This is a genomic window from Streptomyces sp. NPDC004788 (assembly GCF_053601115.1).
This window is the reverse complement of sequence record NZ_JBSGBF010000029.1, coordinates 1-56,124: the sequence shown is the minus strand read 5'-3', so window position 1 is coordinate 56,124 and position 56,124 is coordinate 1. Positions and strand designations below refer to the sequence as shown.

48 protein-coding genes and 5 pseudogenes (1 of these 53 only partly in view) are annotated in these 56,124 nt (G+C 71.7%); 25 read left to right on the top strand and 28 right to left on the bottom strand.

Annotation, left to right across the window (positions count from 1 at the left end):
- The 4 genes from ACWEJX_RS15670 to ACWEJX_RS15655 all read left to right on the top strand — a co-directional run.
- Window positions 1-2,532 carry the 3' portion of a cation-translocating P-type ATPase gene (locus ACWEJX_RS15670; RefSeq protein ID WP_451607982.1) on the top strand. 285 nt of this gene lie to the left of the window's left edge, so the window shows 2,532 of its 2,817 coding nt (coding positions 286-2,817); the start codon falls outside the window, past its left edge; its stop codon occupies window positions 2,530-2,532.
- Window positions 2,533-2,583: 51 nt separating this feature from the next.
- Window positions 2,584-4,317 carry a GAF domain-containing protein gene (locus ACWEJX_RS15665; protein WP_451607981.1) on the top strand — a complete coding sequence of 578 codons (1,734 nt, stop codon included), beginning with the start codon at window positions 2,584-2,586 and terminating at the stop codon, window positions 4,315-4,317.
- A 189-nt stretch (window positions 4,318-4,506) separates the two neighbouring features.
- Window positions 4,507-5,679, top strand: coding sequence for an enolase C-terminal domain-like protein (locus ACWEJX_RS15660; RefSeq protein WP_451607980.1), 1,173 nt, complete (start codon window positions 4,507-4,509; stop codon window positions 5,677-5,679).
- A gap of 342 nt (window positions 5,680-6,021) precedes the next feature.
- Window positions 6,022-7,068, top strand: a complete 1,047-nt coding sequence (locus ACWEJX_RS15655; protein ID WP_451608013.1) for a Rieske 2Fe-2S domain-containing protein — start codon at window positions 6,022-6,024, stop codon at window positions 7,066-7,068.
- 5 nt (window positions 7,069-7,073) lie between these two features.
- On the opposite strand, the gene polX is transcribed toward ACWEJX_RS15655, so the two are convergent.
- Window positions 7,074-8,801 (bottom strand): DNA polymerase/3'-5' exonuclease PolX, encoded by a 1,728-nt coding sequence (gene polX / locus ACWEJX_RS15650; RefSeq protein ID WP_451607979.1) that lies wholly within the window; start codon window positions 8,799-8,801, stop codon window positions 7,074-7,076.
- A gap of 161 nt (window positions 8,802-8,962) precedes the next feature.
- Between polX and ACWEJX_RS15645 the strand changes: the two genes are divergently transcribed.
- Window positions 8,963-9,550: a DUF2231 domain-containing protein gene (locus ACWEJX_RS15645; RefSeq protein WP_451607978.1), complete on the top strand. Its 588-nt coding sequence runs from the start codon at window positions 8,963-8,965 to the stop codon at window positions 9,548-9,550.
- Between the two features lie 28 nt (window positions 9,551-9,578).
- Here ACWEJX_RS15645 and ACWEJX_RS15640 read toward each other — a convergent pair whose 3' ends face one another.
- Both ACWEJX_RS15640 and ACWEJX_RS15635 read right to left on the bottom strand, forming a co-directional pair.
- A complete protein-coding gene (locus ACWEJX_RS15640; RefSeq protein WP_451607977.1) occupies window positions 9,579-11,084 on the bottom strand; it encodes an ATP-binding protein in 1,506 nt (501 codons plus the stop codon).
- The gene (locus ACWEJX_RS15635; protein WP_451607976.1) at window positions 11,081-11,821 is read right to left on the bottom strand and encodes a response regulator transcription factor; all 741 of its coding nucleotides are present in this window, start codon (window positions 11,819-11,821) and stop codon (window positions 11,081-11,083) included. Before ACWEJX_RS15635 ends, ACWEJX_RS15640 begins: the two co-directional genes overlap by 4 nt.
- A gap of 311 nt (window positions 11,822-12,132) precedes the next feature.
- On the opposite strand from ACWEJX_RS15635, the gene ACWEJX_RS15630 reads away from it, so the two are divergent.
- A complete protein-coding gene (locus ACWEJX_RS15630) occupies window positions 12,133-13,527 on the top strand; it encodes an amino acid permease (RefSeq protein ID WP_451607975.1) in 1,395 nt (464 codons plus the stop codon).
- A gap of 106 nt (window positions 13,528-13,633) precedes the next feature.
- Here the strand turns inward: ACWEJX_RS15630 and ACWEJX_RS15625 are convergent, their stop codons facing one another.
- The gene (locus ACWEJX_RS15625) at window positions 13,634-14,821 is read right to left on the bottom strand and encodes a hypothetical protein (RefSeq protein ID WP_451607974.1); all 1,188 of its coding nucleotides are present in this window, start codon (window positions 14,819-14,821) and stop codon (window positions 13,634-13,636) included.
- Between ACWEJX_RS15625 and ACWEJX_RS15620 the strand changes: the two genes are divergently transcribed.
- Window positions 14,811-15,044, top strand: coding sequence for a hypothetical protein (locus tag ACWEJX_RS15620; protein WP_451607973.1), 234 nt, complete (start codon window positions 14,811-14,813; stop codon window positions 15,042-15,044). The two genes, ACWEJX_RS15625 and ACWEJX_RS15620, sit on opposite strands and share 11 nt — an antisense overlap.
- A gap of 270 nt (window positions 15,045-15,314) precedes the next feature.
- Here the strand turns inward: ACWEJX_RS15620 and ACWEJX_RS15615 are convergent, their stop codons facing one another.
- The 4 genes and pseudogenes from ACWEJX_RS15615 to ACWEJX_RS15600 form a co-directional block, all read right to left on the bottom strand.
- Window positions 15,315-15,821, bottom strand: coding sequence for a hypothetical protein (locus ACWEJX_RS15615; RefSeq protein ID WP_451607972.1), 507 nt, complete (start codon window positions 15,819-15,821; stop codon window positions 15,315-15,317).
- A 130-nt stretch (window positions 15,822-15,951) separates the two neighbouring features.
- Entirely contained in the window at window positions 15,952-16,725 is a 774-nt protein-coding gene (locus ACWEJX_RS15610) for a polysaccharide deacetylase family protein (RefSeq protein WP_451607971.1), read from the bottom strand.
- Between the two features lie 374 nt (window positions 16,726-17,099).
- Window positions 17,100-17,870, bottom strand: a complete 771-nt coding sequence (locus ACWEJX_RS15605) for a hypothetical protein (RefSeq protein WP_451607970.1) — start codon at window positions 17,868-17,870, stop codon at window positions 17,100-17,102.
- A gap of 270 nt (window positions 17,871-18,140) precedes the next feature.
- Window positions 18,141-18,896 (bottom strand): annotated as a pseudogene (locus ACWEJX_RS15600) (collagenase); the annotation flags it as partial.
- 507 nt (window positions 18,897-19,403) lie between these two features.
- Between ACWEJX_RS15600 and ACWEJX_RS15595 the strand changes: the two are divergent.
- Both ACWEJX_RS15595 and ACWEJX_RS15590 read left to right on the top strand, forming a co-directional pair.
- Complete coding sequence (locus ACWEJX_RS15595; RefSeq protein WP_451607969.1) at window positions 19,404-19,949, top strand: NUDIX domain-containing protein; 546 nt, start codon at window positions 19,404-19,406, stop codon at window positions 19,947-19,949.
- Between the two features lie 310 nt (window positions 19,950-20,259).
- On the top strand, window positions 20,260-22,302 hold the full coding sequence (locus ACWEJX_RS15590; RefSeq protein ID WP_451607968.1) for a PE-PGRS family protein: 2,043 nt from the start codon (window positions 20,260-20,262) through the stop codon (window positions 22,300-22,302).
- A gap of 213 nt (window positions 22,303-22,515) precedes the next feature.
- On the opposite strand, the gene ACWEJX_RS15585 is transcribed toward ACWEJX_RS15590, so the two are convergent.
- Entirely contained in the window at window positions 22,516-23,406 is an 891-nt protein-coding gene (locus ACWEJX_RS15585; protein WP_451607967.1) for an MBL fold metallo-hydrolase, read from the bottom strand.
- A gap of 145 nt (window positions 23,407-23,551) precedes the next feature.
- Between ACWEJX_RS15585 and ACWEJX_RS15580 the strand changes: the two genes are divergently transcribed.
- Both ACWEJX_RS15580 and ACWEJX_RS15575 read left to right on the top strand, forming a co-directional pair.
- Window positions 23,552-23,695 (top strand): hypothetical protein, encoded by a 144-nt coding sequence (locus tag ACWEJX_RS15580; protein ID WP_451607966.1) that lies wholly within the window; start codon window positions 23,552-23,554, stop codon window positions 23,693-23,695.
- A gap of 289 nt (window positions 23,696-23,984) precedes the next feature.
- Entirely contained in the window at window positions 23,985-24,797 is an 813-nt protein-coding gene (locus ACWEJX_RS15575; protein WP_451607965.1) for an alpha/beta fold hydrolase, read from the top strand.
- 130 nt (window positions 24,798-24,927) lie between these two features.
- Here ACWEJX_RS15575 and ACWEJX_RS15570 read toward each other — a convergent pair.
- Together ACWEJX_RS15570 and ACWEJX_RS15565 are read right to left on the bottom strand one after the other, a co-directional pair.
- Window positions 24,928-25,131 (bottom strand): annotated as a pseudogene (locus ACWEJX_RS15570) (Fe-Mn family superoxide dismutase); the annotation flags it as partial.
- A gap of 9 nt (window positions 25,132-25,140) precedes the next feature.
- On the bottom strand, window positions 25,141-26,376 hold the full coding sequence (locus ACWEJX_RS15565) for an MFS transporter (RefSeq protein ID WP_451607964.1): 1,236 nt from the start codon (window positions 26,374-26,376) through the stop codon (window positions 25,141-25,143).
- A 59-nt stretch (window positions 26,377-26,435) separates the two neighbouring features.
- Here ACWEJX_RS15565 and ACWEJX_RS15560 point away from each other — a divergent pair, with 59 nt between their 5' ends.
- Together ACWEJX_RS15560 and ACWEJX_RS15555 are read left to right on the top strand one after the other, a co-directional pair.
- Window positions 26,436-27,005: a CGNR zinc finger domain-containing protein gene (locus ACWEJX_RS15560; protein WP_451607963.1), complete on the top strand. Its 570-nt coding sequence runs from the start codon at window positions 26,436-26,438 to the stop codon at window positions 27,003-27,005.
- Between the two features lie 473 nt (window positions 27,006-27,478).
- Window positions 27,479-27,883, top strand: coding sequence for a type II toxin-antitoxin system PemK/MazF family toxin (locus ACWEJX_RS15555; protein ID WP_451607962.1), 405 nt, complete (start codon window positions 27,479-27,481; stop codon window positions 27,881-27,883).
- A gap of 97 nt (window positions 27,884-27,980) precedes the next feature.
- Here ACWEJX_RS15555 and ACWEJX_RS15550 read toward each other — a convergent pair whose 3' ends face one another.
- The 3 genes from ACWEJX_RS15550 to ACWEJX_RS15540 all read right to left on the bottom strand — a co-directional run bounded on the left by ACWEJX_RS15550 (window position 27,981) and on the right by ACWEJX_RS15540 (window position 30,091).
- Window positions 27,981-28,547, bottom strand: coding sequence for a hypothetical protein (locus ACWEJX_RS15550; protein ID WP_451608012.1), 567 nt, complete (start codon window positions 28,545-28,547; stop codon window positions 27,981-27,983).
- A 116-nt stretch (window positions 28,548-28,663) separates the two neighbouring features.
- Window positions 28,664-28,885, bottom strand: a complete 222-nt coding sequence (locus ACWEJX_RS15545) for a hypothetical protein (RefSeq protein WP_451607961.1) — start codon at window positions 28,883-28,885, stop codon at window positions 28,664-28,666.
- 330 nt (window positions 28,886-29,215) lie between these two features.
- Complete coding sequence (locus ACWEJX_RS15540) at window positions 29,216-30,091, bottom strand: methyltransferase domain-containing protein (protein WP_451607960.1); 876 nt, start codon at window positions 30,089-30,091, stop codon at window positions 29,216-29,218.
- A 196-nt stretch (window positions 30,092-30,287) separates the two neighbouring features.
- Here ACWEJX_RS15540 and ACWEJX_RS15535 point away from each other — a divergent pair, with 196 nt between their 5' ends.
- Entirely contained in the window at window positions 30,288-30,659 is a 372-nt protein-coding gene (locus tag ACWEJX_RS15535) for a hypothetical protein (RefSeq protein WP_451607959.1), read from the top strand.
- A 178-nt stretch (window positions 30,660-30,837) separates the two neighbouring features.
- Here ACWEJX_RS15535 and ACWEJX_RS15530 read toward each other — a convergent pair whose 3' ends face one another.
- Window positions 30,838-31,707: a D-alanyl-D-alanine carboxypeptidase family protein gene (locus ACWEJX_RS15530; protein WP_451607958.1), complete on the bottom strand. Its 870-nt coding sequence runs from the start codon at window positions 31,705-31,707 to the stop codon at window positions 30,838-30,840.
- Window positions 31,708-32,467: 760 nt separating this feature from the next.
- On the opposite strand from ACWEJX_RS15530, the gene ACWEJX_RS15525 reads away from it, so the two are divergent.
- Both ACWEJX_RS15525 and ACWEJX_RS15520 read left to right on the top strand, forming a co-directional pair.
- On the top strand, window positions 32,468-32,887 hold the full coding sequence (locus ACWEJX_RS15525; protein ID WP_451607957.1) for a hypothetical protein: 420 nt from the start codon (window positions 32,468-32,470) through the stop codon (window positions 32,885-32,887).
- Window positions 32,888-32,896: 9 nt separating this feature from the next.
- Complete coding sequence (locus ACWEJX_RS15520) at window positions 32,897-37,168, top strand: nSTAND1 domain-containing NTPase (protein ID WP_451607956.1); 4,272 nt, start codon at window positions 32,897-32,899, stop codon at window positions 37,166-37,168.
- Between the two features lie 269 nt (window positions 37,169-37,437).
- On the opposite strand, the gene ACWEJX_RS15515 is transcribed toward ACWEJX_RS15520, so the two are convergent.
- Entirely contained in the window at window positions 37,438-37,878 is a 441-nt protein-coding gene (locus ACWEJX_RS15515) for a class F sortase (RefSeq protein WP_451607955.1), read from the bottom strand.
- A 449-nt stretch (window positions 37,879-38,327) separates the two neighbouring features.
- Between ACWEJX_RS15515 and ACWEJX_RS15510 the strand changes: the two genes are divergently transcribed.
- Entirely contained in the window at window positions 38,328-38,696 is a 369-nt protein-coding gene (locus ACWEJX_RS15510) for a hypothetical protein (RefSeq protein ID WP_451607954.1), read from the top strand.
- 243 nt (window positions 38,697-38,939) lie between these two features.
- On the opposite strand, the gene ACWEJX_RS15505 is transcribed toward ACWEJX_RS15510, so the two are convergent.
- The 5 genes from ACWEJX_RS15505 to ACWEJX_RS15485 form a co-directional block, all read right to left on the bottom strand.
- Window positions 38,940-39,458, bottom strand: coding sequence for a hypothetical protein (locus tag ACWEJX_RS15505; RefSeq protein ID WP_451607953.1), 519 nt, complete (start codon window positions 39,456-39,458; stop codon window positions 38,940-38,942).
- A gap of 194 nt (window positions 39,459-39,652) precedes the next feature.
- The gene (locus ACWEJX_RS15500) at window positions 39,653-40,213 is read right to left on the bottom strand and encodes a hemerythrin domain-containing protein (RefSeq protein ID WP_451607952.1); all 561 of its coding nucleotides are present in this window, start codon (window positions 40,211-40,213) and stop codon (window positions 39,653-39,655) included.
- A gap of 197 nt (window positions 40,214-40,410) precedes the next feature.
- Window positions 40,411-41,412 carry a PHP domain-containing protein gene (locus ACWEJX_RS15495; RefSeq protein WP_451607951.1) on the bottom strand — a complete coding sequence of 334 codons (1,002 nt, stop codon included), beginning with the start codon at window positions 41,410-41,412 and terminating at the stop codon, window positions 40,411-40,413.
- Window positions 41,409-42,044 carry an SDR family oxidoreductase gene (locus ACWEJX_RS15490; RefSeq protein ID WP_451608011.1) on the bottom strand — a complete coding sequence of 212 codons (636 nt, stop codon included), beginning with the start codon at window positions 42,042-42,044 and terminating at the stop codon, window positions 41,409-41,411. Before ACWEJX_RS15490 ends, ACWEJX_RS15495 begins: the two co-directional genes overlap by 4 nt.
- Window positions 42,045-43,793: 1,749 nt before the next feature.
- Window positions 43,794-44,096, bottom strand: coding sequence for a hypothetical protein (locus tag ACWEJX_RS15485; protein WP_451607950.1), 303 nt, complete (start codon window positions 44,094-44,096; stop codon window positions 43,794-43,796).
- Window positions 44,097-44,583: 487 nt separating this feature from the next.
- Here ACWEJX_RS15485 and ACWEJX_RS15480 point away from each other — a divergent pair, with 487 nt between their 5' ends.
- A complete protein-coding gene (locus tag ACWEJX_RS15480; protein ID WP_451607949.1) occupies window positions 44,584-45,084 on the top strand; it encodes a hypothetical protein in 501 nt (166 codons plus the stop codon).
- 359 nt (window positions 45,085-45,443) lie between these two features.
- Here ACWEJX_RS15480 and ACWEJX_RS15475 read toward each other — a convergent pair whose 3' ends face one another.
- The 3 genes and pseudogenes from ACWEJX_RS15475 to ACWEJX_RS15465 form a co-directional block, all read right to left on the bottom strand.
- Window positions 45,444-45,881 carry an SMI1/KNR4 family protein gene (locus ACWEJX_RS15475; protein ID WP_451608010.1) on the bottom strand — a complete coding sequence of 146 codons (438 nt, stop codon included), beginning with the start codon at window positions 45,879-45,881 and terminating at the stop codon, window positions 45,444-45,446.
- Window positions 45,882-45,926: 45 nt separating this feature from the next.
- A pseudogene (locus tag ACWEJX_RS15470) lies at window positions 45,927-46,196 on the bottom strand (IS5/IS1182 family transposase); the annotation flags it as partial.
- 300 nt (window positions 46,197-46,496) lie between these two features.
- On the bottom strand, window positions 46,497-46,907 hold the full coding sequence (locus ACWEJX_RS15465) for a hypothetical protein (RefSeq protein ID WP_451607948.1): 411 nt from the start codon (window positions 46,905-46,907) through the stop codon (window positions 46,497-46,499).
- A 712-nt stretch (window positions 46,908-47,619) separates the two neighbouring features.
- On the opposite strand from ACWEJX_RS15465, the gene ACWEJX_RS15460 reads away from it, so the two are divergent.
- The 7 genes and pseudogenes from ACWEJX_RS15460 (at window position 47,620) to ACWEJX_RS15430 (ending at window position 53,449) form a co-directional block, all read left to right on the top strand.
- The gene (locus ACWEJX_RS15460; protein WP_451607947.1) at window positions 47,620-48,087 is read left to right on the top strand and encodes a hypothetical protein; all 468 of its coding nucleotides are present in this window, start codon (window positions 47,620-47,622) and stop codon (window positions 48,085-48,087) included.
- A 157-nt stretch (window positions 48,088-48,244) separates the two neighbouring features.
- Window positions 48,245-48,625 carry a TetR/AcrR family transcriptional regulator gene (locus ACWEJX_RS15455; RefSeq protein WP_451607946.1) on the top strand — a complete coding sequence of 127 codons (381 nt, stop codon included), beginning with the start codon at window positions 48,245-48,247 and terminating at the stop codon, window positions 48,623-48,625.
- Between the two features lie 74 nt (window positions 48,626-48,699).
- On the top strand, window positions 48,700-49,215 hold the full coding sequence (locus tag ACWEJX_RS15450) for a cupin domain-containing protein (RefSeq protein ID WP_451607945.1): 516 nt from the start codon (window positions 48,700-48,702) through the stop codon (window positions 49,213-49,215).
- 389 nt (window positions 49,216-49,604) lie between these two features.
- Window positions 49,605-49,951, top strand: a pseudogene (locus tag ACWEJX_RS15445) (acyl-CoA dehydrogenase); the annotation flags it as partial.
- 80 nt (window positions 49,952-50,031) lie between these two features.
- A complete protein-coding gene (locus tag ACWEJX_RS15440; protein ID WP_451607944.1) occupies window positions 50,032-51,747 on the top strand; it encodes a serine/threonine-protein kinase in 1,716 nt (571 codons plus the stop codon).
- A gap of 53 nt (window positions 51,748-51,800) precedes the next feature.
- Window positions 51,801-52,180: pseudogene (locus tag ACWEJX_RS15435) on the top strand (SDR family oxidoreductase); the annotation flags it as partial.
- 309 nt (window positions 52,181-52,489) lie between these two features.
- Window positions 52,490-53,449, top strand: a complete 960-nt coding sequence (locus ACWEJX_RS15430) for a RimK family alpha-L-glutamate ligase (RefSeq protein WP_451608009.1) — start codon at window positions 52,490-52,492, stop codon at window positions 53,447-53,449.
- Window positions 53,450-54,030: 581 nt separating this feature from the next.
- Here the strand turns inward: ACWEJX_RS15430 and ACWEJX_RS15425 are convergent.
- The 4 genes from ACWEJX_RS15425 to ACWEJX_RS15410 all read right to left on the bottom strand — a co-directional run bounded on the left by ACWEJX_RS15425 (window position 54,031) and on the right by ACWEJX_RS15410 (window position 56,030).
- Window positions 54,031-54,954: a bifunctional class I SAM-dependent methyltransferase/NUDIX hydrolase gene (locus tag ACWEJX_RS15425; RefSeq protein WP_451607943.1), complete on the bottom strand. Its 924-nt coding sequence runs from the start codon at window positions 54,952-54,954 to the stop codon at window positions 54,031-54,033.
- A 66-nt stretch (window positions 54,955-55,020) separates the two neighbouring features.
- Window positions 55,021-55,146 carry a hypothetical protein gene (locus ACWEJX_RS15420; protein ID WP_451607942.1) on the bottom strand — a complete coding sequence of 42 codons (126 nt, stop codon included), beginning with the start codon at window positions 55,144-55,146 and terminating at the stop codon, window positions 55,021-55,023.
- Window positions 55,147-55,245: 99 nt separating this feature from the next.
- Window positions 55,246-55,524, bottom strand: a complete 279-nt coding sequence (locus tag ACWEJX_RS15415) for an NUDIX domain-containing protein (RefSeq protein ID WP_451607941.1) — start codon at window positions 55,522-55,524, stop codon at window positions 55,246-55,248.
- Window positions 55,521-56,030 carry a GNAT family N-acetyltransferase gene (locus ACWEJX_RS15410; RefSeq protein ID WP_451607940.1) on the bottom strand — a complete coding sequence of 170 codons (510 nt, stop codon included), beginning with the start codon at window positions 56,028-56,030 and terminating at the stop codon, window positions 55,521-55,523. The genes ACWEJX_RS15415 and ACWEJX_RS15410 overlap by 4 nt, the downstream gene beginning before the upstream one ends.
- Between the last annotated feature and the right edge of the window lie 94 nt (window positions 56,031-56,124).

Here is a 56,124-nt window from a genome sequence, read left to right as displayed (position 1 = left end):
GCCGTCGCCGCCCTCTCGGACCTGAGCGCCCCCCACGCGCGCGTTCGGCGCGACGGTTCCGTACGCGACCTGCCGGCCGCCGTCATCGTTCCCGAAGACGTCCTCCTTCTGGGCGAGGGCGACATCGTGCCCGCCGACGCCGAACTCACCGAGGCGTCCGCCCTGCTGCTCGACGAGTCCATGCTCACCGGGGAGTCGGTACCCGTCGACAAGGAGACGGGGTCGACCCTGAGCGCGGGCACCGTCGTCGTGCGGGGCCGTGGCGTGGCCACGGTCACGGCCACGGGGGCCGCGAGCGCCCTCGGTCGCATCGCGGCCCTCCTCGACGACCGCCGCGAGCCGACCCCGCTGCAACGACGCCTCGCCGCCCTCGGGCGCGTGCTGGCCGCGGTGACCCTCGGCCTGTGCCTGCTGGTCTTCGCGCTCGGCCTGGCGCGGGGACTCCCGCTCGGCACGATGGCGGTCACCGCCATCAGCCTGGCCGTCGCCGCCGTCCCCGAATCCCTCCCCGCAGTCGTCACCCTCGCCCTTGCCCTCGGCGCGCGCCGCATGGTCGCCCGGCACGCCCTCGTCCGCCGGCTGCCCGCCGTGGAGACGCTCGGCTCGGTTTCCGTCCTCGCCACCGACAAGACCGGCACCCTCACGGAGGGCCGCATGGTCGTCCAGCACGTCTGGACTCCGCAGGCGAGCGCGGAACTCACGGGCGTGGGGTACGAGCCCGAGGGCGAGGTCCTGGTCGCCGGACGACCCGCACGCCCAGGAGAGCTCGCGTCCGTACGGGAACTGCTGACCGTGGCCGCCCTCTGCAACGACGCCGTGCTGCGCCCGCCGGACTCCGCCGCGCCCGACGCCCTGCCGCGCCCGCCGGGCCGCGCCGCGCCCGATGCCCTGCTGCGTCCGCCGGACCCCGCCGCGCCCGACGCCCTGCCGCGCCCGTCGGACTCCGCCGCGCCCGACGCCCTGCTGCGTCCGCAGGGCCCCGCCGCGCCCGACGCCCCGCCGCGCCCTGCCGCGCCCGAAGTCCTGCCGCGCCCGTCGGACTCCGCCGCGCCCGGCTCCCGCTGGACGGCACTGGGCGACCCCATGGAGGCCGCTCTGCTCACCGCCGCGGCCAAGACGGGGTGCCCGGACCCGGTGGAGCTGTCAGCGACCTGGCCCCGGATCGGCGAGGCACCCTTCGACAGCCTCCGCCGACGCATGACCACGCTGCACGCGGCCGGGCAGAACCGGGTGCTCGTCTGTCTCAAGGGCGCCCCCGAAGCCGTACTCGACCCCACGGTCCTCGAAGTCGGCCCGGGCCCCCTCGCACAGGCCCGTCAGCAGGCCGCGCGGCTGGCCGAGCGCGGCTACAGGGTGCTCGCCGTGGCCTCGGGGACACGGGACGACGCACCGCACGAGATCACCGCGGCGGAAGCGGGGCTCACGCTGCTCGGCCTCGTCGCCCTCAGCGACCCGCCGAAGTCGCGCGCCGCCGCAACCCTCGCCGCGTGCCGCGCGGCGGGCATCACCCCCGTACTCATCACCGGGGACCACCCCGCGACCGCCCGAGCGGTGGCGTCCCGCGTGGCGCTCCTGGGAGACGACGGTGAGGCGGACGGACAGGTCGTCACCGGCGCGGACGTGGCGGCCGGCCGGGTCGCCGACCTCACCACCGTCCGGGTCTTCGCACGCACGGACCCGCAGCAGAAGCTGGACATTGTGGAGGCGTGGCGGGCCAGGGGAGCCGTGACCGCCATGACCGGCGACGGGGTCAACGACGGTCCCGCCCTGCACCGGGCCGACATCGGCGTCGCGATGGGGGAGCGCGGCACCGAGGTGGCGCGGCAGGCGGCCGACCTCGTTCTCACGGACGACGAGCTCTCGACGGTCGTGGCGGCGGTCGAGGAGGGGCGGCGTGTCTACGACAACATCCGCCGGTTCCTGGTCTACGGGATGGCCGGCGGCGGCGCCGAGATCCTGGTCATGCTGACCGGCCCGCTGCTCGGACTGCCCCTGCCCCTCCGGGCGGGACAGATCCTCTGGATCAACCTCCTCACCCATGGCCTCACCGGCGTCGCCATGGGCGCCGAACCGGCCGCCCCCGGCACGATGCGACGTCCACCCCGACCGCCGGACCAGCACATCCTCGGCGGCGGCGCCTGGCAGCGGCTGCTCCTTCTCGCCGCCGTCGTCACCACCGCCACGCTCGGCGCGGGACTGGCCGCCCGGGCCCTCGGCCTCGCCTGGCAGAGCGTGCTCTTCCTCGCCCTGCTCGCTGCCCAGCTCGGCGTCGTCCTGGGCCTCCGCGCCCGGCTGCTCACCCGGAAGAACCCCTTCCTGCCGCTCTCGGTCCTCGCCTCCGCCCTCCTGGCCGGTGCGGCCCTGTACCTCCCCTTCCTGAGTTCGGTCCTGGAGACCGAACCGCTCGGCTGGGCGGGCATCGGCCTCGCCGCCGTCTGCGCGCCGGCCGGCTTCCTCGCGGCTCGTCTCGTACGGACCGCTTTCCGGCGGACGATCCCAGCAGGAACCGCCGGGCCACCGGCGCTACGGTGAATGCGGGAGCGACAGGTGCCGTCCGGGCGCCTGACGCGACCGGAGGTATCAATGGTCCGGGAGGACACCGAGTCCGCGGACGCGCGGCTCCCACGGCTGAGACTGGACGAGCTGCTCGACGAGCTCCAGGCGCGCATCGACGAGGTCCGGGGCACCAGGGACCGGCTCAACGGGCTTCTCGAAGCCGTCATGTCGGTCGGCCGGGAGCTGGACCTGCCCCAGGTACTGCGCGGGATCGTGGAGGCGGCCGTGACCCTCGTGGACGCCGAGTACGGGGCCCTGGGGGTCATCGGCGAGGACCGGAGGCTCTCCGAGTTCGTCACCGCCGGCATCGACGACGAGCTGCGCGCGCGGATCGGCGCGCTGCCGTCCGGCCACGGCATCCTGGGCGAGCTGATCCGCAACCCCGAGCCGCTGCGTCTGTCCGAGCTATCCCAGCACCCGGCGTCGTACGGCTTCCCGCTCCACCACCCGCCGATGCACACGTTCCTCGGTGTCCCGATCCGAGTCCGCGACGAGGTGTTCGGCAACCTCTACCTCACCGAGAAACGGGGCGGGGTCGACTTCGACACCGAAGACGAGGCCGTGGTGACGACCCTCGCCGTCGCGGCCGGCATCGCCGTCGAGAACGCCCGGCTCTACGAGGAGGGCCGGCTGCGGCAGCGCTGGCTGGAGGCGAGCTCCGACTTCACCAGCGCGCTCCTGTCGGGCGTGGAGGAGGCGGAGGTCCTGGACGGGATGCTGGAGCGGGCGGTGGACATCACCGACGCCGACATCGGCGTCTTCTACCTGGTCGGGGCGGGCGGTGAGCTGCGCGGATCGCTGGCCAGCGGCGAAGGCGCGGAGGCCCACCGGGATGTCGTGCTGCCCAGCAGCGAAGGAACACTCGCGGCCGCGGCTCTGACGGAGGACGGTCTGATCGCCGCGGCCGACATCGAGAACGACGCGCGCATCACCGTGCAGCCCGAACGCTGGAAGGGCTTCGGACCGGCGGTGGCCGTCACGGTGGGCACGAAGGAGCGGCTGAGCGGAGTGCTCATTCTCGCCCGGCGGCACGGACGGTCACCCTTCGCGGGCGCTGAGATCATCGACCTGCCCGGATTCGCGGGACAGACGGCCCTCGCCCTCGAACTGGCCGAACGGCGCCGTGACGCCGAGCAGGTGAGTCTGCTGGAGGACCGCGACCGGATCGCCCGAGACCTGCACGACCTCGCGATCCAGCGCCTGTTCGCCACCGGGATGACGCTGCAGAGCGCCCGTCGGTTCGTCGAGCACCCGGAGGCAGCGGACCGGCTCGCGCGGGCGATCGACGACCTGGACGCCACCATCAAGATCATCCGTTCGACCATCTTCGGACTCCGGGAGCATGAAACCCCCGGAACCGCGCCCAAGCTCAGGAGCCGCATCGTCAAGACCGTGGACCAGGCCGTCGCGACGCTCGGGTTCGCCCCCGCTCTGCGCATGGAGGGCCTGCTCGACACCGACGTGACGGCGGAGACGGCCGATGACGTCGTCGCGGTGGTCGGCGAGGCGCTCACCAACGTGGCCCGGCACGCCCGGGCCCGCCATGTGGAGGTGGCGGTGGTCGCCGAGGAAGGCGTCCTGGCGGTGACGGTGAGCGACGACGGCGTCGGCGTCCCGCCGGGCGCCACCCGCAGCGGACTGCGCAACCTCACCGAACGGGCCGAACGACTGGGCGGCGAACTGTCGGTCCGAGGCCGGCCGACCGGGGAGGGCGGGACCGTACTCGACTGGCGCGTCCCGTTGCCGCCCGGCCAGGGATGAAGGCATCGGCGCGGTGGAACCTGCCGCGGCGCGCCGTTCACCCGGACGCACTGCGCGCGGTGGCTCGCCCTCGGCCGGCGGGCCGAGGGCGCCGCGCCGGGGGACGAGCCCCTGGCCCCCGCCTCGTTTGCCGCCCTCTCCGGCGGGTCACCTGTGACGACGTCAGTGAGACGCGCGAGGGAGTGCAGCATGCCGGGAGCGGAACTGGAAGAGTGCCGGGTCGAGGCGGTCGACGTGCATGCCTTCGAGGTGCCCACCGACGGCCCCGACGGCAAGGAACAGGACGGCACGCTGGAATGGGGATCCACCACGATGGTCCTCGTCCGGGTCCACGCCGGCGGCAGCACCGGCCTCGGCTACACCTACGGAGACGTATCGGTCGCCTCCTTCGTCGCCTCGCAACTGGCGCCGCTTCTCGAAGGACAAGGAGTCCTGGCGCCGCCGGCCCTGTGGCACCGCATGGGGACGCACATCCGCAACGCCGGCCGGCCCGGGGTGGGCGCCATGGCGCGCTCGGCGGTCGACGTCGCGCTGTGGGACCTCAAGGCCCGGCTGCTCGGCCTGCCCCTGGTGCACCTGCTGCCCGCCTGCCACGACCGGGTTCCCGTGTACGGCAGCGGCGGCTTCACGAACTACCCGCCGGGCCGGCTCACCGAGCAGCTCGCCGGCTGGGTCGACCAGGGCATCCCCCGGGTCAAGGTGAAGACCTCCCGCGAGCCGGACCGCGATCCGCAGCGCCTGACGGCCGCGCGCGAGGCGATCGGCGACGAGGTGGAGCTCTTCACCGATGCCAACGGCGCGCTCTCCCGCAAGGAGGCCCTGTACTGGGCCCGGAGGTTCCACGAGGAGTGGGACGTGCGCTGGTTCGAGGAGCCCGTCAGCTCGGCCGACCTCGAAGGGCTGCGGCTCCTGCGGGACCGGGGCCCCGAGCGTCTGGAGATCGCCGCCGGCGAGTACGCCTTCACCTCACAGGACTTCGTCAACCTCGTGGAACCCGCCGCCGTGGACTGTCTGCAGGCCGACGTGACCCGCTGCGGCGGCATCACCGGCCTCCTGGAGGTCGCCGGCCTGGCAGCGGCCCGGCATCTCGACCTGTCCGCCCACTGCGCTCCGGCGCTCTCCGCCCACGCGTTCTGCGCCGTGGGCAGGCTGCGGCATCTGGAGTACTTCCACGACCACGCCCGTGTCGAAGGGCTGCTGCTCGACGGCACCCTGTCGCCCGCCGGAGGCGTACTGCGACCCGAGACCGACCGCCCCGGCCTCGGCCTGGAGGTCAAATGGGCCGACGCCGAGCCCTATCGGGTGTACGGGGCGCGCCCCGCCGGCCCGCACGCGCACAAGGAGAAACGAGCTCCCGGGTGACATCGGGCAGGGCGCCCGCAAGAGCTTCGCGCCCGCCGCCCGGCCCTGGACGGCCCTGTCACCCGCACGGACCGGACGTCAGGGCACCCGAAGCAATGTGGTGACAGGCTGCGAACGTCGGGACACGTCTGCCATCCGGCAGGCCCGTGCCGGCCGATTCGACCTGCACCTGCACCTGCACCTGCACCCTGCGCGCCGAAGCCCCCGCGTGCGTGATGTCCTACCTGACGGAACGAGGGAGCGCACATGCCCGAGACGCCGCCCGACGGCCGCATCACGTCGCCCATCCCGGCGGACGACAGCGACCGGCAGTCACGGCGCGCCACGCCACAGGCTGCGGACATGCCCGATCTGCGGCGCGTCGGCGCCCACCCGGACCACTGGTACCCGGTCGCGCTGTCGCGGGAGGTGCGGCGCGGGCGAGCGCACGCCACCGCGTTCGGTGGTGAGCGGATCGTGCTCTTCCGCGGGGCGAGCGGGGCCGTGCACGCCTTGGAGGACCGGTGCGCCCACCGGCAGGTCCCCCTGAGCATGGGCGTGGTGGAGGGAGAGGCCCTCCGCTGCTGCTACCACGCCTGGGCGTACCGCGGTGACGGCCGCATCTCCGAGATCCCCTACCTCGCCAAGGGGGACGCCCGACCACCACGCGGGGTACGTGCCTTCCCCGTCCGCGAGGCGTACGGACTGGTATTCGTCTTCCCCGGAGCCGCGGACAAGGCGGCCGACACCACGCTGCCCCGCCTCACCGCCTTCTCCTCCGCGCGGTACAGAACGATGACGTTCTCCCGGACCGTGCACTGCCACTACTCGTTCATGCACGAGAACCTGCTCGACATGAACCACCAGTTCCTCCACCGGGGCGTCGTCGGCAGACTGCACCCGGAACTGCTGGGGCACACGACCGGGCCGCACTCGGTCGAGGCCAGGTACCTGTTCAGTCACGCGGGGGGAAAGCGCAGCCGCAGTGCCGGCCTCCTCTCCGGGGAGGGCCTCGGCGGCGGATCCCGGGACGTGATGACCATTCGGACCGAGTACCCGTACCAGACCCTCGACCTGGTCCCGGAGAACGAGGAGCAACCGGCTCTTCGCCTCTGGACCGCGTACGTCCCCCTGGGCGCCGACCAACGCAAATGCCGCGCCTACGGCCTGCTCATGATCAGGAAACCCGGAGTCCCGGGCGTTCTCCGGCTGGCCTGGCCCTTCATCAGACGGTTCACCGAGCGGGTGTTCGCCCAGGACCGCATGGCCGTCGAAGCCGAACAACGCGCCTGGGACGAGCAGGGCGAAGACCGCAACCACGAGGTCTTCCCCCTGATCCTGAACGTCCGCGAGGTGCTGCGCTCCAACGGCGTCCCCCTCCGGCCCCCGGCTACCCCCTGCGGCCTCTGAGGACGTCAGCTGCTTCGGTCCTTGCGCAGGAACGTGCGCAGCCGGCGCAGCGGCCAGGTGTTGATCACGTCGTCAGGGGTGAGCCATCCGCGCTGCGCCGTGCCGACTCCGTAGCGGACGTACGCGAGGTGGGGGAGCGAGTGGGCGTCGGTGTCGATCGCGAACTTCACCCCGTACTCCCTGGCCCGCAGGACGTCCTCGTCGCACAGGTCGAGACGGTCGGGCTGGGCGTTGATCTCCAGGGCCGTTCCGGTACGGGCGCAGGCGGCGAACACCTCGTCGAGATCGGCGTCGATGCCCGGCCGTCTGCCGATCAGCCGGGTGGTGGGGTGTCCGATGATGTTCACGTGGGGGTTCTCGCAGGCGCGGACGAGCCGTCGGGTCATCGCGTCCCGGTCGAGGCCGAAGTGGGAGTGCACCGAGGCCACGCAGATGTCGAAGCCCCGGAGGAACGCGTCCGGCCAGTCCACGTCCCCGACGGGGTCGATGTTGAGCTCGGTGCCGTGCAGGAGCCGCATCCTGCGGCGCCTGCCGTCCAGCGCCCGCACGTGCTCGCGCTGGGCCAGCATCTTCTCGTCGGTCATGCGCTGCATGGCCATGTCGGGCGCGTGGTCGGTGACCGCGTAGTACGCGAGACCCCGCGCGGCCGCCGCCGCCACCATCTCCTCCAGGGGAGCGAGGCCGTCGGTGAGGTCGGTGTGGGTGTGCAGGTCGCCCCTGATGTCGTCCTCCGTCACGACCTCGGGCAGCTCGCCGCGCAGACCCGCCTGGATCTCCCCACGGTCCTCGCGCAGCGCGGGCGGGATCCACGGCAGACCGAGCCGGCCGTACACCTCCTCCTCCGACCGGGAGGCGATCCGCTGTCCGCTCTCCGCGTCGAACAGGCCGTACTCGGACAGCTTCAACCCGGAACGGACGGCGATCGTACGGGTATGGATGTTGTGCGCCTTCGACCCGGTGAAGTACTGCAGGGCGGCCCCCCATGAGTCCGGCCGCACCACTCTCAGGTCGACCTGGAGCCCCTTGACCGTTCGGACGGAGGTCTTCTTGGCACCGTGGACGAGGACCTCGGCGGTGGAGGGCAGCTCGGTGAGCGCGTCCATGAACGGTGCGGACCGGTCGGCGGCGACGAGGACGTCGATGTCGCCGATGGTCTCCCGCATGCGGCGCAGCGAACCGGCGTACGCGCAGTCCTCACAGCCGTCGATCCCGGACAGGGCCGTGACGATGTCCTCGGCGGTCTCCGCGGCGGTGCTCAGCAGGATCCGGCCTCCCGCCTGCCGCATGAGGTCGATGCCGTGCAGGATGTTCGCCTCGGTCTTCTCCCCGAAGCCCCTCAGGCCGCGCAGCCGCTCCGCCTTGATGGCGTCGGCCAGCTCGTCCACCGACGAGATGCGCAGGTCCTTGTAGAGCATCATCGCCCTCTTGGGGCCGAGGGTGGGGATGGCCATCAGCTCGCGCACCCCGGCCGGTATGCCGGCCCGCCGCTCCTCGACCACCGCGACCTTTCCGGTGCGGAAGTACTCGATGACCTTCTCCGCGATCGACCTGCCCACGCCGGGGATCTCCCGCAGCTCGTCCGCGCCGAGATGGGACACGTCGCGGGGGTACCCGCCGATCGCGCGGGCCGCCTTCTCGTAGGAGCGCGCCTTGAACGCCTCGCCCCCGGTGATGGCGATGAGGTCCGCGTACTCCTGAAGGAGCGCCTCGACCTCCTCGTTGGTCCGGACCACGTGTTCCAGTCTAGGAGGCGGGCACGAAACGGACAGGACGGTCTCGCCGCTCGCGTCCGGGCTCCTGGCGGGAGCGCTCAGAAGAAGCTGAGAACTTCGCGTGCCAGGCTGACGCACCTGTTCGACACATGGTGTGAACCCGATCCAGCGAAGGAGCCCACGTGAGCCTGGTCAACGGCCTGCCCGCGCACATCCTGCTCGTGCATTTCGTCATCGTCCTCGTTCCCCTGACCGCGCTCGCGCTCGTCGTCAGCGCGATCCGGCCGGCGGTGGCACGGCGCATGGGCATCGCGCTGCCGTTGCTCGCCCTGGTCACGCTCCTGAGCGTGCCGCTCGCCACGCAGGCCGGCGAGTGGCTGGAGCGGCACGTCGAAAGTGACGCCCTGGTCCGCCGGCACGCCGAGCTCGGCGACGGGCTGCTGCCCTGGGCGGCGGGGCTGTTCGCGCTGGCGGTCTTCGTCTGGTGGACGGCCCGCCGCAGCGCCGCGACGGCGCCCGTGTCCGGGGCCGTGTCCGGAACCGAATCGGTGCCCGGGGCCGTGTCCGGGACCGAACCCGCGCCCGGGGCGGCCTCGTCGCGTACGCCCTGGCCGGCCGCGCCGGTGCGGATCGTGGCGATGGTCCTGTCGCTCCTCGTGGCCGTGGGCGCCGCCGTGGACGTGTACCGGATCGGTGACTCGGGCGCGAAGGCCGCGTGGCACGACGGCTTCTCCCAGACGGCGACGGGCGGGCACGGGGACGAGGACTGACCCGCCGCGTGCTCTGTCCCGGCCCGGCTCAGGCGACGCCTCGCGGAATGCGCACCGTGAACGTCGTCGACCCCGGTCCGCTCTCCAGGCGCACGCTCCCTCCGTGTGCCTTCACGACGGCCGCGACGATCGACAGGCCGAGGCCCGCGCCGCCGCCCGCGTCCTTCGTCCGGCGGTCGGCACGGGTGAAGCGTTCGAACACGCTCGGCTGGACGTCCTCCGGAACCCCGGGCCCGTCGTCGTGCACCTTCACGGTGGCGGTCGCCTCGTCCGCTTCGAGGGTGACCGTCACCTTGGTGCCGGCGGGAGTGTGCGAACGGGCGTTGGCCAGCAGGTTGGCCAGGACCTGCTGCAGACGGTGCTCGTCTCCGGTGACCGTCACCGGTTCCTCGGGAAGGTCCAGTTCCCAGCGGTGGGCAGGGCCCGCCACCTGTGCGTCCGTCATCGCGTCGAGGATCATGCGCGTGAGGTCGACGGGCACCGCTTCGAGCGGCCGGCCCGCGTCCAGGCGGGCGAGCAGCAGCAGGTCGTCGACCATGGCACCCATCCGGCCGGATTCGGCGACGATGCGTTCCAGGGCCCGGGTGATCTCCGGCGGCACCGGCCCCGGGTGCAGCAGGGCGAGTTCGGCGTGGCCGCGTACGGTGGCGACCGGGGTGCGCAGTTCGTGACTGGCGTCGGCGGCGAAGCTGCGCAGCCGCTCTTCGCTGGCGTGCCGTTGGGTGAGGGCGCTCTCGACGTGGCCGAGCATGCGGTTGAAGGCGCCGGCGACCACCCCCACCTCGCTGCGCGGGTCGGGCTCGGGGACAGGCGCGGGCAGCGTGACCTCGCCACTGGCGAGCGGGAGTTCGCTGACCTTGGTGGCCGTCGCGGCGACTCGGCTCAGCGGGCGCAGCGACCAGCGCACCCAGAAGGCCCCCGCGACGCCGGTGACGGTGAGAGCCGCGCCGAACACGATCCCGGCGACCAGTTCCAGCCGGTGGACGGGCGCCTCGACGGGCTCCCAGGGCAGTCCGGTGATCAGCACGTCGCCGTCGATTCCCGCCGCCGCCATGACCCGGTAGTCGCCCAGGGCGGCGAGATCGAGGGTGTGGCCCTTGGCGTCGACCGGGACCGCGGCGAGCCGCTGCACGTCGGTGGCGGTCAGGGTGACGTACGCGGTGCCGTCGGAACGCACGACGGCGGCGTCGGTGACCGTGCCCCCGCGCAGGCGGGCGCCGAACGTGCCCGTGGTCTGGCGGCGCGTGTCGCCGTACTCGTCGCCGTCGTGGTCGTCGGGCAGCCGGCCGCGGTGCTCCAGGCTCGCCGGGAAGCGGGCGCCGGCCTGCCCGAGCTGTTCGTCGAGGCGGCTGGTCAGAAGGCCTTCGAGCCCGACGACCGCGGCCACGCCGACGGCGGCGCAGCAGACCGCCAGCAACACCACGAGCCCGAAGGTGAGCCGCGCGCGCAGGGTGCGGGGAAGCGGCCACCTCAGCCGCCGCCCCGGCGTCCAGTGCGGCGTCCAGCGCGGCCTCCATCGCGGCGGCCACCTCATGCGGAGGCCGGCTTCAGTACGTACCCCGCCCCGCGCACCGTATGGATCATCGGCTCGCGGCCCGCGTCCACCTTCTTGCGCAGGTACGAGATGTACAGCTCGACGACATGGGCGCGGCCCCCGAAGTCGTACGACCAGACCCGGTCGAGGATCTGCGCCTTGCTGAGCACCCGCCGCGGGTTGCGCATCAGGAAGCGGAGCAGGTCGTACTCGGTGGGGGACAGGTCGATCAGCGTGCCCGCCCGGGTCACCTCGTGGGCGTCCTCGTCCATCACCAGATCGCCCACGGTCAGCAGCGGGCCCTCGGCCGACTGCCGGGCCATGCCCGCCCGGCGCAGCAGTCCGCGCACCCGGGCGACGACCTCCTCCAGGCTGAACGGCTTGGTGACGTAGTCGTCGCCGCCCGCCGTGATGCCCGCGACGCGGTCCTCCACCGTGTCCCGGGCGGTGAGGAAGAGCACGCAGACATCCGGCCGGACCGCGCGCAGCGCGCGCAGGACGGCCAGGCCGTCGGTGTCCGGGAGCATCACGTCCAGGACCACGGCGTCCGGCATCAGCTCCCGGGCCGCGGCGACAGCCGAGGCCCCGTCGTCGGCCGTGCGGACCCGCCAGCCCTCGTAGTGCAGGGCCCCGGACAGCACCTCGGCGAGGTCGGGGTCGTCGTCGATGACGAGGATCCGCAGCGGAGTGCCGTCGGGGCGGGTGAGGGCGGGGCGACCGGAGCGTGTGGTGTTCATGGCGTCTCAAGGATCCCCCCTCACGGCGGTGCCGGGCGCACACGAACGCTCTGAGTTTCCTCTGAGACGCCGAGGCCGAGGCGCATGAGCGCACGTGAGCCGCCCGAGAGCCGCACGTGAGCCGCACGTGAGCCGCCCGTGAGCCGTCCGAGAGTCATTTCGGGGTGCCGTTCGGGGGGCGTCGGGAGCCGACGTTCTTAACGGCTCCTTGACACGCTACTGACGGGTTCTTGACGTACATTTCCTGCCAGGTGTGCCGGGAAGTCTGGTCGGCGTGTAGTCGTCTCGTCCCTTCCCGAAAGGGTCCTGTCGTGACCTTCCCCAAGACCGCCGACGGCGCTCTCACCGCGCCTCTCCCGGCGGTGCCCGGTCCCCGCCGCTCGGTTCTCTTCTTCGCGTTCGCGTTCGCCGTGATCGCCGACCCCGTCTCCTCCGTCGCCTACGCGATCGAGGCCGCCCTGCACGCCCTGCACGGCGACCTCGCCCTGCTGCTGCCCACCATGTCCCTGGTGGTCGGCCTGGTCGTGGTGGTCACCGCCAACTACTGGCAGCTCGTACGCCGCTTCCCCAAGGGCGGCGGCGCCGCGGCGGCAGCCGGGCGGGCGTTCGGCGCGAGGTGGACGTTCCTGCCGATCGGCGCCCTGGTGGTCGACTTCGTCCTCACCATCGGCATCTCGATCGCCGCCGCCGCGAGCGCCGTGATCGCCCTGTTCCCCGCCCTGGCACCGGTTCGCATCCCGCTCGCGCTGCTCCTGCTGGTGGTCGTGGCCGGGCTGACCTGGTTCGGGCACGGCGGCCGGCTGCTGTTCGCGGCGATGACGGTGGTGTTCGTCCTCGCGGCCGCCGCCGTGGTGGTGCTCGGCTTCACCGCCCCGCACAGCATCGGCACCGCACCCGCCCACACCGACCCCGGCCGCTCCGCCGTCTTCGCCGTCGTCCTCGCCTTCCCCGTCGCCATGGCACTGGCGACCGGCGTCGAAGCGCCCTCCACCGCGATCGCCCAGCTCGGCCAGCTCGACGACACCCACCGCCGGCGCTTCGGCCGCGGCACGCTCGCCCTGCTCCTGGTCATCGTCGGCGGCCTCACCCTCGCCCTCACCGCTCTGGCCGTGCGGCTCCACATCGGCCTGCCCGGCGCCGACTCCACCCAGATCGCCGACATCGCCCACGCCGCCGCCGGACCCGGCTGGCTCTACGGCGCCTTCCAGCTCACCAGCTCGCTGCTGCTCCTCGCCGCCGCCAGCTCCTCCTTCCAGGCCGGCCCCGGGCTCCTCAAGGCCCTCGCGGGAAGCGACGCACGCCCCGGCGTACTGCCGACAGCGCTCGGCCGCACCAACAAGCACCACACCCCGTACTGGTCGGTCGTGGTTTTCCTCGCCGCCGCCGCGGTGATCATCGTCGCCGCCGCCGGCCAGGAGCAGGAGCTGGTGCTGTTCTACGCGGTGTCCGTGTTCGTCAGCTTCCTGGTCGGCCTGCTCGCCATGACCCGCTTCGCCCGCGCCGAGCGCAAGCCGCTGCTCGCCGCCGTCAACGGCATCGCCGCCTCCGCGGTCGCCTTCACCCTCCTGGTCAACCTGCTCCGCGGCTGGCCGGTCCTCTCCCTCGTGGCCACCCTCGCCGTCGGCGGCGGCCTCTACATCCGCTGGACACGAGCGGGCAGGCCCAGCGGCATCGAGGACGTCGAGGCCCGGGCCGAGGCCGACTGAACCAAGCGGACCATCCACCGGAACCATCCACCGGAACCATTCGGCCGAACCACCGGCCGGCCGCTGAGCGGCCGACCGATGGTCGCAGCTGTGGTGGGACGCCTCGTCAGTTCGCCGGTGAGGCGGACGGTCGGGCGCCGGGGAGCGAGGCGTCGATCTCGCGGGCCGCGACGGGCCACTCGTCGTGGTACAGCCGGAACGGGATGGCCTTCTCGAACAAGGGGGTCCCCAGGATGGCGATGCGCGCCAGGACGGCCCCGTTCACGTCGAGCCCGGCGTAGAGCGAGGCCTTGCCCCGGACGGCCGGTACGCCGTCGCCGGAGTCGATGCCGACCGTACCGTCCACGTCCGCACGCAGGTACGGCTCGACGGTGGCTTTCAGGCCCACGGCGTCGTAGAGGGCGACGGAGCCTTCGGCCGTCAGGCCGGTACGGACCGAGGCGCGGCCGGTGAACGTGGCCCTGACCGGGGACACCTTGGTGCTGACCGGCTCGGTGGTGGAGGTCCAGCCGCCGGCCTTGGTGTAGTCGGCGTGGACGGCCCAACTGCCGTCGAACGTCTGGGTGGTGTCGACGGTGACGGTGCCGTCGGCGGTGGCGACGGCGTACACGGTGGTGTTGAGGACGATGACGACGGGCACCTCGCCGACCATCACCACCGGGGAAGCGGTGAGCGTGGCGATCGGGATCCTGACCTCCGTGGAGTCGGACAGGCCGGCGGTGAGGTGCCAGTCGGCGTGCGCGCCCAGGTCGAAGCCGACCCTGGCCTGCTCCGGGGCGAGGATCCCGTGGGCGCCTCGGTACGAGAAGGCGACGCTTGGATCGAGCGAGACCGAACCCGCGAGCGTGGCCTTGGCGCCACCAGGCAGCGGGACGACGGTGCTCGCGTCCAGCTGCAGCACGGCGGAGGCCGAACCCTTGCCGCCGTCGGGGTTCGGGACGTAGGACGCCTTGAGGTCCTTGAGCTTCGGGATCACCTGGATCTTTCGCGGGTCCAGGGCGCTCTTGACGTCGGCCCAGCTCTGTCCGAGCAGCTCGGATATGGCGGCCGGACGGGTGCTGACCTCCAGCTTCCCGTCGCCGGCGGGCTCGACGCGGGTGATCGCGAGCAGCGCGCCCTGGGGTGCGACGGCCGACGGAGGGCTGTCGATCAGCTGCCCGGGCCGCACAGCCGCGACGGCCGCCGCGGTGGTGGAGGGGCTCGGGGTGCCCTTGCCGGTGCCGGGCATCGTGAGCACTGCCTTGCCGGTCCGCCGGTCGTAGGCGTCGAGGCTGAGGCCGCGGGTGCCGTCCACGACGGAGGGCCTACCGGACCCGGACGACGAGCGGGAGACGATGACGGGCGACTTCGCCGCACCGGCGTCGGTCGAACGGGCCGACGCCTCCGCGGACGAGGCCGTCGGCCGGCTCCCGGCCCTGGCGGCCTTCGGGCTGCCGGTGGTCGCCGCGGGCAGGCTCCCGTCGGCCGGCTGGGTCGTTCGGGGCAGGGTGCTCTCGACGGCGGTGTCGGCCGAGTGAGCGGGCGTCGCCGTCTGGCCGCAGGCGCTGAGTGTGACCGCCACGGACATGGCGAGTACGGGCACGCGTAAAGCGCGCACGAGGGTACGCATGGACATGCGGAAGGGTCCCCCTGGACATGGGTGGTCAGTGATGCGAGCAGGCCTGCGCGCCGCATGCTACTGACAAGTAATCGGGGAGCGTTAACTTCACCTCAAGGGAACCTCAACCGGCATGCGCAGCAGACGAGATCAGGGGATCACCCAGGCGTCGGCGCGCTTTGCGTGTGCGTCAATGGAACAGGTGGGACCGCTGGCGCGCACCGGGAGGGTCGAAGTTCATCCCGTTGTCGTCGAGCGCGTTGAAGACGGTCACGCGACCCGTCTCGAAGGCGAAGCTGACGTCGATGTTTCCCTGAGCGACATCCGGGCCCGTCCACTCAAGGAGTTCGACCCCCTTGAGGGGCAGCCCCCGCACAGCCCGGAGCCCGGGAAGCGGTTCGGGCCGCCACTGCAGGTCGAAGCCGGGCCACCGAACAGGAAGGGCGAAGTCGATGGTGTTCCACGTGAGGGAGAGGTCGCCGAACTTCTGATGGTTGACCTCGACCTGCTCGCCGTCGAAGTCGAACAGCACCGGGCAGTCGCAGAACCACTCGTCGTCCTTGACGTCCCAGACCATCCAGACTCCCGTGAGCGTCCGGCCGGCGAGACCGCGCAGACGGTCCCCGTGCTCCTGCACCACGTCACTACGGCCGTGCAGCCACGCCGGCTGGTAGCCCGTGATGCCGAAATCGAACATGTTGTCATCCTGTCAGAAGGCCACTCCACGGCTCAACGCAGTCCCGAACCAACCGTCAACTTCTCAAACCGTGGCGACGGTGGCCAGCGCCTCGTGGTGTGTCGCGGACGCCGGGCGGGGGGCCGGGGCTTCAGCGGACGGGGTAGCCGTAGGTGTAGCCCTGCTCCTTGAGCCGGGGGAGGAGCCGGCGCAGGGCCTGGACGGTCTGGGACCGGTCGCCGCCGGCGTCGTGGAAGAGGAGCGTCGGTCCGTTGGGGAGTTCGCGTTCGACGGTGGCGACGATGGCGTCGGTGCCGGGTCGCTCGAAGTCCTTGCTGTCGACGTTCCAGCCGAGCGGACGCATGCCGCGGGAGGCGGCGAGGTTGCGGCTGTAGGGAGTGAACGCCCCGCCGGGCGCCCGGTAGTAGACGGGACGTATGCCTCCGGACGCTTCGGTGATCATGCGTTCGGCGTCGAGGATCTCCCGCTTCTGGTAGGCCTGGGAGGCCTTGTCCATGGCGGTGTTGTGCGAGACGGAGTGGTCGCACAGCCGGTGTCCGTCCGCGACGACCTTCTTGACGAGGTCCGGGTGCGCCTTGGCCTGCGTCCCCACCATGCAGAACGTGGCCTTCACCCCGTACTCCCGCAGCACGTCGAGGACTTGAGGGGTCCATACGGGGTCGGGGCCGTCGTCGATGGTGATGTTGACGCCCCGCGCACCGGCGTCCGAGGCGTGCGCGATGATCGCCGACACGGGCTTGGCGACGTTGCCGGGAGTGGCCGGCGTGCTCGCCTTCGGCGGCGAGTCGTTCGTGGGGTCGGCCTGCGCGGTCCACACCGAGGCCCCGGTCGCGAGGACCGTCACCCCCAGCGCCGCTCCGACCAGCTTGCCGTACCAGCCCTGCGCACCACCGTGCCGCGCCATGTGTCCGCCCCCAAATCTCATCCGCGGTTCCGCACCGAATCCCGGTCGCCCTGCGACCACTTCTCAGGACGACGCTCGGCGGCCGGGGGATGCGTCCGTTACCGATCGCGGACAATTTCGGGAGAGTTCAGGGACAAACCGCGTCGGCGCGGGTCTACCTCCGGTCTTGGGCCGCCGCCGTTGCTCCGGTACTCGCGGGCCGCTTTGTCAGTGCCACGTGCCACCGTGAGGCGCATGACTCTTGGCGCCACCACGCGCGGAGCCGGCGGGTCCTTGGTGCGGGTCGCGCCCGCGAGCGAGAGGGCCGGTGCACGAAGTGGTGGACGGGCCGCCGGGGATGAAGCCGCAGCGGCGGTGGCGCCGTCCGGACCTCCTCAGGTCGGGTAGGTGATCGAGCCCAGCGGCGGGCACGGGACGAGCGTGGTGCCGGCGCCGGGACGTTCGACGAAGGCCCGGGCCTCGGCGGCCCGCAGGCGCCGGGAGTCCAGCTCGTCGGCGTGCCAGGCGTCGCGCCGCGCACGGGGGTGGTCCCAGGAGTCGTCGATGAGGCTGAGGCTGGTGTTGCCGGAGCTGCGCTGGAACTCCGCCTTCATGACGGCCTGTTGGAGTGCCGTCTGGGTCGCGGCCAGATCGATCCGGGCGACCAGGACGCCGAGGGTGTTCGGTTCGCGGGTCGGCATGGGGGCCTGGGGAAGCAGCGACACCCCGGTGTCGAGGCGGCCGATGTTGTCGACGCTCGCTTGCTGGGCCTCCCTCGACATGACCTGCATCTCCTGGTGCAGCCAGAAGAGCTCGTCGAGGTCGGCCGCGGTGATGCGCATCCGCTCGTACAGGGCTCGGAACCGGGGATCGTCGTGCAGCGGACGTATGGGGTCGGCGTGGAGCGTCACGCAGTCGTTGTAGCCCGCTGTCACCGCGGCGTCGAAGTGGAGGACGGCCTGATCCCTCTGTCCGTTCACGCAGGCAAGGACACCGAGGCCCGCATGGCCCGCGGCGACGAGCCACGTGCCGTCGGGGCCGAGCGCCGTGGCGCGCGCGACGACATCGTGGAGGCCCGCGGTGCCCACCGCGGCGGGACCACTGGTCAGGAGCGCCACGAACAGTTCGTGAACGCGGGCGGCCAGCGAGTTGACGGTGTCGACCATGTATCTCCTCGAACCTCGGTGGTGAAGAGCGGAAGGACGTGGTTCCGTCGAGCCTCTGGAGGTCCCCGTGGACATGACGGACGGACGGCGTGAGCGGTTCCCGGTCGGGCCGGCACGGCCCGGGCCGGGCCGTGATCACCGCGCCGGCGACGACGAGCATCCCGACCGATTCTCTTCATCGGTCGGGATGCTCGTCATTGCCGAAGCCCTCCGGTGCCCGTGCGAAGGAGCGCGGCCGCAGCCGGCGTGTGGGTCAGATCAGGCGGTGGTCGCCACGTTCGTCAGCCAGGCGTTCCAGTCGCTCTCGTAGTCCAGCGAGGTGAGGAAGGAGCGGGCGGCGGTCCAGTTTCCGGTGCGATAGTAGCCGAGAACGGTCGCGACGTCGGCCGGGTGCTGCTCGATCATGTAGCGGGCGGCCAGGTAGCCCCAGTTGTAGGTGCGGTTGACGTCGCTGTTGTCGTAGGTGGTGTCGAACAGCGTGCGCAGGGAGTACGTGTGCTTGCCGGCCTCGGTCAGGGCGTTGGAGTAGGTGACGCCGCGGTAGGAGTAGGAGATGTACTCCGCGACGCCCTCGCCCCACCACACGGTGGGGGTGGTCTGACTGGCGTTGAAGTCGCCGTACAGGTCGAAGCGGCCGTCGAGGTAGTGGGTGTACTCGTGGTTGAGGTTCCAGATCTGCCAGCCGGGGCTCACGTCGGTGCGCTCGTAGCAGATGAAGCGCGGCTGGTTGCCCGTCTTGGCCGGGTCTCCCTCCAGGTACATACCGCCGTTGTTGGTGTCGATGCCGTAGATCCTCCCCGCGTAGGCCTTGTAGTCGGCGCTTGAGTTGAAGACGTCGACCTCCAGGGTGGTGTTGTAGTCGTCGGCGACCGGCCCCGCGTCCTTGACCACGCTGTGGAAGTAGGCGTCCTGGTTGGCCAGGCTCGAACAGGTCGCGTTCAGCTGGTCGGCGGTCATTTCCTGGGCGCGGATCCGCAGCGACGGGCTGCAGGTGTAGACGATCGGCAGGATGCGCGACTCCAGCCTGCCGCCGGTGGTCGCGGTCGCGCCGGGAGCGCCTTGGACTCTGCCGTGGGCCGGGCGCTGGCCCGGGTCGGCGAAGACGTGATCAGCCGTGGGTTGGGCCTGAGGTGCCTGCGAGGCCTGGGCGGGAGAGGCCGCGATGGCGGCTATGAAGAGTGCGGTGGCGACGGCCATGGCGCGCAAGGTTCGCTCCTGGAGAGGGGAGTAGGGGTCCCGTCCGCAACGGGCTGGGCTGTAAAATTGCACATGTCACATGGCTTTTCAATGACTTTGACAGGGACACATCGATTCCGTTTCGTCGCCTGAGGCGGCGCAGGCGCCTGAGGGCCGGTTCCGTCGGCCGGGGCAGCAGAGGGACGACAGCGGAAGTAGTCGCAGGTCCGCCTTGTCGGTGAAGTCGCGCCGCTCGCGTCACGCCGTCTGCTGCCGTGGCGCAGCGGGCGCGCGGCGCGCGCATTCACGCCCCGGTTCCGGTGTGGTGTCCCAGGCGCGGCCGCGATACTGGCCGCCATGGCAGAAACCCCCGACACCACCCCGGCGGCCCCGTTCTCCCGGATCAAGATCCGGACCGGGGCCGTCGTGTTCTGCGGCAACGACGTCGCACTCATCCGCCGAGACCGCTCCGAATCCACCCACTACACCCCGCCCGGCGGCAACGTCGAAGACGGCGAAGACCTCCACCAGGCCCTCGCTCGGGAACTCGCCGAAGAGCTCGACCTCGACATCGGCCAGGCGGACGGCGGCGACCTGATGTGGGTCGTCGACCAGCGGGTCACCCGACCCGGCCTGACCCCGCCGCCGCGCAAGCTCCATCTGATCTACCGCCTGCACATCACCCCCGAAGTCCGCGCCACCCTCGCCGAGACCGAGCAGGACGAACTTCCCGACGGCAGCCATGAGGTCGGCGTCATCGAATGGGTCGACTACCGCACGACCGCCGAGCTGCCGATCTTCCCGCCCATCGGCCCCGCGCTCGCCGCCCTGCCCGACCCCCGCGCCGCAGTCGCCGACGCTGCCCTCGAAGCCGTCACCGACGAGAACTACACCTGGGTCTGAATTCGGGCTGCTGGCGGTTGGGACATCTGGTACGTCGAGGCCGGGAGGCTCGGGCTGGGACCGCTCCCTACGGGGAGCTGCGGAGGCGGAAACGCGGCCCGGCGGCGCAAACTCACGTGAGCGTGCGGCGCCGAGTCTGAGCGTGCCGAGTGGCTGGCCCGGCAGGTCGGGCTGCAGCCGATCGGGCCGGTGGAGGGGGGCTGGTAGCCGGCGGCAGTGCTTCGGCCCCTCGTCGACAGTGGTGCCCATGCGCCCACCGCACGTCAGCCGTCGTGGTCCGGAGGGCGGCGGGACCCGCGATGATGAACGCATGGGGAGCCGAACCGAACAACTGACGCACGCGCTGGAGCGAGCCGGGCTTGAGCGGGTGGGAACCTGGTACGTGGACCGGGGGATGCCGCCGAACTGCGCACGCCGGTTGCTCGCATGGGCGGCGCCGGCGCCGGCCGCCGTGCTGCATCGCACGGCCGCGGAAGCGTTCCGGGCGGAGTGGCGGCGACTGATCGGCGCGGCGGGGCTGGCTGATCGGGACGGGGTCGTGCTCGTCGACGGCGGGCAGGCGGTGTGGGCGTACGTCCGGCTGGACACGGAAGCGGACCCGTACGCACTGCTGGGCGCCGGGGCGGGCGACGGCGACGGGTTCCAGACGATGTCGACGGACGGTGAGACGCTGCTCGCTGTGACCGTGGCGGGGGAGGAACTCCGGCTCTCTGTCCTGGACCGCCTGAGCGAGCGGAACGAGCAGGCGGCGCGCGAGGCCGTACGGGAAACGGCGCAGGAACGCGACGCGGCATGGGCCTCGCTGTTCGAGCCTTTCGAGAAACACGCGACGGTCGAAGAAGCCGCGGCAGCCGAAGAAGCCGCGGCAGCCGAAGAACCCGTGGAAGGCGGACTGTCCGAGCCGCTCCGCCGCGCGTGGGCCTATGGGCTCGCGCGGAACAGGACCGTGCCGGCCCGGCTCCGGCACGGGCTGCTGGGGCTGAACACCTGGAACCCGAACCTGTACAGGGATTTGCCGCCCGAAAGACTTGAGGCGGCCCTCACCCATCCGGAATGGAGGGTGCGCGCGACCTTGGCCGAGGTGCATCCGCATCTCACGGCGGAGCACTGGGAGCGCCTGGTCCTGGGCGAGGAGCTCGAGAAGCACCGCTGGATCCTGGCCCTGCTCGCCGCCGACCGGCGCGCGGAGCTCACCGACGAGACCTGCCGGCAGCTCGCCGCCGACCCGTCCACCCGGGTGCGGCAGGAGGCCGCACGTCTGACCGGCCTGCCCGTGCCGGTCCGCCTCGCCCTGGCGGCGGACCCCGACGGCACCGTACGGGCCACCGCCTGCCCGACGGCCTGGCCGTACCTGGACGACGCGCAGCGCCAGGCGCTCCTGGCCGACCCCGTGGCCGGGGTGCGGACCGCCGCTCGCCGTGCCCACCACCAGCAACACCCGGTCACGAAGGCGGACCTCGACGCGGGTGACCTGCCCGACGACGTCTTGGAAACGTGCCGCCTGGACCGGGAGCCGGCCGAACACCTCGTCCGCCACGGCGACCCCGCCCAGCGCGCCGCTCTCGCCGACAACCCGCACCTGGAGCCGGACCTGGTCGCCCAACTCGCCAGGGACGCGGACGCCCACGTGCGCCACCGGGTAGCCCTGCGCCCCGACCTCACGGAGCAGCAACGGGCTGCGATCGATTTCGAGTTCGACCCGGCCTCGCGATCGCAGCCGCTCCCGTGGGTCACCGCGCTCCACGACGATCCCGACGCCATGCGTCGCCTCGCCGTCTCCGCCCACCCGCTCGTCCGCAGAAGCGTCGCCCGCGCCCCGCACCTCCCGCAGGACGTGGTCGGGAAACTCGCGGCCGACGAAGACCGGGTCGTGCAGCTCTTCCTTGCGGAATCCTGCGAGGACGCGCCCGCCGACATGCTGCTCCGGGTCTGGAAGTGGTGGACCGGCAGCCTCAGCTTTCCCGGTCGCCCGCGCAGCCACCCGAACTTCCCGCGCGAAGGACTCCTGCGGTACGCCGACGACCCGGACCCGCGCATGCGGCAACTCGCACTGGACGACCCCCTGTCGTCCGCCGAGCTCGTGGAACGGTTCAGCCGGGACACGGCCACCGAGGTGCGCTACCGCGCCGCGACCGACCCGCGCCTGACGCCCGCCTCCGCCGTCCGCCTCCTCAGCGACCCCGAGCGACACATCCGGTCCGCCGTGCTCCGCGACCAGCCGCTGCCCGCGTCCCTCCTCGTGGAGATGTTGCGCGACGTGGAAACCGCCGACGATGCCGCGATGAATCCAGCTCTGCCTCGGGACGTTGTCGACCGGATGATCGCGCTCAGCAGTCAGGTTTCCCGGCAATAAGGCGCCGGGGACCGGCAGTTCGCGGAAGCCGTGGCGGCCGGTCGGCCGGCCGTGGGCAGCGCACGACGACCGGGTCACGTCGCCGCCCGCGGGCGATCATCGCCCCGACCGAAGCCGACCCGCAGGCCCCGCCGGCCGGCGCCTGACGCCCTGTCCGTCGCGGCGAGGGGAGAGTCGGTCGGCGGTTTCCGTCGACCGGCATGGCCGCCCCGGTCAGCCGATCGGTGGTGCGAGGTATTCCAGCGCGTAGCCCTCGCCGGAGGGGGTTACGCGGGCGATCCCGGGTGAATCGAGGTGGGCGCCGGCCACGAAGTGGTCCGGCTGGATCAGCCGTTCGAGGAGGGTCGCTCGCGCTGCGCGGGCCTGGGGCTGGTCGCCGTCGAACTCCCAGGCCACGTTCGGCCGATCGAACTGGAGCGTGGGTACGTGAACGGTGTCGCCCCAGACGAGAAGGCGGCCGGCGTCGCTCCTGACCTCGTAGACGGTGTGACCGGGTGTGTGACCCGGTGCCGGGATCGCGGTGGCCCAGTCGTTGATCGCGACCTCCTCCGATACGGGGACGACCCGCTCCCGGATCGGCTCGAGCCGCCCCGTGAACACCGATGTGTCACCCGCGCCGACCCACACGCGTTCGAGTTTGCCGAACGCCTCGGAGCCGTCCGGCGTGATCAGACCGCTCACGTGATCCTCGTGCTTGTGGGTGATGGCCACATCGGTGACGCACGAGCGGTCGATCCCCGCTTCGTCGAGCGCTTCGTAGATCAGTCCCACGGTGGGGTCGTGCCAGACGTCCGACGCACCGGTGTCGATGAGGACCGACCGCGTGCCGTCGGTGACGAAGAAGGCGTTGACCGACAGCCGCAAGTTGTCGCCGGCCAGCGGGACGGCGGCCGGCAGCACATCGAGCGTGCGCCCCTCCTCGTCGCGGAGCCGTGTCGGCGGCATGTCGATGTACCCGTCTCGCAACGAGATCACCTGCAGCTCGCCGAACGCGAACGTGGCGTGGTGCCGGCCACTCGAGATCAAACGCATGGAACCTCCGTCGAGTTGGGCGCACATCACGCGCCTCCGGATAGAAGAGTGCATCTTCTTCAGGAGAAACATTGCGCTGTGGGCAACGAAGTACCCGTCGATCGAGGAGCACGGTGGCCGAGCAAGGCGCAAAGGCGCCCGAACCACAGCACGGTGACGACCTGGCCGGCGCGTTCGGCGGTAACGTGCGGCGGCCCCGGGCGCGGGAGGGGCCGAGATGGTCCTCCACCACCTTCCCGCGCAGGTCTCCACCGGGCTGCTGCCCGCGTATCCGCAGGGTACGGAGAAACAAGTCGTGGTACTCGCAGGCACCGTCACCGTCACCGTCACCGTCGCGATCGGCGGAATCAGCGAACCCTGAGCGCAGGCGACTCCCTGTTCTTCCAGGCCGACGCGGACCACGGCTTCGCCAACCCGACGAACGCCGCCTGCGAATACGTCAAGGTCATCATGCGCAGGCCCTGAGCACCCGCAGAGCTCGCAACCCGGACCGGACCCGGCCTGATCGGGTAGCCCGGCGGGTGCGATGACGTCACGATGAGAGGGAGGGGGCCGACCTCGCAGTCGGCTGCCCACCTCCGGGCAGCCGGGGCAGCGGGTGGTCGAGGCCGCGGCCCCGGCGTGCAGACGTGTGCGGAGAGGACGACCCGATGGACCTGACGGACCCGACGGACGTCGCGTGGGACCTGCTCGTCTCGGGGCAGGCCGATGCCCGGCAGACCGTACTGCTGCTCCCCGGTGGGCTGAACGCCGCCCGGTCGTACGCCGAGGTGATGGCCGAGCCCGCGCTCGCCCACACCCGACTGGTCGCCGCGACGCTGCCTGGCCACTGCGGAACGGCACCACCGGAGGACTTCACGATCGGCACCCTGGTCCGGCACACGGCCCGGCTGGCCGACGAGCAGGCCTGCGACGTGGTGGTGGGATTCAGCATGGGCGCCACGGTCGCGCTCGAGATGGTCGCGACCGGCGCGTTCACCGGCCCGACCGTTTTGGTGGGCAGCAGCATGTCGCCCGCGGACGAACCCGCGTTCTTCCGGGCGATCTGCCGGCTGGGCGACGTCCTCGGCCCCCTTCCCGCCGCCGCCCTGCTGAAGCTCATGGGCCCGGCCTCGAAAGGCATGCGGGTGTCGCCCGAGCGCCGGGCCGAACTGCTCGCCGACCTGCAAGGCAACGATCCCCGCACGGTGCGCCGCATCTTCCGGGCCTACCTGGACTACCTCGGCGGCCATGAGCACACGGCCGCGCGCCTGTGTGCGGCCGGAGTACCGGTCTGGGTCGTGCACGCGGAGAAGGGGGACGGCGGGCTCACCGCCGACGAGCGGCGCACGTTGGAGGCGTGCCCGCATGCGACGGTGGTCACGATCCCCGGCACCAGCTACTTCCTCCCCAACGAGGAGCCGCGACGGATCGCGGAGCTCGTGGTGGATGCGCTGGCCGCCGCGGGACTGGGGCCTCGCTGAGGCCGACTCTTCTCGACGTGCCTGTTGCGTGTGACGGACCTGGCCGGACGGCCGTCGAAACGAGCCCGGTGGGCCGTGAGGCGTGCCCGCTTCCCGGCCCACCGGGCCACGCTCTTATGGCACCTCGGACGCCGGCTGCCGCGGTGTAGCGGGCGATGACGTCGTCCCAGTTGACGAGGTTCCGGAGCTTGGTGACGTAGTCGGGACGGACGGTCTTGTACGGCAGGTAGGAGGGGTGCTCCCAGGCGTCGAAGACCAGCAGCGGGGTGGTGCCCTGGCCGACGTCGCCGTGGCGTTCGTAGACCTGCTCCACCATCAGGCGCTTGCCGAGCGGCCCCCGTGGCTACCGCTTTGCGGCGCCCGCGGCCGGGCTGCGGGTCGCCTCCGTCGTGGCATTCAGGAGGCGGGGCGGCTGCGGTGTCACCCGGAGGTGCAGGGCGGCGAGGAGCAGGCAGAGCGCGGCCATCGTGGACCACAGCGTGGCCGTCCCCGTACGGGCCAGCAGCTGGGTGCCGAGGACGGGGGCGAGCGTCGCGGCGACGCCCCAGCTGGTGCCGAAGACGGCCAGGTACCGGCCGGTTGCGCCGGGCGGTGCGAGGTCGGTGACGAGCGCGTAGATGCGGCCCATGACCAGCAGGTCGCCCAGGCTCCACACGGCGGCCGCGACGAGCAGTGCGGGCAGGGTGCGGGCGAGGGCGTAGCCGGTCAGGCCGGCGGCCAGGAGGAGATGGGCGAGGGCGAGCGCGGCGGGCGTCGTGAGCCTGCTCGTCCAGGGCAGCCGGATCAGCGGCTGCGCGAGCACGGTGGTCGCCGCGGTGGCGGTGAACAGCAGTCCGGCGTCGGCGGCGGGCAGGCCCAGTCGTGTGAGCGCCAGTGGCATGGTCATCACGGTCTGCTGGTTGATCAGCGCGTAGGCGGTTCCGGTGGCCAGAACGCTCAGCAGGGCTCGGTCCCTCAGCGGTCGCACGGTGGTGCGGTCGTGGTCCGCTGCGCGCGGTGCCGGACGGTCATGGGGAAGGGCGAGCCGGATCAGCAGCGCACAGGCCAGGCAGGTGACGGCGTCCGTGACGAAGAGCCATCGCAGGTCCCAGCGGCCGACGAGCGCGGCGAGCAGCCCGGCGCCCATGCCGCCTGCCGCGAGCGCGGCGCTGAACAGGCTGAACGCGCGCACTCGTTGCCGTTCCGGGACGGACTCACCGATGATCGCCTGGCTGGGTGGCTCGTAGAGCTCGAAGGCCAGGCCGAGCAGTACCGCCCCGGTGACCGCCCACGCGAGCGATGTCGAGGCCGCGATCGCCAGCTGCGCCACGGCGCATCCGCAGAGGCCGAGCACGATGGTCGTGCGCCGGCCGATGCCGTCGGCCAGTCGTCCCCCGGCCAGCCGTGAGGGGATGGTCGCGAGCCCGAAGGCGGCGCTGACCAGCCCGGCGGTGGTCAGGCTCGCGCCGTGGTCGGCGGAGATGAGCGCGGTGAGAAAGGGCAGCGAGAAGGCGCCGAGTCGGTTGACGATCCGGGCGAGCAGCAGCAGGCGGACGGTGCGGGGCAGCGGTTCGGAGCGCGGCACAGCGCCTCCCGTCACTGGTCAATCGTCTATTGTCGGTGACGGACACCGTAGGCGGGTGAAAGGTAACTGGTCAAGTGTTGTTCGACAGTCACATGCGTGCCCTGCTCGATGCCTCGGTGGCGCTCGTCAACGCGCTGACCGACGGCCAGGCCCGCGGCCGCCAGTACCTCGCTCCCCAGGGCGCCGAGCGCGTCGGTGCGGTCCGCGCGGCGCTCTCCGCCGGGGCGGACCTCGGACCCGACGACGCCGACCGGCTGGCCGAAACCGCCCGCGCCCTGCGCACCGTGTTCGAAGCCGTGGCCGCCGGCCGCCTCGACGACGCGGCTCCCGCCCTCAACACGCTGCTGTACGAGACCGGCGCCCGCCCCCAGCTCGACCGGGCCCCCGGGGAGCCGTGGCAGGTCCACTTCCACGGCGCGGACGACTCCTACGCCGTCGGCTGGAGCGCCGGCTGCGCCACCGGCCTCGCCATGGCCCTCGGCGGCGACTACTCCGGCCGCCTCGGCGTCTGCGCGGCGCCGCGCTGCGACCGCGTCTACGTGGACACGTCCCGCAACGCCGGCCGCCAGTTCTGCTCGACGGCCTGCCAGAACCGGGTCAAGGCAGCGGCGTTCCGCGCGAGGCGCGCGAGCGACGAGGGGTGAGCGGCCCTCTCTGCGCCGAGGCTGCCGGGACGTCCGCACGGATGTCCGGTCCCGGCCCCGGGGCACGCACCCACGCGAGCCCGGTAGGTACTCCAGCCATAGATCGTGATCTTCAGGTCTGATGCGCGGCTTGTCGGCGGTCACGGCCGGCCTGGGCTCGGGCCAGTGCTCGCGCGGCGGGTCCGACAGCAGCCCCAGCACCAAGGCCCTCACCCGATGCCGGAGTTCAGCCCGCGCGAACCGGCCCGCTCTCCGGGACATCAGGACCTCGCACGCCTCCCGCCGGCGGGCAGGGACTACGCTGTGACTCGCGGACCACCGCATGATCCTCAGTCTGCACACACCGATGATCAACGGTGGCCGCGCCCGCCTTCACCGCCCCTCGGTCACGACGTGCGAAGACGGGGCCGCATCCTTCCGTGTCCCGCACGGGGCACGCAGCGTTCGCCCGCCGTCTCGTGCCAGGAGGACACATGCAACGCGGTGAAGTCTGGTGGGTCGACTTCGAGGAGCGACGCCCGGTCGTGCTGCTCTCGGACGAGGAGCCATCCGGGTTTCAGGCGATGCAGGTCGTTGCGCCGGCGGGCGTCGACATCAGCGGCCTGGGCGTTGAAGTGGCCGTAGGAGCCCCGGAAGGACTGCCCTTCGAAGGCGTGCTGCGGTTCGCGTTCCCGCGTCCAGGCTTCACTCCGTGCACATGGCTGACCGCCGTGGCCCGGGACGACCTGATCGAGCGGGCGGGCGTTTTGTCCTCCGTGAAGCTCAGCGAGGTCGGAGAAGCCCTCCGTGCCGCGGGAGAGCGGAGGGAATGGACCCCGATGACGGCTGCCAGGATCAGCGAGATCAGAGAAGCCCGCCGTCTCGAAGGACTTGGGTAGCGGACGCCTGTGCGGCCCAGCTCGACCTCGTCGACGACTGACCGCCGCCCCCTCTCCGTCGCACTCCAACAAAAGATCATGATCTACGGCTGGAGAACTAGCCGTCCCCACGGCCGTAGCGTTCTCTGCGCCACGACACCTGCTCGGCGGTCATGGACGACGAGATCTTGTGCACGTCGCCGACGAGGTCGTTGCCGCGCCGTCGGTGCCGCCCCCACTCGCGTTCCCGGAGAGCCGTCACGGACACCTGGGACGCCGGCTGCCAGTGCAGGGAGAAGGCCGGGCCATTGGCGTCCGGGACGTCCTCCAGGCGCACGCCGCGGTTCGCCAGCAGATGTCGCAGTTTGTCGAAGCGGAGGTGACGGTCGAAGCGGCCGTATCGCTCGCGAATCGCCTCGTTGACGATGCTGCTGCCCCAGTGCGAGAGCCGATGCACCTGCAGGGAGAAGTGGTGGCCTTCCCACGGGTGGTCGGGTGATTCCCGGAGCCAGAAGAACTCGACCAGTCCGTAGTCGCGCCACATGCTGTGGTCGTCGAGGGAGTTCTCGGCGAAGTCGGAACCCAAGAGGGCGGTGACCTGGTCGGGACCGTCCGTCGGTTTGGCGCCGAGCACCGTTCCGGACGTGACCACGTCGACGTAGAACGCGAGGGAGTGCGGAGTCAGCTGCTCTCTCCTTGACCGGGTTGAGGAAGCCAGGGAAGCCGGGAAGCCGGGAAGCCGGGAAGGCCGACCTCGGCGCATGTGGCGACACGGTGCCGCGAAGATCCGACCGGCAGGCCCTACGCCCGGTTGCGCGGGTGGTCGCGCGCCGTGCGCTCGTTGCCGTGCTTGTAGGCGCCGGTCCAGCGGGCCATCACCAGTTGGGCGTCCCCCGCCTCGACCTCCGCAAGGAACTTCCGGGCACGCGTGCCGCGCAACGTACCGGCCGGACGGCCCTGGTGGGTGATGGTCACGGTGCCGTCAGGGCGGTGGGCGAACACGAATCCGAAGGGTCTTGGCATGGCCGGGATAGTAGGCAGCCGGGCCCGGAATCCGCATCCGCATTTCGCTCAGCGAGCACCGGCGTCGCCGACATGGCCGCCTGCCAGCGCCGCCCGACGGAACGGCGAGACGTACAACTTCGCGAAGAGCCAGTGCCTCGACGGGGGCGGCGGCTGGGTCAGCACCTGGGACTGCAACGGTTCCCCGGCGCAGATCTGGCAGGACATCGCCCTGACGCCGGCTCGGTGGCGGGCCGGCCTCCCTCGACGAGCAGAGTTGGGGGCTGCCCCGAACAGAGTTGGGGGCAGCCCGGACAACGCCTCGATCCGCCACCGACCTCGGGCCGGAGGCTACTCGGCCGGACGGCGTCCCCAGGCCGAGATCAGCGGCGCGAGTGTCAAGTCGAGTTCGCCCGCGTGGATGGCGGCCAGGTGTGCGTCGATCTCGGCGTCGTCGGTCAGGCCGGCCGCGATCAGCTCGCCGCGCACGTGCCGGATGGTCGCCGCCTCCAGCCGGTCACAGGCAAGCCCGCCGACCGGGAACGTGCCCGCCGCGGCGACATCCACCAAGCCGGCCTCACGCAAGGCCCGCGGCAGCGTCCGCCCGTAGCGAAGGTCCGCGCCGCGGCGCACCAGGAGCTCCCGGACCGCGTCGCGCAGCCGGTTGGCCCGCCGCTGCGCAGGGCCGCTTTCGTCGAGGCATGCCAGTGGCTGCAGAGCGGTGTCGGCGTCCTCGATCAGCAGCCAGCCGCCGGGCCGTAGCGCTGCCGCCATCGTGGCCAACGCGCGGGCCCGGTCGGGTACGTGGACCAGCACGAGCCGGGCGTGCACCAGATCGAACGTCCCCGGCTCCGGGGGCGGATCAGCGACGACGTCGTGCTGGCGCACCTCGTACCCGTCGCCTGCCTTCAGCCACGACGGGTTGATGTCCGTGGCCAGCACGTAACCGGTCGGCCCCACGGCCGCCGCGAGCGCCTCGGGGATCCCGGGGCCACCGGCCCCCACCTCCCAGCAGCGCGAGCCGGCCCCGACCCCCAGTCGATCGAAGTGTCCGCGCGTCACACCGTCGAACAGCTCGGCCAACCAGACGAATCGCTCGCCCGCCTCGGCGCGCGCGTTGTCCAGCAGGTACCCGCGGGCGGGAGTGGACGCTCCGCCGGGCGAGTCGGTCCCGCCTGTCGGATCCGGTCGGCCATCGACGTGCGGCGGGCGGGGAGAAGAGGTCATGACTCCATGGTCGACCTTCGCGGGCCACCGGCGCCACGACGACGGGGGAGGGATGTCTCACACACCCGGCGAACTCCTCAGCCCTACATCGCAGTTCGTGCACCGTTATCGTGGCCAATCACCGCACGGGCTCGGCCGGGAGTCGGTGAGCCGAGAGGAGAGCAAAGTGACTGCTGTGACTCGTTTGGTCACTTTCGTGGATCTGGACAAGGCTGCCACGGACGCCGCCCGGCATACGTCGGTGACCGCACGGCTTGAGGCTGTACTCGCTGATGACCGCAGCCTGGTGCTGCTGGACGACCGAGGGTGGAGCTGGACCTCATCGGCTCCGGCGGACACCCTGTCGCACATCTCGGTCGAGGAAGTCGAGAAGGAGGCACGGACGGTGGTCGGGCCGGACGAGCCGATCGGTGGCGAAACACACGAGCAGATGGCGGCGAGCCACTGGAACCTTCTGGCCGGCATCCTCACACGGCAGGGCGTGGACGCGGAAGCGCAGGAGTTGGAGGGGCTTTCGCATGATGTTGTGCTGAGCGAAGACCTGCGAGCGCTGATTCGGGACCGATGAGCATCGGCGCTCTCACGCGGACGCAAGGAATCGCTCCGCTGCTCCCGCGCAAGCTGTGCGGGAGCAACGGAGCGCTTCTTGTCTCCCTCGGGCCGCCCGCTTCGCCACACAGGACCGGCTGAAGGGGCAGCAGCCCGGAGCGGGACCGACGCCGTCGTGCGTACGGTCCCGTTGAGGGTTACCTGGCGAAGCCGTAGTCCAGCAGCTTCTTCACGTCGGCCGCCCGGTTCGCCTCGCTCGGCGCACCGAGTACCGCACCGATGACCGTCTTGCTACCGCGGGTGGCCGCGAAGACGAGGCAGTACTTCGCCTGCGGCCCTGAACCGGTCTTCACGCCGATCGCTCCGCTGTACGTGCTGAGGAGCTTGTTGGTGTTGGTCCACGACATGTACCGGTAACCACCGGTCTTGGTCGTCACCTTCTGGCTCGTCGTCTTCGTCTTGACGATGGTGCGGAACGTGGAGTTCTTCATCGCGCTGCTCGCGATCTTCGTCAGATCACGAGGGGTCGAGTAGTTCGACCCGTTGCCTATCCCGTCGAACGAGTCGAAGTGCGTGTTCGTCAGGCCCAGCCTCCTGGCCTCGGAGTTCATCTTTCCGATGAACGACTTCACCCGGTCCGCCCGCGTGGAGCCGGTTCCGAACTTGTCGGCCAGCGCGTAGGCGGCGTCACACCCTGACGGCAGCATGAGGCCGTAGAGGAGCTGCCGGACCGTCACCTTGTCCCCGACGATGAGGTGTGCCGATGAGGCGTTGTTGGAGACGATGTAGTCGCTGTAGGCCTTCTGGATCGTGACCTTGGCGTCGAGGTTGAGGTTCGTCTGGGCCAGCACCACCTTCGCCGTCATGATCTTCGTGGTGGAACCGGTCGACCGGCGGCTGTCCGCGGCCTTCCCGAACAGCGTCGTGCCCGTCCCGTCGTTCATGACGAAGCCGCCCGGAGCGGTGATGGACGGGGCGGGCGGCGTCGCGGCCTGCGCCTGCCCGGCGAAGAGGCCGCCGGCCAGTACGGCCGAGGTCGTGACCGCGACGGTCACGGCACGGCGCACACCCAGTGTCGTAGTTATCAAAATGCTCTGCCCTTGGTAGGAGTCGCTGTCGTACGGGTCCGCCGGGCCCGCACAAGCCTTGCGCGGGCGGCGAAGGCGAGCCGACCGGGTTCTGCCGGTCGGTGCCCGTGCCTGGCGTCGGGCCCGGCGCACAGAAGACGTACGAGGAGGCTCAACGGATGTACGGCTGGGCCGTGATCTTCCTCGCATTCCGACGCGCCCGGCAGCCAGACGACGGCTGCCGACCCGGCGGGGTGCCCACAGCCGGACGGGACGACGGGCACGGAGCGCTCTACCGATGGGACGTGTGGGCCGCGGCCCACCGCATCGGCGGCGGATGCTCGGACGCCGGCTTCGGAGGACCGTGTCCGACGGTCCGTGGGACAGCGCGCGCCGAACGGCGCGAAGCGCCCCCGCTCTGCCGCCGCCTGGGCCCCGACCTCGTCCCACGGCTGCCACGGCGGCCCGTACGGTTCGCGATCGACGGCGTAGGACCCTGCCTCCAGCAGCGGCGGGTGCAGCGTCTCCCAGTGGGTGTCGGCCAGGTGGATCGGCAATGCCACCTTCGACACCGTCGCCGTCAGGACCGCACCGCAGCCCGCACACCGCAGCAAGGGGTTTTCAGCGAGTGAGGCGTTCCCGCCCGCCGGGGTTGGACCAGTCGGGTTGACCCCGGCGGGCACCATGCCACAAACGCCCGGCTCATCGTCCCGCTCCGCCTACGGTGGTGTTCCTCGGCCGCTGCGGAGGTGGGTGCTGAATGGATCCGATCGTGATGGCCGCGGGAACGGCGCTGGTTTCCGCCATGGCCACCAGCGCGTGGGCGGAGGCCCGTGACGCGGTCGTCGCGCTGTGGCGCCGGGTGCACCCGGAACGGGCCGAACAGGTCCGCGTGGATCTCGAAGCGGTCCGGGTCGACGTGCTGGAGGCGCGCCGGACGAGCGACCACGCGGCTGAGGAGGCGCTGGTCGGCACCTGGCGGACCGAACTGCAACGACTGGTCCGTGCAGACCCGTCGCTGGCGGCCGACGTACGGCGGCTGCTGGACGAGCGGCTCGCTCCGGCTCTGCCCAGAGAGGAGCGGACGCGGATCGGGAAGCTGGTGATGAGCGCCGAAGCGTCCGGGCACGCACGCGTGTACCAGGCGGGCCGGGACCAGCACATCACCGGACAGGACTGAGCCCCGGACATGGCTGAGCCCCCGGACCCGACTGAGCCCCCGGAGCCGACCGGTCCCGAGGACGGCGAGCCGGGCCTCCACGCCTGGGGCGCCGACCGCAGCCGCATCTTCCAGGCGGCCCGCGACCAGTACGTGGCCGAGCGGGACTTGCACGTCCACTACGAGGACGGGGTACGTCGGACCCGGCGGACCGTCGGGGGCGGGGCCGCGTCGCAGGGTGCGCAATGCCCGTATCCGGGACTCGCGCCCTTCGGCGCCGAACAGGCGCGCTGGTTCTTCGGCCGGGACCGGCCGACCGCACAGCTGCTGATCCAGGTCGACCAGCGCCTGTTCACCGGCGGACCCCTCGTGGTGACCGCCCCTTCCGGGGCCGGCAAGTCCTCCCTCCTGCGGGCAGGCCTGCTACCGGCGATCCGTCACGGTGCGCTGCCCGTCGAGGGCTCCGCCGACTGGCCCCAGGTGCTGATCACCCCTACCGCACAGCCGATGGCCGCACTGGTCGCGGGCGTGGAGGAGAGTACGGGGCTGAGCCTGCGGGACGTCGGGGCCGCCGCGAGCTCCGCGGCGGGATCCCTACGGCTCCGCGCGGCGTTGAACGGCGTGGCCGGTGCCCAAGGCGGACGGCTGGTGGTGGTCGTCGACCAGCTGGAGGAACTGTTCACCCTGGGGGCCGACGAACGGGAGCAGCACGCCTTCCTCGACCTGCTCGCCGCGCTGGCGGAGGTCGGGCCCGGCGGGCAGGGCCCCGACGCGGTGGTCGTGTACGGGCTGCGCTCCGACTTCTACACCCCTTGCGCCGGCTTCCCCCAACTGCGCGACGCCCTGCGACACGGCCAGTTGCTGCTCGGACCGATGACGCGGGACGAACTGCGGGAGGCGATCCAGTTCCCGGCCCGGGATGTAGGACTGGAGGTGGAGCCCGGCCTCGTCGAACTCCTGCTGCGCGACCTCGGGGCGGACGCGTACGGTGCGGACGTGGCGGAGAGCGCCGGCCCTCCGGGAGACCCGACGGCGAAGACCGACCGGACCGAGGCACCCGAGCCACCCGGGTCACCGGAGCCACCCGGGTCACCCGAGCCACCCGGGTCACCCGAGCCACCTGGGTCACCCGAGCTGTCCGGGGCCTCCGAGGCCTCGGAAGCCGGCGCCTACGAGGTCGGGCGGCTGCCGTATCTGGCCCACGCCCTGCGCGCCACCTGGCAGCAGCGGCACGGCCACACCCTGACCGTCGACGGCTACCGGGCCACCGGCGGCATCCACCAGGCCATCGCGACCACCGCCGAACGGCTCTTCGGATCCCTGGGCCCCGAGGAGCAGCAGGCCGCACGAACCCTCTTCCTGCGCCTGGTGAGGGTCGGCGAAGGCACCCAGGACACCCGCCGCCGGCTGCCCCGCACCGCCCTGGCGGACATCGGCGCCGACCCCGACACCGTCACCACGGTCCTCGACGCCTACACCCGCGGACGCCTGCTGACCCAGCGTCAGGACACCGTCGAGATCAGCCACGAGGCCCTGCTGCGCGCCTGGCCCCGCCTGCGCCACTGGATCGACGCGGACCGGACCGGCCTGCTGATCCGGCAGCAACTCGAACAGGCCGCCGCCGAATGGGCCGGCGCCGGCCGCGACCCGGGCCTGCTCTACCGCGGCATCCGCCTGCAGGCGGCCCGTGACTGGGCCGACCGACCAAATGACGACCACCGCCCGAGCCCTGCCGCAGCCGCGTTCCTGGCCGCGTCGACCCGGAACGCACGGCGCTCCACGCGGGTCCGGCACATGGTGATCGCCGGTCTGACGGCGCTGGTACTCATCGCCACCGCCGCGGCCGTGGTGGCCCTGCAACAGCGTTCCACCGCGAGGGACCGGCAGCGGGTCGCCACCGCACGGCAGCTCCTCGCCCAGGCCGACGCGGCCCTGGAGACCGATCCCCGCACCGCCCTGCGCCTCGGCATTGCCGCCCACCGGCTCCATCCCGACGCGGACACCTACGCGGCGCTGCAGAGGACGCTCACCACGACGGCGTACGCCGGCCGGCTCGTCGGAAACAACAGCCAGGTCAGCGGGATCACGTACTCCCACAGCGGCCGGTACCTGGCGGCCGCCTTCGCACAGGGCGGCGTCATCCTCTGGGACCTGACCGACCCATTGCGCCCCCGCCGGCTCGGGGAACGCCTGGCCATCCCGGGAGCTGACGGGGCCGATACGGTCGCGTTCTCGGCGGACGACCGCCGGCTCGCCGCGGCCGACTACGGGGGAGGCGCCGCGATCTGGGATCTGACCGACCCGCGGCACCCTCGCCGGACGGGCGCCCTGCCCGCCGCGGACGACCCGGACGCGGGGGTGAACGCCTGGCTCTCGCCGGACGGCACCATGCTCCTCCGGTCGGGCAAGGCCGCACCAGCACTGCAGCTGTGGAATCTGACCGACCCGGCCCGGATCCGTCCGTACGGACCGCCGGTCGCGGTCTACCCCGAACCGGTCGCCGCGCTCGGCTTCTCCGCGGACGGCACCGTGATGGCCGCCGCCCCCGGCACCACGAAGGACAACCCCGTCACGCTCTGGGACATGCGGCGGCCCGAGACGCCTCGGCCGCTCGGCCGGATCGCTCCCGCCGAGTTCGACGCCGTACACAGGCTCTCGTTCTCCGCCGACGGCAAGACACTGGCGGTCAGCGGATTCCGCTACGGCCCCACGCTGTGGAACGTGAGCGACCCGCTCCATCCGCGTCCGGCAGGCCGACTCGACCAGGCCACATTCGGCGCGAGGGCGACGTTCGCGCCCTGGGGAGCCGTTCTGGCCACCACGGGGGACCGGGACAGCGGGCTGCAGCTGTGGGACGTCCGGCACAGCGCCTATCCCCGCCAGATCGACCGCCTGACCGCCGGCCGGGACGACTTCAGCATGGCCTTCGCCCCGGACGGCCGAGGGGCGGCGAGCGGCGACGGCGCCGGAGTGATCACCCTGTGGAACATCGAACGCGCCGGTCACCCGCGGCCCTTCGGCCCGCCAGTCGTCGCCGGCACGGGAAGGCTTCCGGAGATCTCGGCCTTGGACATCTGCACGGACGGCACGATGCTCGCAACCGGCAGCCGGGACGGCACGGTCGTCCTGTGGGAGATCGCCGACCGCGCCCGGCCACGCCGGCTCGGCACGCTCACCGGACACGCCGGACACCAGGTGACCGCTGTCTCCTTCGCCCCTGACGGCCGGACGCTGGCCACGGCGGACGCGGAGGGCAGCGTCCTGCTGTGGGACCTGACCGACCGCGCCCGTCCCCGGCGCCTGGCACCCCCGCTCACCGGCTCGCCGGGCGCCGTCCGGTCACTGGTGTTCTCGGCCGACGGCAGGACGCTCGTGGTCGGCGCTGACGAGGCGACGGACTTCTGGGACGTGGCGGACAGAGGCACGCCGCACCACAGGGCGAAGGTACTCGAACGCCAGAGCGTGCTGGGGGTCTGGCGGGTCCTCGACGGTCGCCTGCTGGCTCTCCTCGCCGGGTCGGGAGCCGGATCGGCGACGCGCAGCCCCGATCCCGAGCCGACCGTCACCTTCTCCGACAGCGAAGGCGTGCTGCTGCCGGTTCCTTCGGGCGAGCCGAGCGCCACCGACCCCTTCGGCTTCCCCGACCCCGGTGACCCCAACGGCGCCCGGCTGTGGGACATCACCGATCCTGCCCACCCCCGTCAACTGGGGCAGGCACTCCAGGGCCACGAAGAGGCGGTGACGCGGGCAGCCATGTCCCCGGCGGGCGACCTGCTGATCACCAGCGACGCGGCGGGGACCGCCCTCCTCTGGAACCTCGAGGACCCGGATCACCCCCGGGGCCTGGGCGATCCGCTCACCCCGCCAGGGACCGGCGGGCCGCTCGCCGTGGCCTTCGCGCCCTCGGCCGGCCTCCTGGCGACCAGTGGAAGCGGCGTGAGCGCACTGCTCTGGGACCTCGGCGACCGGGCCCGGCCCCGGCAGCTCGGAACGGCCCTTGCGGCGAACCTCGAGGCCGTCGAGCTGGCGGAGTTCTCCGCCGACGGAAAGCTCCTCGCGACCGCCGACAGCGGCGGGGGCGTCGTCCTCTGGGACCTCGGACCCACCTATGACCTGCGCGAGCACCTCGACCGGACGGCTTGTCTGGTTGCCGGCGGCGGGCTGGAGCGCGCCGAATGGACCCGCTACCTGTCCACTCCCGGCTACCGCGACACCTGCCCGACTGACGGCCCGCTCCGGGGACGCCCGCCCGTCGTCACGGATGGGCTCCACCTGCACCGCGGCTACCAGCCGCTCGCCTGACCGACCGGTCGTGAGACTGCCGGGTCGATCCACAGAACTGACGATCCGTCGTTCGCTGCCCGTCGTCCGCAGCTGAGACCACCTTCCGGCCCGCCGGCCGCCCAGCGGGGATCACTCACCGCGCGCTCGTCACTGAACGTGAGTCAGAGCCACGTCTCACCGACCGAGTGTGAATGACGCCTGCTCTTGCCACTTCAAGCCGTAAGCCGTACTGCCCCGGGCAGGGGCGACACCATGTGGTGTCACGGCAGATGACAGCACCATTGCCGTCAGGTGGCCGGGACGGGTGCGGCGTAGAGGACGAGGTTGTCGGCGTAGCGACCGGCGGCGGAGTCGTAGTCGCCGGAGCAGGTGAGCAGGGCGAGGCGAGGCGCACCGTTCGCGGAGAAGAGGTCGGCTGGAAGCTCGCTACGAGGGTAGGTGCGGCGCGCCGTGATCCGGTACGGGTGGATGCGGCCGTCTGCTCCCGTCACCTCGGCGCGAGTTCCGAGCTCGAGGTTGTGGAGTTCCGCGAAGGCGCCGAGTCCCGCCTCGGTATCGACGTGTCCGGCGAGCAGGACGGTACCTCCGGCTGATCCGGGAGCCGCGCCCAAGGGCCACCAGCCGACCTGGTTGCCGTCCTCGGGCAGCGAGAGGTCTCCTTCGCGTGTGGCGGCCACGGCGCTGACGGCGGCGTGCAGCCGGTGAGGCCCGCCGACGTCAACGGCCACCGGCGGTGAGTACGGGGGCATCCGTGCGTAAGCCGAGGGGCGGCGGGCAGAGGTCCCTCGTTCTCCAAAGGCCGCGAGACGTCGAGGAGTACCCAGCCCGCCACCACCAGCACCGTGCCGGCGCCGAACGCGGTCACGGCGCCGGCACGGTGAGCTCGCGACATGTCCGGTCAGCTCCTGCCGCTAACGCGGCGGCGGGCTCGTACGGTCCACCATCCGTCGCCGGCCGCGAGCAGGAGCCCGCCGGCGACAGCCGCAGTCCCGATCACTTCACGGTTGTGGGCGGCGGCTGCGAGCTGCCTGCCGCCCGCGTGAACGGTCTTGGGAGCTTTCACGGCGTGGCAGGTGCCGCCGCCCGCGCAGGAGCCGCTCGTGCACTTCTCCGACGGCGTCCACAAGGTCCGCCTCGGCGTCTCGCGCCCGGTGCGGCCGACAGCGAGGAGACAGAGATGAATCCGGTGCTCGTGGCGCGGGCCCAGGGACTGTTCAACCTGGTCGGCGGCGGCTGGCCGCTGCTGCACCTGCGCAGCTTCGAGTGGGTCTTCGGAACCAAGTCCGAGGAATGGCTTCAGCACACGACGGCCGGGCTGCTGGCCACGGCAGGCTGGAGCATGCTGTTCACCCCGGACACATCCGGCGCGGCGCGCCAGTCCCGCCGCACGGGCCTGGGGACGGCCGCGACCCTGCTGACCGTCGACCTGGTGTACGTGCCGATGGGCCGGATCCGCCCGACCTATCTGCTGGACGCGGCGATGCAGGCCGGATGGCTGCTGGCATGGCGCCGGTGCGGCCGACTCGGGCGCGGAGCGGGCGCATGAGCCGGGCCGCCGCGGCCCCAAAGCGGTGTCCTCTCCGAACCACGCGGTCACGGGCTCGGGCCATGTCGATCGTGGTGACGGCAGGGCAGCGCGGGGACCCGCCGCAGTAATCCATGGGCAGACGGTACTCAATGCCACGGACAGGGATGTTCCAGCTGCGCCGTCGTGCGCCAGCCGCGACGCGACATCAGCTCGACGCAGGTGGCGGTCCCGCCCTGTTGTCCCTGCCGTGGAGGGGCTGCCCTATCCCAGAGCGGCGTTCTGGTTGTCCAGCAGGTCGAGCAGGAGCTCACGGTGGAGGGCGGCGACCGGTTCGAGCAGATCGGGGTGGCGCAGCAGGGGCGCGGCGTCACGTTCGTGGTCGCCGGGGCGGGTGAGTCGGGTGACCTCGCCGGCCTGGCCGCGGTCGACGAGATGGTGGGCGTCGACGGCGAGGCCAGGGTCCGCGAGGAGGCAGGCAGCCCAGCTGATGACGGTTTCGTCCACCCAGGTCCGCCAGCCGGCGTCGATGCCGTCGTCCCCGTGATCGTCCCCGTGATCGGCGCCCGCCAGCCAGTCCAGCCGGGCGCTACCGCCAGGGCCGAGGAGATGCAGCAGCTGCGCGTCGAGCGGCGTCGGATACCGCAGGGCCGCCGCAAGGGCGACGGCCTGCCGGGCCTGGGCCTCGGCCAGAGCCCGACTGAACGCGCCCGGGGCGGGTGGGAAGGCGGTCAGCAACCAGCGCGTGCCGGCGGCTATGACAGGTGCGAGATCGGCGGACACAGCGGCTTCCTCGGGGGGCGTGCTCGCCCTGGCCCGTGCCGGGTCCGCGAGCTGCGGCGCGAAGCTGCGCCGCTCCGCTCGTGGGCGACCACAGTAGCCGCAAGAGACGGGCGCGCGGCATGACGCACGTCACCGTTCGCTCCGGGGCGGCAGGCTCGGACGTGTGCGTACGGGCCCGCCGCCCCGGGGTGGGTTCAGGACTTGCCGCGGCCGGTCACGAAGTCGCGCGCCCGGTCCACCAGGCCCGCGCCGGGCGCGAGGAGCTTGCTCGGCATGGGGCTGCTCGGCGAGGCAGGGTGCGGGCGGGTGGGCGCCATGGCCTTGGCGCGCCGGATCTTGTCACCGAGATCGTCCAGCTGTTCGGCGGTACAGGCTCGCTTCAGCATCGGGAAGAGGTTGCTCTCCTCGTCCTGGACGTGGGCAGAGACCTCTTGCATGAGCTGCCGCAGGAGCGGGTTCAGCTGCGCGTCGTCGGTGTCCATCTTCTCCAGCCGCTTGAGCATCTTCTCGACGCGGCTGTGGTCCTCGATCTCCTTGTCCGCCATCGGCCCGCCGCCCTCGACGTGCTTGCGTACCGCCGGGTAGAGGTACTGCTCCTCTGCGACCGAGTGCCGCACCAGCTCGATGGTGATCTCGTCGATGAGATCGCGCAGCTCCTGCCCGGCGCCGGTCATGGTCTCCATGCGGCTGAACATCTCCTCCACCTCCCGGTGGTCGGCCATCAGCTCGTCGATCACATTTCCGCCGTGTCCCATGTCGCCTCCATGCGTGTTCGGGTCGGGCCGCTTAGGCCCGAGAGGATCGGTTCCCCGCCCTACCCGCGGGCGCCCGGGCGTACGGGGCGTGTCACTCGCTTGGAGGAGGCGGTCGCCCGGGGGTGCTCCTCCGGGGGCGGTCGTCGCCTGGAGGCGGTCGGGGGCGGTCGCCTGGAGGCGGTCGCCTGGGCGGTGGCTCACTGCCGCTCGGTTCTGCTGGCCAGCAGCCGTCCGAGGGGCCAGGTCGTGATCAGCCGGTCCGCTCCCAGACCGATGCGCGCGGCACGCGCGTAGCCGGAGCTCTGCCAGTGCAGCTGCTCGGGGGCGTGGGCGTCGGTGTCCACGGCGAACCGGCAGCCTGCGGCGGCTGCCTGCATGAGCAGCTCGTCCGGGGGATCGCGGCGTTCGGGCCGGCAATTGATCTCCACGGCGGTGCCGGCCGCCGCGCACGCGGCGAAGACGGCCTCGGCGTCGAAGCGGGACTGCGGGCGCCCCCGGCCGGTGATGATCCGCCCCGTGCAGTGACCCAGGACGTCGACGTGCGGGTTGCGCACCGCCGCCAGCAGTCGGGCGGTCATCGGCTCGGGCTCCGAGCGGAGCTTGGAGTGTACGGATGCCACGACGATGTCGAGCCGTCCGAGCAGGTCCTCGTCCTGGTCCAGTGAGCCGTCTTCGAGGATGTCGCACTCGATGCCGGTCAGCAGTCGGAAGTCCGAGCCCATCGTGGAGTTCACAGCGGCCACGGCCTGTAGTTGGCTCTCGAGCCGGTCGGGGCTCAGCCCGTGGGCGATCGTCAGCCGCGGCGAGTGATCGGTCAGAACGGCCCACTGGTGGCCCAGGGCGCGGGCCGCGTCAGCCATGTCTTCGAGCGGGCTGCCGCCGTCCGACCAGTCGGAGTGCAGGTGGCAGTCACCGGTGCTCGCAGCCGCCAGATCCCAGCCGGCTCGGGCGTCCGGACCTGCTTCGGCCTGCAGGCGGGCGAGGTAGCTGGGCACTGCCCCGGTGGAGGCCTGGGAGATCACCTCGGCGGTCACCGGGCCCACCCCGTGCAGTCGTCTGGCCTGTGCGGCCTCCATCGGGCCCGGCTGCAGGTCGCGGACGGCGTCGGCCGCCGTGTGGAAGGCCCGCACCCGGTACGGCGAGGCTCCTCGCCACTCGAGGAGGAAGGCGATCTGACGCAGGGCTTGGTCAGGGGTCACGGCAGGAGAGTTCCGCCGGTGGCGTCGACGATCTCGCCGGTGATGTACGAAGCCCGGGCGGAGCCGAGGAAGACATGAGCGGATGCCGTTGCCGTCGGCCGGGCCGGCCGGCCCAGGGGCGACTGTCCGCCGAGCTTCGTCGGGTGGGGCATCGTCGCTGGGATCAGCGGGACCCGGACCGGTCCGGGCGCGATGACGTCGACCGGGATACCGCGCTCGGCGAGCATCTGGGCGAGGCTTCGGGCGAAGCAAGTGATCGCGGACTTGATCATGGCGCAGCCAAGGACGTGCGGGCTGCGCTGGTGGCCCTGCACCGAGGCGGAGCCGATCACGGAGGCGCCGCGCGGCATGGGGTGCAGTGACGCCTTGGTGCGCCAGAGCATCGCGGGGTCGTCACGGGTGTTGGACTCGACTTCGTCGGCGGCCGGGACCGGCACGCCGAGGGCGGCGACGTGGGCACCGCGGTCAGGCTGGGGAGGGTTGTGCAGGTCGTGGAGTGCAGGCATCAGGGGCTTGCGGAGCCGCCGCGGTTCGTAGACGAGCTCCGCCGGGTGCTGCGGGCTCTGTACGTCGAACCGGAGGTGGAAGGGGAAGCGGAAGTGGTAGAAGTCGAAGCTGGCCGGATCGTGCATCACCGGGGGCCGCCAACGCTGCGAGCGGTTGGAAGCTCCATTGGGCCGCGGGTCCGGCAGCGACAGCAGCACGGCGCTGTCGGACCTGTCCGCAGCATGCGCATGCCGAACGCAGACGTGCCCGACGGACGCAGATGGTCCCGTCCGACGCGGCATGCGTCTCCTCGCTGTCTGCGCCCGCGGAGCGTGGCCGGCTGACGATGGCGTAGCGACACGCCCGGACGCCTTCGTCGAGCGGAACACGTTCGTGACCTGCTCATTCGCTGCCTGGAGGTCCATAACCAACATTGCCTTTCGTGCGAATCGCCTGGATTCGCACGGTGCCTGATGTCGTGGTGAACGGCACGTACCCGGGAGGGCGGCAACCACACCCTTCGCCCCGGCCTCACCCTGACACAAGCGCTGTCCAGTGCGCTGTACGGCTCGCCTCCGCGCATCGGTCGGGCCGATGGAGCCCCACTCGACCCAGCAAAGAAGCGCGGCCTCTGCCCACTCGGCCTCGCCGGACGCGCGGGGCTGTCAAGCGCGATGCGGCGGCGCGACCCGGCCGCTGGGCCGGGCAGCGTCCGCCACGCACATCATCCGCTGGATCCGGTGGACGATGTCTACGTCCCGTCCGGCGATCACTGCCGGGCCGGCGCTGAGTAGGCAACCGCCCGGAGATGAGTGGTTGTACCCATGCCCGGGGGCGCCCCCGGACGCGATCATGGAGTCACCGCGACAGAAGGAGCCGACCATGGACCCCGACACATACACGAGGCTCTATGGCCCCGGCCGCTCGGCGTCGCACCGCCGCGGGAGCGGCGTCGCCCTGGTGGCGGGTGTGCTGTGGGCGGTTTCTCTGCTGCTCTTGGGGTGCCTGGGGTTCCTGGCGATGTGGGCAGAGGCCGACAGAGGGCCGACCGAGGGGATCCAGCTCCGCTGGGTGCTGACCTGCCTCGCCACGCAGCCGTACCGATCGGCCTGCTCTGCACGCCGATGGTCCGTCGCTTGTCTGTCCCGGCCCGCATGCTCGTCACCGGCCTCGCGATGTGTTTGATCGCGGTCGCCCTTGCGATCCGGCTGGCCTAAGAACTATGCGACCGTCGGTCATTACCCAGGACGGACGGGTTCGCTCGGACACCGATGGCGGCCGCGAGCGCGGTACCGGCGACCGGCCGATGGGGGGGTACCTCAGTGCAGCAGGCGGTTCCCTGAAAATCCCCGGACATCCGCACCAGGACGTCCGGGGCCGTGAAACAGTCGCCGGACACGGTCCCCCCGCTGAGGCGAAGGCGCCGGGCACGCCTGGTGGGCGTCCGACCCCTCGGAGTCGTCTGGAGACCGCCTGGCACGGGTCGGAGGGTCAACAACCGTCCGGGACCCGAGCGGCTGTGGCGGGGCCGAGCTGGACGGGGCGCCAGCCCTCCGATCCGTTGCATCCACTCTTCGCCCTCTCGCCCCGGATGCCGCCGAACAGCCGCGCCTTTGGTCCACGGGAGCGGCGGGCTTCCTCGCAACGAGCCTGCACAAGCCGCCGCAAGGGAGGAGCGTGCGGTGCAGCTTGTAGTAGTCGCGAGCCCACTTCGCGAGGTCGGCGCCGCGGCCGGTCAGAGTGACAGGAGCGGGTGCGGAGCTCACGTCCCCGGCAGCGCCCGGGGCGAGCGGCCGGACAGACCCCGGACCTGCGGCACCTCGATGCCCCGGGAGTACGGGCAGGCCGACTGCGGCTGCGCCCCAAGAGAGCTGGTTCCCGTGTTTCGCCCGGAATCAGCCCTGGAAGGTCCGCTCATTCAGCACATCGAGGTTGCGAAACACCGGCGGCCCATCGCACAGCGCCGCGACCTGGGCCGCGAACTCCGCCGTCTCCGGGCGCTCGGAATTTTCCATCGCCTCCTCATACGACGGGAACTCCACGATGTTCAGATAGACGTTGTCCGCGTCACGGTCACGGACCTGCAGGGCCCGCGTCGCCACGCGGTTCCCCGCGTTCTTCTCGACCCAGCTGTCCAGCAAGGTATTGAACTCATCGATGCGACGGGTCTTGTACTCGATAATCTGAACGAACTTCACGACCGAGCCTCCTCAATCCGCCGGCACGTCAGCCGGCTGCCCCTCCAGCGTCTGGCCGACGAGGTCCCTAGGCATGTCGCCTCGCCGAGACCCCGGCCGGCGCTCACCCACCTGGTTCACCCGCACCGGCTCGGGCAAGCGTGCCAACGTCTTCAGCGGGGGGAGAGAGACCAGCAGCGACCCGACCCACATCGACTCAGATGCCACGGCGGCGCCCGTGGCAAGTGCTGCGTCTGGCTCACTTTCCAGGGAGTGCTGGTGTGATGCCAGCCACCCGAGTCCCCCTGGGTCGGATGATCCGATCGGGCCGGGTTCTAAACGGCGTACGAGTAACGGCAGTTGGGCACCCCGTCCGGCCGCACGATAGGGTGATCAAGAGCCGTGACGGCTCCGGCCGCGCTCATCCGTTCGCACCGGCCACACACACCACGCACGGGGGGAAATGACCATGCTCAAGCACGCCACACGCATACTCGCCGCACTTTCTATGACGGCTGCCGCCCTCGGCACCGGAGCCACTCAGGCCAGCGCGCAGTCCTCGCCCACGGGCGACATCTGCTACCAGGCGCACGTGCAGAACATCGGTTGGATGGACTGGAAGTGCGACGGTGAATGGGCCGGCACCCGAGAGCAGGCGCTGAACATCGAAGCGGTCCGCATCCACGTCAACGCACCTAGCGACGTCTTCAAGGTCTGCGCCAAGGCCCATCGGTCCAACTACGGATGGGACGACCACTACGAGTGCGCCAGCAATGGTCACGAGATCCAGATCGGCACCACCGGAACCATCGGGTACTACAACCCGATGGAAGCCATGCGGGTCTACTTCGACACGACCCCGGACAGGCCGGACGGCAACGCCTACGTCAGGAACATCGGCTGGCTGCCCGGCCCCAGCTACTTCGTGAACAACTGGCTGGTCATGGAGATCGGCACCACGGGTCGCGGCCTTCCCATGGAGACGTTCTGGATCAAGGAAGTCTCGTGATCCGAGCCAGCAGCCGCCGCCGACCTCATTGTCATCGGCCACCAACACCAGCAGTCGAACCCAGCGTCGCCGCACCCGAGACCGGCTGATCTCCCTGCTGCCTGACACGACGGCCCGCCGCCCGAAGGACGGCGGGCCGTCCCCATGGCCGTGGTCGGTCCCGTGGTGCTCGGCCGCTCGCTTGCCTGCGTGGCGCAGGGTGACGTAGATCAGGATGGCAAACGCGGCTATGGCAGTGCAGGTGCGGGCATCGTTGAACAGTTCCCAACGGCTCAGCATCCATCGCCACGTCCAACGCCTTTGTCAGGACCTCTTGGACGATGTCTTGATTGGTGTCGGCTCATCGGAGGCCTGCCGCGTTACAGCTGATACCAGTCGTCGCCGCCGGCTCGGAGCGAACGGCCGAGGTAGTCCTGCAGGTTGTTGGCGACCCATCGACGACTGTCGCTCTCGTGCTCCCAGACGAAGATGTCGGGATGCTCGGGCTTCTGCACGAAGGCGAACTGGTCGCCGCCTCCGTTGTCCCCGAAGAAGAGGAGGGGGTCGAACGTCATGTACATCTGCGCGAACGTCTGGTCGGACCAGAAGAGCAGGTTGCTCTCCACGATCTGATCGATGGGCCAGACGGTGTCCACGTGAGTGTGTCCGATTACCCCGTTGCTTTCGAGGAGCAATTGACGAAGCTCTGTCGGCAGCGCTCGCCTGAGTCGCCTCTCCGCCGCGACGAGATCGGATACCTGGGCCGGTTCCCGGAAGCCCACGCCGGGAAAGACCGCTGTCGCTGCCTGTCTCCACATAATCCGGAGCTTAGCCAGCCACCGGAGGGCGCCTGCACTGCACCGGCGGTAGCAGATGAGCATGCCGGCGATGCCGACGAAGGCCAGGAAGTGTTCGGCCTTACGCTCGTAGCGTCGGTGCAGGCGACGCCACCCGTTCAGCCAGGACATCGTGCGCTTAACCACCCCGCGGTGCCGGCCCAGACGGCCGGGCGGCTCGATGCCTCGCCGGGCGATGCACGGCACGATCTGTCGGCGCCGTAGCCGTCCACGCATGTGGTCGAAGTCGTAACCCTTGTCCACGTGCAGCTTGGCCGGGCGGCGACGCCGAGGGCCAAACGGGACCGGATCGGCGGGATGCCACCACCGAGAACACCCGTCGCTCAGGACCGGCGCCATCGTCGCCCGCATCGTCGCCCGCGAGGCCGGGTGCGACTTCGAGTGCGTGAACCCGACGCGTTCTCGGGCCCATACGTCATACAACAGGCCCCGGCAGTCGGCCTGAGCCGCGGGGCCGTGTGCCGGGGGCCGCGTCGAGGGCGCGGCCCGCTGGGGCAACCGGGCAGCTCCACAGACATCGGCCAGCGACGCCGGCGTAGTCCTGTCTTCCACCAGCAGCCCGGCCGACGACATCCCTCATGACACCGTGATGCGGCGCAGTGCGGCAGCCAGCAGTCGAACCGCGTTCTCGGCGTCGGTGAGCAGGGCCGGCGCCGGGTGCGTGGTCCCGAAGGAGGGCGGCTCGTCAGCGGGAAGCGCCCGCCAGCTGAGAATCGGTGACAACGCCTCGACACCTGCCCCGATGAACCAGGCGAGAGGGCCGTGGATCCGGGCCAGAGCGATTGCCAGCACGGCCACCGCTTCACGTAGGTGCGCCAGCCGCTCGATGTCCGGCAGAACTTCCTGCTCCAGCACGGCGCCGACCGCCGCATCCAATCCATCAGCCGTCTCAAGGGCCAAACCCTGCTGCCCCGGCTCCAGGACCCACGCCCGTCCATCGACCCGTTGCTCTTCGACCAGCGCCGCGACCGCTTCCTGCATCCCCATGCCCTCACCCTAGATCGCTCGATCACACTGCCGCGTACCCCGGCGCCGCATGCAGCACCGCAGGCGTGAGTGGCCGAGTGGCCGAGTGGCCGTCCCGCCGGACGGAGCGCCGTCGGCCACAAAGGGGACCTTCGTCCCGATCACGGACGAGGAAGTCCGCTTACTGATCGTTTCGGAATGAGAAAGTCCACGGTCTTGCCCCGGGCAATCGGGGCCGGGCGGGTGTCCGGGGCGTGCTGATCTTGTTCCAGATGAGCTGAGAGCGGGTGGCTCCGCTCCTGCCACCCCCTCCCGAGCGGCGCCACCCCTGCCTCGGGCGGCTGCGCCTTCCCGACCGGGCGGCCCCTGCCGGGGTCCTGCCTGAGCGGCCGGCGAAGCCGGCCCCGGTCCCGTCATGCTGCGGATTCACGGCCTCTTCGCACACTCTGAGCGAGACCCCCACCGGGGTGCCTCCGGCTCGCAGAGGGCGGAGCCGTGCGATGCCTCACCGTCTCGCGCGGCCCGAGTGCGAAGGGTCTGCGTCGTTCCTTGGCTCCCGTCGGGCGGCGATCTGGGTGCTGGCGTTCACACCGAAACCGGCTATGCGGAATCCATTTTCCGCTTCTGTTGGCCTCGTATCCGGAACCTAATCTCCGCTTACGTTGCTTTCCGCTGGAGCCAGCACCCATGCCCAGACCGAACACCCGTCCCCCACCACAACCTGACCTTCGCCGTGCTGCTGCTCGGTGTCGGCGCGTTCTCGCTGCTGCAATCGCCCCCGTTCGCGATGCTGGTCGCCGGCCACGACCACGCCTGGCAGATCTACACCGCCTCCGCCCTGATCGGCGTCGGCCTCGGCCTCGCCTTCTCCGCCATGTCCGCCCTCGTCGTCGAGGCCATCCCCGCGGCCCAGGCCCGGGCCGCCGGCGGCATGAACGCCAACATCCGCATCATCGGCGGCGCCATCGGCAGCGCGATGGCGGCCAGTATCCCGTCCTCCGGGGTCACGGCCGCCCACCCGTTCCCCCAGGACTCCGGTTACACCCACACCTTCTGGTTCCTGACCGGCAGCGCCGTGCTCGCCGCCGCCACGGCCTTCGCCATCCCGGCGGTCAAGCGCGGCCGACACGGCCGGAGCGACCAGAGCACCACGAGTGACCAGAGCGTGGGATCGCCCCGGCTCACCACCGTGCGCCGGTGACCGAGCACAAGGATCCGACCCTCGCATGACCACACCCCGCGGGCCCGCACCGAGCCGGCCCAGGACCATGCGCCGTGACGCGGCGCAGAACCGCGAGCGGCTGCTGCGGGCCGCGTGGGAGGTCTTTGCCTAACTCGGCCCCGACGCGGGCTTCGAGGTGATCGCGGCCCGCGCCGGCGTCGGCATTGACACGCTCTACCGCCGCTTTCCCACCAAGGACGACCTGCTCGCCGCACTCAGCGACGAAATCCTCGAGTCGATCCTCGCCTGCGTCCGCCGCGCCGCCGCACAGCCACCCGCCGACCGGGCCCTGGAACGGCCCTGTGGTACACCGGTACGGTGCTGGCCGCCCACCACGGCTGGCTCACCCGGCTGTGGGCGGCCATCCCGCCCGAGGCCGACGAGCGCCGCGCCGAACTCCATACGAGGACGCTTCCGTGCGTGGGCCGTCGATCCAGCGCGCGCCCGCCTGCACCGGACGCGCGAAGCGATCGTGGCCAGGGTCACCGTCGAGGGCTTCAGCCAACGAGGGCCTTGAGTGCATGCTGCGCGCTGGTCGGCGACGGCATGCATGCGGTGCTCTTGTCACACCTGGTCGGTAGAGTCACGATCATGACCTTGGATCACGGCCTGAACGGCCGCATTACCACGGCGCCCGTACTCACGCGCGGTGGCGAGGCCGAGACCTGCGCCGACCCCAGTGCTGTGATGTCACTCTTCGCTGATTCGGCCCAGACAGCGGGCGCGTTCACCAGCTACCGCTCGACCTTCGCCGAGGGTGCGGCCGGCGCGCCTGCCCACTTCCACAAGCGCGCCTGGGAGTTGTTCTTCGTTCTGAGCGGCTCGCTCCAGGTACTGCTCGGGGAGGAAGTGAACGTCCTGCACCAGGGCGACTTCCTCGCGGTGCCACCGGGCACCCCGCACGCCTTCCGCGCCGCCCCAGGCTCGGCAGCCGACGTCCTGTGCGTCTTCACGCCAGGCATGGACCGCTTCGACTACCTGCGCCTGCTGGGACAAGTCACCCGCGGGGAGGAGCCCCCGACCCGACTCGCCGAGACCTCGGAGCGCTTCGACAATCACTACGTCGACAGCCCTGTCTGGCGCGCGACACTGGAGGCCTCGGCGTGATCAACGCCTCTCTGGCGTCCGCCAGCCGCCTCAAGAGGGCCGGAACGCTATCGCAGCCGGGGCCAGCGGGGTCGGCTCGCAAGAAGTGGCGCACAGCCCAAGGCGCCGGGGTGGCCCGCTCGTAAGACCTGTCGGTCACGTGGGTTCTTCTTGCTTACGGTTCGGTGGGGCGGCGGTGGTGGCCTGGTCGACCGCCACGCAGTCTTCGGTACGTGTCGTGGTCGTAGCCGCGGTCGGCGAACAGCATGTCGGGCCGACGTTCGGGCCTGCCGACGAGCCCTGCGCGGGCGGAACCTTGTCCAGGCAGCGGCAGCGGAGTAGGCGCACCGACCGATGGCCCCTGGTGGAGGCGAGCCGGTACTCGAACGAGGGGCGGGCGGACAGGTCTCTTCGTCGCCACCGTCGTCCCGGACGAGGAGCAGAGCCGGGACGTGGACCTGCTGCTGGCCGTCGGCCGACTCCTCGCGCTGGTCGTCCACAGCCGGCTCGTCCTGGAACAGGCGGCCCCGACCGGTCTCGACGCGGACGTGCTCGACGAGCTGTTCGCCGTCCTCGCCCGCGACCAATCCGCTCATACGCGCACGCCGTCGAGCTCCACGTCAAGGACTCAGCGACCGAGGCGCAGCAGCAGTGAGCACTCGGTGCGGTCCGCCGCCCGGTCGTCGACGCGGACCGCTCGCAACGCGTCTGGCAGCGCGTCGAGGTGCTGTCCGGCGCGTACGGGATGGCCCGGTAACCGCCTTGCCGCACCCCGCGCCGGGTGGCAGACCGGGCCCGCTCCGACCTGTCACCCGAAACCGCCTACGATGACCGCCCATGAGCACGAATGACGACCGAAGACCCCTGGTCGACGGACGCTTCCGACTGATCTCCCGCCTCGGCAGCGGCGGCATGGGCACCGTCTGGCGCGCCCGCGACATCGCCCTTGACCGCGACGTCGCCCTCAAGGAGGTCCGCCCGCCGGACCCCGCCGTCGAGGACGCGAACCCCGGCTTCGCCGCGCAGCTGCGCGAACGCGCCGTCCGCGAGGCCCGAGCCCTGGCCCGGCTGTCCAACCCGCACGTCGTGACGATCCACCACATCGTCGAGCCGCAGGACGGCTCGCACCCGTGGATCGTCATGGAGCTCGTCGAGGGCAGCTCGCTGTACGACCGGCTCGCCGCGGGACCGATGTCCGTCCCCGAGGTGCTCGCCCTCGGCCGCCAGGTCCTCTCCGCGCTGCGCGCCGCGCACGCCGCCGGAATCCAGCACCGCGACGTCAAACCCGCCAATGTCCTGCTCCGCCACGATGGCGGCGCCGTGCTCACCGACTTCGGCATCGCCGCGTTCGACGGCGCCACCTCCCGGCTCACTTCCACGGGCGACCTGATCGGCTCGCCGGAGTTCATCGCCCCCGAACGGGTCCGCGGCGAGGAAGGCAACCCGGCCTCCGACCTGTGGTCGCTCGGCATGCTCCTGTACGTGGCGGCCGAGGGCCACCACCCGCTGCGCCGCGCCACCGGCCTCGCGACCGTTGTCGCGGTGCTCGACGACCCGATCCCCGCGCCGGTGCGGTCCGGCGCGCTGGGTCCCGTACTGACCCGGCTCCTCGTCCGCGATCCGGCGCAGCGGCCGGACGGGGCCCTCCTGGACCGGCTGTTGGCGGAGGCGGAGGCGGAGGCGGAGGCGGAGGGCGGCGCGGCCACGGCTCCCGCTCCCGCCCCTGCTCCTTCCGCGCCCGTCGCCGTCCCTGCCACCCTCGGTCCGTACGCGCCGGCGCCCGCGCCGTACCCGCACCCCGCCTACGGCCCGCCCGCCGCGCCGGGCGCGGGCTTCGGCCCGCCGACGACACCCACCTCCGCGCCCTCGAGCCGGCGCAAGCACGCCGCAGGCGTGGCCGTCGGCCTCGCGCTGGCCGCCGCCGCGGTGATCGGCGTCGTGAACCTGTTCCCCAACGGCGATGACGACGGCAGCGGCGGGACTTCCGGGGCGAAGGGCGGCGCCTCACCGACCGGCGCCGTACGCACCCCCGGCCACGGGTCGGGCACGGGTACGGTCTCGTCCGCCTCTGCCTCCGCCCCCACCCCCGCGGTCCGCGGCAGCCTCCTCACCCCCGCCAACGTCCGTGCCGTCATCGCGGAGTTCCGCCGGGCGAGCGGCACCACGACGATCAAGGACCTGACGGTCTACGAGGACTACGCCCTGGCGAACATCCCGACCCGGCCCGGCGCGAAGACCTACGACGCGTACGAGTACCGGGCCGGCGTCGCCAGGAAGACCGGCCCCGGCGGCACCATCAGCGCCGACGAAGCCGACGAGCAGCCCTTCGACGTGTCCACGCTGCCCTGGGACAGCCTCCCCGCGCTGATGAAGCGCGCCGAACGCGAACTCAAGGTGGACGACCCCACGATGCGCTACGTCGTCGTCGACCGCTGGACCTTCAACGACGACCGTCCGACACTGCGCTTCTATCTGAGCAACGACTACCAGGCCAGTGGCTATCTCGCCGCCGACGTCTCCGGGAAGGTCGTGTCGACCCTGCCCGCGTCCTGACGTCACCGCCCTTGCGGACCGTAGCTGTCCGCAAGGGCTCCTACGGTCGGAGCATGACGCAGACACCGACAGGCAGGCGTACCGATGTGCAGACGATCATGGTCACCGGCGCCTCCGGGACCGTCGCCTGCCAGGTCGTCGACGAACTGCTCCATCGCGGCCACCGGGTCCGCGCGCTCACCCGCGATGTGGGGACGGCCCCGGTTCTGGGAGAGGGGAGGTGCAGGGGCGACCTGACCGAGCCGCAGGCCTGTCCCGGCCCTGGACGGCGTCACCGGCCTCCATCTGATCGCCTTCGGCGGCGAGCACTTCGCACCGCTGGAGACCGGTCCGCGGATCGTGGAACCGGCCCGCGCCGCCGGCGTCCGGCGCGTCACTGCACAGCGGCGGGCCGACGCCGTTGGAGGACGCGGTGCGGGCGGCCTCCGGCCTTCGACCGCGGGGACCACAAGGCCCGGCACGCGGTCGAATGCGGGATCAACGGGCTCAGGCGCAATCCGGCGGTGGCCACTCGGTTCGACAAACTCGCCGTCCGCTTGAGGCCACCGTGCTGATCGCCGGGGCGTCGTCGCGAGTGGCGGTGACCGGGTGCCACTGGTGGCCGTGGCAAGCTGACGCGGCAATACCGCACTCCCTCACGGGTCCCCTTGAGGACGTCGGAGGTGTGGCCCATGGTAAAGGGAAGCCCAGGGGCCGTTGCGGAGTGGGCGGCCGGCCGCGGACATGTGAGGAGCCCCAGTTGGTGACGTACCGTCGTGCCGTGTCGGCATGTGCCGGGCCTGCCGATGTGTGGATGCTGGTGCGGCAGCAGCCGGTTGCGCTCCGCCGCTGCAGCCGCGACCTGGCGACGGCGTTCGCGCGGCGGTACGGCCGCCGTTTCGCCGTATGGCACACGGATGAGCTGCTGTTCGGGGTTCGGGGCGGGCGACTGACGCTGAGTACCCTGGGCGGCACGGCCCTGCCGCCCCCCGCGGTCGTCTGCGTGCGGCACCTGCCGGGGAGCATGCACGACGACCGCGAGGTGACACTCCTGCGGCAACTCGAACGCCTGGGCAGTCGCCTGGTCAACCCTCTGGACGCCCAGCTCACCTGCCGGAACAAGGTGTGGCAGGTGCAGGAGCTCGCTCTGGCCGGGCTGCCGGTGCCGGACACACTCTCCTACGCGACCGCACCCTTGGAAGGTGTCGTCCGGAGTCCCCACCTGCCCACACCGTCCGTCGTGAAGTCCGTCCGCGGAACCAAGGGCGGCCAGGTGTTCCTCGCCTCCGACTCGAACCTGCTCCACGAGATGGCCGGCAGCCTCGCACGGACATCGCCGTTCCTGTTCCAAGAGCACGTGGCCCACTCCCACGGTCGCTCCATGCGCGTGGTCGTGGTGGACGGCACGGTGGTGGACGCCGTGGTTCACACGTCCCACAACGGTTCTCTCGCCGCCAACATCGCCAAGGGCGGGACCGCCACCAGGTGCGTGGGCCGGCATCCACAGGCAGAGCAGTTGGCGCTGGCCGCGGTGCGTGTGCTGGGCATGGACATCGCCGGGGTGGATCTGCTGTTCACGGCCGAGGGCTCCTACACCATCTGCGAGGTCAACGCCGTCCCGGGCTGGCGCCCGGAGGTGACCGAAGTCATCGCTCCCGCAATCGTGTCCTGCATCGACGACCGGCTGTCCGCCACGGTGGGCACGGCATCGCCGGCGACCTGAGCCTGGCATCCGCCGCATGGGGGATCGGACGTCCAGCCCACCCGCCCTGGCGGCTCAGCCGGCAGCCCCCGGGCCCATGTCCCGGGCGCGGGACCGGCGGATCGCCATGCCGTGGCTGTCCGGGTACCGCGATGCCGCGGCCGTCCTGGTGTCACCGCCGCAGTGTCCTTAGGCCTCCGCCGCCGACCGCGCCGGAGATCGCGGTCGCGTCGACCACGGAGCCAGACCGCGGACACCGAGCTCGTCGCCCGGCCGGTCTCGTCGCGACGGGTGACGACGGCGAGGTCGTCGTCGTAGGCGGTCTTGAGGGACACCTCGGGAGCGAACCGGTGCCGTGGCACCGTCCGCAGCGCCTCCTGCAGCCTCTTCGAGGGCGCCCATCCACCGTCGATGACTTTCTGCGCCATGCGGTGCCGGCGCCGGACGGCCTCGGCGGGCTCCCCGGGCACCGGCGGCTGCTCCGATGCGACCGGGTAGCGGTGGACCGGCGGCAGACCGGGGATCGTGCCGGGCCAGACGGCCTCGAGGGCCTGCGCGCTCGGCGCGAACACCTCGCCGAGACAGGACAGGCCGTGCGGGTCCTACCACTGCCAGCCGGCGAACTTCTCCGGCTCGGGGTTGGTGAGCGTCCCCGACCACGCGGTGACGCGCACGACGGCGGAGAGGCGAGAGACGCCCCGGCTGTCGTCGGCGAGCATCGCCACCACGTGCGCGCCCTCGACCCTCGCGACGAGCCCGGTCTCTTCACGGAGCTCGCGCACCGCGGCCGCCTCGAAGGACTCCGAGCCGTCCGTCTGCCCGCCCGGGAGCTCCAGATGCCCGCGCCGGGACGAGCCCAGCAGCACGCGTCCCGACTTGTCCGTGACCACCGCGCACGCCGCGGTCATCGCCGGCCCGGCGGGCGGGAGCCGGCGCTCCACCGCTCGCGTGGCGCTGTGACAAGGCCCTTGGAGCGTCAGTACCGCCAGGCCGTCAAGGTCCTCCCGCACGCACCGCTCCCAGCCCGAGGCGATCAGCGCGAGCTCCTCCTCGTCGAGGGCGATCCCGCGCCGGTCGACCGGCGCCGATCCGACGGTCGGCGTGATGATCAGCAGCTTCCCGCGGGGCCGCAGCCGTTCGCCCAGCGCGTGCAGAATCCTGGCCCTGTCCTTGATGAAGGGGACGACGAGCCGCAGTGCGATGAGGTCGTACCCCTCCTCGTCCAGCTCGGCCCAGTCGTCCTTCTCCAGGTCCAAGACCAGCCACCGCACCCCCAGCGCTTCGCTGTGTTCCTCGCGCGCTCGGGCCAGAGCGCTGTCGGCGAAGTCGACCGCGTCCACCTCGTACCCGGCCGACGCGAGGAACAGGGCCAGGTCGCCGGTGCCGCAGCCGGCGTCCAGCGCTCGTCCGCCACCGTCGGGTGCCGGTACACGCCGGGTCAGCAGCTCCCGCTCGTCGTCGCTGATGAGCCGGAACCCCCTCCCGTCGGCATAGTGCTTCTCCCACTCGGATCGCACGACATACATCCGTCATCTCCTCACACGACACGGCCAGTTGAGTCGAATCGGTGCCGGCGGGTGCCGACCAGCCGGTCACCCGTCCCAGTCCCAGGTGTCGAAGTAGGCCGTCACCCCTGTCCGGCGGGCTTCCGCGACGGCGCTCAGCCGGGCGAAGTCCCGCTCCGGCATCAGCTCCCGCCAGTCCTCAAGCGGCAGCACCCGGACCTCGTCGTGCTCGTCGGGCGCCAGGGCGATGCCCGCGAGCTGCCGGTCCGAGAGCCGACCGCCGTCGAAGACGAAGCCCGAGGTCGCACACGGTTATGCCGCGCCGGGCAGTCCGAAGACCGCCGCAAGCAGACGCGGCGGGCCGGACACCACAAGCCCGGTCTCCTCGGCGGTCTCGCGGACGGCCGTCTCCCACGGCCGCTCGCCCGGCTCGGCCGTACCGCCCGGCCACTGCCAGGGATGCTCCGTGCTGTAGACGGCGTGAAGGTGCACCGGGCGGTCGTCCTCGTCGGTGAAGAACACGCTGCCGAACACCGTGGCTTTCGGCAGCGTCGCCGCGTACTCCTCGGGAGGCAGCCACGTCGAGCTCATGCCCTTCCCTCCCCGGGCGCGGGGGAGAGCCTGGTCATCCGCATCAGGGCCGGCTCGCTCGCGAACCCGAACTCCTCATACAGCGGGGCCGCGTCCTTGCTCGCGTGCAACTCGAAGAGGGTGACCCCGTCCCGCGTCAGGTGGTTCAGCAGCGCGGACACGGTCGCCCGGGCGAGCCCACGGCGCCGGAAGTCGGGGTGGGTGGCCACGAGATGGATGCGGGCGGCCAGGCCCTTGGGGTAGCGCGGGCCCGGCAGAACGGGATGGATGAGACCGAGAGCGCAGGCGGCGAGCCCGCCGGCCGGTGCGTCGACGACGTACGCGCGGGCGTCGCCCGCGGGGCCGAGCCGCCCGGCGAGGTGATCGCGCGTCCTGTCGAGCCACTCCTTGCCGAGGGGTTCGGACTGGACATGGGCCGAGCGCAGCCGGCTGATCTCGGCGGCATCGTCCGGCGTGGCCGGCCGAACGGCCAGAGCCGGAGCGGGCGTGCTGGTGTCGGGCGTCATGCTGGGCCAGCTGTTCGAGCGCCACGCGCGCGGTCAAGGAAGCCGTCTCGGCCGGGATTCTGCCCGCGTCGACGTCGTGGCGCAGCCCCAGGGT

Bases quoted from the DNA above. Each gene is read 5' to 3' on its own strand.
- ACWEJX_RS15520 (WP_451607956.1), top strand. From the start codon at position 32,897: ATGGCTGAGCCCCCGGACCCGACTGAGCCCCCGGAGCCGACCGGTCCC.
- ACWEJX_RS15665 (WP_451607981.1), top strand. From the start codon at position 2,584: ATGGTCCGGGAGGACACCGAGTCCGCGGACGCGCGGCTCCCACGGCTG.
- ACWEJX_RS15585 (WP_451607967.1), bottom strand. From the start codon at position 23,406: ATGTTTCTCCTGAAGAAGATGCACTCTTCTATCCGGAGGCGCGTGATG.
- ACWEJX_RS15525 (WP_451607957.1), top strand. From the start codon at position 32,468: ATGGATCCGATCGTGATGGCCGCGGGAACGGCGCTGGTTTCCGCCATG.
- ACWEJX_RS15440 (WP_451607944.1), top strand. From the start codon at position 50,032: ATGAGCACGAATGACGACCGAAGACCCCTGGTCGACGGACGCTTCCGA.
- ACWEJX_RS15635 (WP_451607976.1), bottom strand. From the start codon at position 11,821: ATGAACACCACACGCTCCGGTCGCCCCGCCCTCACCCGCCCCGACGGC.
- ACWEJX_RS15575 (WP_451607965.1), top strand. From the start codon at position 23,985: ATGGACCTGACGGACCCGACGGACGTCGCGTGGGACCTGCTCGTCTCG.
- ACWEJX_RS15465 (WP_451607948.1), bottom strand. From the start codon at position 46,907: ATGGGGATGCAGGAAGCGGTCGCGGCGCTGGTCGAAGAGCAACGGGTC.
- ACWEJX_RS15595 (WP_451607969.1), top strand. From the start codon at position 19,404: ATGGCAGAAACCCCCGACACCACCCCGGCGGCCCCGTTCTCCCGGATC.
- ACWEJX_RS15415 (WP_451607941.1), bottom strand. From the start codon at position 55,524: ATGAGCTCGACGTGGCTGCCTCCCGAGGAGTACGCGGCGACGCTGCCG.
- ACWEJX_RS15655 (WP_451608013.1), top strand. From the start codon at position 6,022: ATGCCCGATCTGCGGCGCGTCGGCGCCCACCCGGACCACTGGTACCCG.
- ACWEJX_RS15475 (WP_451608010.1), bottom strand. From the start codon at position 45,881: ATGTGGAGACAGGCAGCGACAGCGGTCTTTCCCGGCGTGGGCTTCCGG.
- ACWEJX_RS15425 (WP_451607943.1), bottom strand. From the start codon at position 54,954: ATGTATGTCGTGCGATCCGAGTGGGAGAAGCACTATGCCGACGGGAGG.
- ACWEJX_RS15545 (WP_451607961.1), bottom strand. From the start codon at position 28,885: ATGCCAAGACCCTTCGGATTCGTGTTCGCCCACCGCCCTGACGGCACC.
- ACWEJX_RS15500 (WP_451607952.1), bottom strand. From the start codon at position 40,213: ATGGGACACGGCGGAAATGTGATCGACGAGCTGATGGCCGACCACCGG.
- ACWEJX_RS15660 (WP_451607980.1), top strand. From the start codon at position 4,507: ATGCCGGGAGCGGAACTGGAAGAGTGCCGGGTCGAGGCGGTCGACGTG.
- ACWEJX_RS15580 (WP_451607966.1), top strand. From the start codon at position 23,552: ATGGTCCTCCACCACCTTCCCGCGCAGGTCTCCACCGGGCTGCTGCCC.
- ACWEJX_RS15410 (WP_451607940.1), bottom strand. From the start codon at position 56,030: ATGACGCCCGACACCAGCACGCCCGCTCCGGCTCTGGCCGTTCGGCCG.
- ACWEJX_RS15490 (WP_451608011.1), bottom strand. From the start codon at position 42,044: ATGCACGATCCGGCCAGCTTCGACTTCTACCACTTCCGCTTCCCCTTC.
- ACWEJX_RS15555 (WP_451607962.1), top strand. From the start codon at position 27,479: ATGCAACGCGGTGAAGTCTGGTGGGTCGACTTCGAGGAGCGACGCCCG.
- ACWEJX_RS15590 (WP_451607968.1), top strand. From the start codon at position 20,260: ATGGGGAGCCGAACCGAACAACTGACGCACGCGCTGGAGCGAGCCGGG.
- ACWEJX_RS15510 (WP_451607954.1), top strand. From the start codon at position 38,328: ATGAATCCGGTGCTCGTGGCGCGGGCCCAGGGACTGTTCAACCTGGTC.
- ACWEJX_RS15615 (WP_451607972.1), bottom strand. From the start codon at position 15,821: ATGTTCGATTTCGGCATCACGGGCTACCAGCCGGCGTGGCTGCACGGC.
- ACWEJX_RS15605 (WP_451607970.1), bottom strand. From the start codon at position 17,870: ATGGTCGACACCGTCAACTCGCTGGCCGCCCGCGTTCACGAACTGTTC.
- ACWEJX_RS15640 (WP_451607977.1), bottom strand. From the start codon at position 11,084: ATGAGGTGGCCGCCGCGATGGAGGCCGCGCTGGACGCCGCACTGGACG.
- ACWEJX_RS15610 (WP_451607971.1), bottom strand. From the start codon at position 16,725: ATGGCGCGGCACGGTGGTGCGCAGGGCTGGTACGGCAAGCTGGTCGGA.
- ACWEJX_RS15450 (WP_451607945.1), top strand. From the start codon at position 48,700: ATGACCTTGGATCACGGCCTGAACGGCCGCATTACCACGGCGCCCGTA.
- ACWEJX_RS15540 (WP_451607960.1), bottom strand. From the start codon at position 30,091: ATGACCTCTTCTCCCCGCCCGCCGCACGTCGATGGCCGACCGGATCCG.
- ACWEJX_RS15480 (WP_451607949.1), top strand. From the start codon at position 44,584: ATGACGGCTGCCGCCCTCGGCACCGGAGCCACTCAGGCCAGCGCGCAG.